Below are 55,509 nucleotides of genomic sequence, written 5' to 3'. Positions count from 1 at the left end.
CGTATTCGCAAAACTGGCGTCCGACTTCTTCTCCACCATTGTGTTCCTTGCGGTGTACCTGATCACGGACAACGTGCTGCTGGCGACCGGCGTCGCCATCGCCGCGTCGGTGGCGCAAGTGATCTACGCCCACGTCAAGGGCGAGCAGCTCGGCTTCATGACCTATGCCAGCCTGGCGCTGGTGATCGTGCTGGGCAGCGCGACGCTGCTGACCAACGATCCGCGCTTCGTGCTGGCCAAGCCCGCGATCGCGCATTTTGCGATCGGCGCGATCATGCTCAAGCGCGGCTGGATGCTGCGCTACATGCCGCAGATCGTGGCTGAAACCATTCCGGAATACGTCACCATCGCGGGCTACGCCTGGGCGGCGCTGATGTTCGCGCTCGGCGCAGGCACCATCGCGGTCGCATGGACCGGCGACCTCAAGCTGTGGGCGCTGTACGTGTCGGTGGTCCTGATCTCGGCGAAGCTTGCAGCCTTCGCCATCCAATATGTCGCGTTTCGCCTTTTGGTGACCAGCCGGATTCGCGCCGCACGCGCCTGATTGCCGCGAGCCCGTTACTTACGCGGCAAGATAGGCTATACCGCCGCCGGAAGCCCTGCCCAGAACCATTCCGGTTCTGCAAGGGAGGCACAGGAGATTTGAGATGGCGGTGGACGGCAACTGGAATATTACCATGAGCACCCCCATGGGCGAGCGCAACGCGACGCTTTCGCTGAAGAACTCGGGCGGCGCGCTGACGGGCACGCAGGTCGCCGATGGTAATTCGGCCGAGATCTTCGACGGCACCGCCAACGGCGACGACCTTGCCTGGAAAGTCTCCATCACCAACCCGATGCCGCTGACGCTGGAATTCACCGGCAAGGTTTCAGGCGACAGCATATCAGGCGAAATGGGCATCGGCCCGATGGGCAGTTTTCCGTTCACGGGAACGCGGGCGTAAGGACGTTCCGTTGTAAGAACGTTCCTTCAAAGGCGTCACGCATCAACATACCCCGGTCGTCATACGCGGGCTTGACCCGCGTATCCATCCGCTTTGAAGAGCGGTTTTGGATCAGCTTGGGCGCGAAGCCTTCCGGGGCCTGAAGATCTGCTTGGCAAGTTCGCCGTAGAGTGCAGAGATCTTTTGCGACTCGGCGACAAAGTTCGCATAGGCCTGCCGTGCATAGTCGGTCTGAACTTCGATCGCCTTGTCGAAAGACCGCACGCCCCTGAGCTTCTCGACAAAGGACCTGTTCTCCTGGAATGATTTCCGGGCGTAGTCCCTGTACGCATTCGCGATGGTTTGAATGTCGACTGGCGAGCTTTGGTCCGCTGGCGCAGTTGGCTCGATGGGCGGGGCATCCACTGCTGCGACTTCCTCGACGGGCGGGGCATCCGCTGCCGCGACTTCATCGATGACAAGCACTTCCGCCGGTTCGACTTCGTCGATCAAGGGCTGCTCCGCCGGAGCGGCCGTGCCGCTCGTGGGGGCATCGTTTGACGCGATCACCGAGCCAATTGGATCTCTATCCCGCGGATCGGGCTTCGGGTTCCGCTGCCGTCCGGGTTTCTGGTCGCGCTGACCCGTCTTGCGGTTGCGCTGGCGCGGCTTATCGCTCGATTTGTCCTGGTGCGTAGTGGACATTGATGAACTCCATCGAATCCCGACATCCAAATCAACTCAGACGTCAAAACTCCGCCATGTTTGCGATGAAATCGCGGTTCTGGCTTGTTCGTTACGCGGCGTTGATGTGGTGAGGCGACGGGAACAGGAGTCGTGAACGTCGCGGCGGTCAAAGCGTCCGACCTGCGAGACGACATCTACCGGCTTCGGTGAGCCGTTATCTGCCGGGCTCGGTTACGAGCCGCCCGTTGGCGGACTGCATCATTGTGAATCACGAAACCGTTGATGCGCGTAACGAAGCTGGCGCGCCTGCGTAGGGCTGTCAGGAACGCGCTTCAAGGCGATAGCCACAATAAGTCTCGTCAGGGAACGGAAGTGATTCATGAAAACATCTTTTTACGTCGCAGAGAAAGGAGCCGGCTCGTATCGTCTTCTGGCCATACTCCGCTGGGTCATGGTCGTGATCTTCGTGTCGTTTGGCATGCAGAAGTTCACGCTGCAGTCGGCTGAAGGCATCGTGCAATTCATAAGCAATAGTCCATTTATTTCCTGGTTATCTGTGTTCGGTTTGAGGGGCGAAGCGTATTTCCTCGGCGTTGTTGAATTTGGCATTGCGGCGCTTCTCGCCGCGGGCGCGTTCAGCCCGATCCTGTCAGCCATCGGTTCGCTGATGGGGGTGCTCACTTTTGCCGTTACATGGTCGTTCTTCTTTACGACGCCGGGCGTGGTCAAATGGAGTCTGTCGACTGATCCGATAGCCTGGAATTTGACCGGCGAGTTTATATTCAAGGACATCGTCTTGCTGTCCGTCTGTGCCGTGTTGTTCCTCGCGTCCCTACCGCAATCTGCCATCCGATCACGCTCCGCTTAGAAAGCGTCGATCCCCTGCGAGCGTGTCAATTGGATCCGTTCTGTCAGCGCGAGTGACGCGAGCATTGATCAGATGAGCAGCCATTTATGGCGCAGAGCGGACGTCCGTCAAACCGCCTGTGGCTAAGCGTTGGTGCCGCCGTCAACGGTCAGGCTCGCGCCGGTAATATAGGATGAATCCGGACCGGCGACTAACGCCACCAATGCCGCGATATCGTCCACGCTGCCGTAGCGGTTAAGCGCCGTGTTGGCCTTCTGCGGGACCGCCCATTCGCCCGTGGCGGGATTTAAATCCGTATCGATCGGGCCCGGCTGGATGTTATTGACGGTGATGCCGCGGTCGCCCACCTCTCTGGACAACCCTTGCGTAAACATCTTGATGGCTCCCTTGGTGGCTGCATAGGCCACGAGGCCGGGAGTCATCATGCGCTCGCCCACGCATGAGCCGATCATGACGATGCGACCACCGTCTTTCATGTGCTTCAGCGCCGCCTGCGTCGCGATGAAAGTGCCGCGGACGTTGATGTTGATCACGCGGTCCGGTTCTTCCAGCGTTGCCTCTTCAAATTTTTTTGGAATGGCCGTGCCGGCATTGTTCACCAGCACGTCGAATCCGCCGAAGGTCGCGACTACCTTTTCAATCGCGGCCTTGACGGCAGCGGCATCGACGGCATCCGCCTGGATCGCGATCGCCTTCCCGCCGGAACCTTCGATGGTCTTGACGACCGACGCCGCGGCATCTGCGCCCTTGGTGTAGGTGATGGCGACCCTCGCTCCGTCGGAGGCCAGACGTTTGGCGATCGCTGCGCCGATACCACGTGAGCCGCCGGTGACGAGCGCGACCTTGCCTTCGAGTTTCTTTGACATTGGGATTCTCTTTCCAAATCTTCGGGAGTACGCCGGTCAATCCCTGCGCGCAGGTGTCCATGGCGGCGCGTCGGCGCAAGCTACAGCTCCTGCTGGCTGGGTATGACCGTGGTTTGATCAGATTTTCTGCGTCGGCAAATTGAGCCTGTCTGGTGCATTTGAAAAAGACTTTGTAGGCTGCGGGCCATGCCTCAGAGGTAGGGCCAACCCATGGAGCTTCGCCACCTTCGCTATTTCGTCGCAATTGCCGAGACGGTAAGCCTGACGCTCGCCGCGGAGAAAAGACTCCACACCGCCCAGCCGTCGCTCAGTCGCCAGATCCGCGACCTCGAACACGAGGTCGGCGTTCAACTGCTGAATCGCAGCCCGCAGGGAACGGAATTGACCGCCGCCGGTCGTGCCTTTCTCGACCATGCGCGGCTTTCCTTGGCCCAGGCCGACGCGGCAGGCGAAGCGGCGCGCCGGGCGGCGCAGCCCGCCAAAACGATTTTTTCGATGGGGTTTCTGACCGGCCAGGAAATCGATTGGCTGCCACATGCCCCCAGCATCCTGCGGGACGAATTGCCTGCTATTGAAATCAGGGTTTCCAGCGGCTTCTCGACCGACCTCGCCGACGACGTGCAGAAAGGAAAGCTCGACGTCGCGTTCCTGCGCCGGGAACCGAAGCCTGATCTTGAATACAGGCTGGTGACAAAGGAGCCGCTTGTCGTGATCCTGCCGAGCGACCACCCGCTCGCCGGAGCGGCCGCCATCGCGCCGCGCGACCTCGAAGGCCAGACATTTATCGGGGTCTCTGACGTCGCGCCTGTGCTACGTTCCGTCATCAAGGATTATCTGAAGCAGTCGGGAATCCAGATCGTGCCGGCTCTTGAAATCGACAATTTCGTGATGGCGATGTCGCTCGTCGCATCGACGGGCGGCGTGGCTCTGCTGCCGGCTTCGGTCAGGCGTTATCTGTCGGGGTCGGTTACGAGCCGCCCGTTGGCGGACGAACGGCCGACCATCGATCTGCTGATCGGCTATCACAGGGCGAACAGATCTCCGATCCTGGGAAAATTCCTGTCGGGAATCGATGGCCTGTCGGAACGGATCTACGGCAACGTGGCGCAATGCTAGATAAGGAAGATTTCGGATGTTTATCGCAATGAACCGTTTCCGTGTTGCCAAAGGGTCTGAAGCGGCGTTCGAGCAAGTCTGGCTATCGCGCGACAGCCATCTCGAAAAGGTGCCGGGCTTTGTGGAATTTCACCTTCTCAGAGGTCCCGAAACTGAGGATCACACCCTCTACGCCTCGCACACGGTCTGGGAAAACCGAGCGGTGTTTGAAGCGTGGACCAAATCTGAAGCGTTCCGTGCCGCGCATAGTCGGGCTGGGGACAACAAGCCGCTGTATCTGGAGCACCCGCAATTCGAGGGGTTTGAAGTTCGCCAGACGGTCGGGCGCGGCAACGCGAAGTAGCGTTGCGACAACGCGAAGTAGCGTGACCGAAGCGCCGAGGACGGGTGGAACTATTCGACAGAAAAGAGAGCGCGCGCAGACACGAGGATCACTGCGCGACCACCCACACTCGGGTCGCCCTCACCGGTTTAATTACACATCTCAAGCCGGACGGCGGGGAACGATGCCGATGGGCGTGAAGGTATAGACGGCCTCGCCGTGCTGGTTGTAGGCGGTCCATTTGATCTTCGCGATGCCCTGCGGCTTGGTTCGTGACGGCGTCAATTCAACCACTTCGCCTTCGATATGCAGGACGTCGCCGGGCCGCACCGGCTTCATCCAGCGCAGATCATCGACGCCCATTCCCAGCAGCGGATGCGGCCCGAACGGCCGGACCTGAACGGCAAGGTTCATCGCGAGGGCGGCCGTATGCCATCCCGACGCCGCAAGCCCCTTGAACACGGTATTCTCGGCGGCGGCCTCATCGAGATGGAACGGCTGCGGATCGAACTCGGACGCGAACCGCTTGATGTCTTCCCGACTGACCGTGACCTCGCCGCTCTTGAACCGCATCTCAAGCTTCAGGTCGTCGAACCACTCGATCATGGTGCCCCTCGCCTCAACACCTCACCGCAGATTCAATTCCTAGAAGGAATCATTGCTCTTGTCATGTAGCGATCTCGGCGGTTGTTCAGCGCAGACGAAATCCGTGCCGGATGAGGGGCGCCACACGACGAGATGCCGGGCCCCCTCGCCCGTCTCGCATCTACAAGCATCATTTCCAAACGGTTCGTCATGGCCAGGCTTCGTCCCGCCCATCCACGTCGTTCTTTCTTAAGTGCGGCAAAGAGGTGGATGCCCAGCACAAGGCAAGCATGACGAATGGACGAAGGAGCAAATAGGATAGGCCGAACACTTTCCGAAACCCATCAGCGCCGTGAATTGCAATAGCGGGAATCGCTTCGCTCCAGTCGTCTTCCATACTACCATATAGTGATACCGATTCCGGAGCGGGGCGCGCAGAAAGCCCTCTTGATTTATACGGTTCAGCAAACGGCAAAAGAGGCGGCTCACATGTCAGCGCAAGATTGGCTGCCTCGGATTTCTTTGTTGATCTCCCTCGCTGTGCCGCTAGGAATCTTCATTGGACGGCACTGGATGAAGGCTCGCCTCGAGAAGGGCGTCCAGCACCGCTTCGACCTCAAGATCGAGGAGATGCGGGCTGATCTGCGCGAGAGCGAAGAACGACTCAAGAGCGCGTTGCGTGACAGGGAAAGCGAAATAGCGATCCTGCGCAACGTTGTGTTGGCTGCTAGCTCGGGTCGGCAAGCTCTCTTGGACAAAAGACGTTTCGAAGCAGTGGAATGCATTTGGAGGGCCGTCAACGATATGGCTCAATTGAAAGGCCTTTCTTCCATGATGGCAATCATGAACGTGAAGGAGGTGGCAAAAGAAGTCGGCGATCCACGAATGCAGCAATTACTTTCAATGATCGGCGCTGGTACGCCCAACATTAGCGATCTGCCGAACATCGCGAGGAACGAAAGGCCGTTCCTGCCGGAGCTAACTTGGGCATACTTCACGGCGTATTCCACCATCCTGTACGGGAACCTCGCTGTCTACAAAACGCTTGCGGCAGGCGTGAAAGACTTCGAAAAATATCTGAAAAGAGACGGTTCAAAGGAAATTCTAAAGGAAGCTCTACCGCACCAAAGCAAATGGATCGATGATAGCTCACCGGAGGCATATCATTATCTTTTGGATGAACTCGAGAATAATCTGCTACTCGAACTAAGGAAAATATTAAACGGCGTCGAAACGGACGCCGCTGAGATCACGAAGGCCAGAAAAATCTTGAACGCAGTAAATCAGGCGGTCGAGGAGAAAGAGAAGGCAGTGGCCGAAATGAAGATGAACGTTTGAGCGCTGGCGCCGCCGCTCGGGCAAACGTCGATCTACGAGGCTGCCTGCGACAAGCCTCCGGTGGAATAGGTCGAGCCCTTTGCGAAACCCGTCAGCCTTATAGACTGAAATTGATAGGTATCACTTCGCTCCACCTATCCTACGCGCTCAGTTTGAGCGTGAGGTGATCCGCCAGCGCACCGAAAAAAGCCGTAAACGTGCCATTGCACAATGGCGTGACATTCGGTCGGCGGCCGAAGTTGACACAGGCGCAGCGCGAAACTGCGCTGACGCGCGTGGCCGCTGGCGAACCCCAGAAATCCATCGTGGCCTCATACAACGTCAGTTGCTCGACCATTTCGCGACTGATGAGGCTTGCGGATGGCGATAAAAAGCATGCATAGAGCCTTAAAAGGCAAGCCTCGTCGGCGCGCATCACGTTCAGCGCGCAACGGCGAAGTTTGCCGGATCGGGCGAGGCGACCGTCCTGGACAGTTGTGGTATTCGATCTTGGAATAGTCGATTGTCGCGCAACAGAGGATACTCCTGTGGATTACCAAAAGGTGGTTGAGCGCATCTATGAACATTTGGAAGAAGACCGCGTTGAAAGCGCGGTGATGGCTAGCCTGCGCATGGCGCGCGCGGCAAAAGACTACATCAATAGTGCTACATTCCTCCGCGAACTGTATCCCAGCAAGACCGAAGTTGTGCGCGCGCTCTACGATGAGATATCACTCCTAAAGAAAGATGCGCAGCAATTCATCTTCGAAAAGTCACTAGAACGTTGGCTGGAGCTTCACACGGTTGAAACGGCTACCCCAGACGAAGATCGCCGGAAACCTGAAGGCGACCGACGGAACGTTTTTATGGTCGCCGCAGGCCAACTTCAGTCTGAACTTGACCAAGCGGAGCACTTGATTGGTGATTTGGCCTTGCCGGCTGGGATGGGCGAATTCGATACGGCAGCTTTTACTGATCGCTTCATTACAGAGAAAGCTCGGATGAGATTCCGCATCCGCGCAATTCAGACCATCAAGGCACGGCTCAAGGTGCGCTGCCTGAATTATGCGATTGAGATCGAGCGCCAGCTTGCAGCTCAGAAGCAAAATCAAGCCTTCCTGGAAAGCGTGCAGAATGACGTAAACAACTATTTCAAGGCCCGCTGCGATGACGTGTTCGTAAAATTGCGGAAGGCCGCTCAGCTTACCCAATCCAAGGATGCCGAAGATTCCGCATTGCTATTGACGGAAGTCCGTCGCGCGATGAAGGCCGCTGCAGATCACTTTTATCCACCTGTCCCAGGCCTGGTTGTCTGTGCAGATGGCAAGCAACGATCGCTCGGCGACGATCAATTCCTCAATCGGCTCCACGAATATCTGGCACGGCAGGTCGAGCGCTCGACATCGAAAGAACTGCTTAAGGAAGAGCTGGATCATCTCGCGGCCTTTATCCGCCGCCTGAACGACATGGCCTCCAAGGGAGTGCACGCCGACGTAACCTTCGCCGAGGCGAAGCAAGGGCTGATCGGGGTCTATTTCTTCCTGTTCAACCTCATTCAGCATCTGACACGCGCAACGGTAGCCGTGGCGTGATTTTGCCGTGCGCCTATCATTTCAGCGATACCCCTTGCGGGTTTTACGGGCGAAGTGCGCCACCAGGGCACTGTCGGCGGTGCCGCGCGTGGGGTAGACTGTAGGATGGGCTGGGCCCTTCGCGAAACCCGTCAACGTCATAAGCTGCCATCGATGGGTATCGCTTCGCTCTACCCATCCTACGCGCTGCCCCGCCGGATCACTCCGGCAAGTACCAGATGTTTCCCCGCATCTTTCGCGGCGGCTGCGCACGTTTCTTTTGATTGATAGCGACCGTCATAAATGTCTTCTGCGGAGTATCCGTGCCGCGCGAGAAAACTGACTTCCTCAGCCGAAAGGGGCGTGATCATAGCTTGCAACACTCACGGACTTATCTCAGCGAGGGGGTCCGGGAACGGCGGAATTCTTCTCGTTTCCGTCATCATTTGTCCGAGGCGACCCTGCTCAGCAATGAAAGAGGTGTTAGCTGTTCTCCCGCTGACAGCATCTTGCGCGAAAAACCTCCAGTTCGATACATCAGCGTATTTTGTATCACTGCTTACTGGCACCATTGCAGCATAGATGTCGAAAATTCTGACAGCCATTGCATATTTTCCGGTCGCGAAGTGAAAGGTCGAATATGCCAAGTGATGTGATCCGTGTGGTATCCAGAAGCGATTAAATACGGGTTCGAGACCGGCCAGAAAACCGACGTGGCCGTAAAGGTTATCGGTAGCGCAGACATCCTCACTACAAATCGCGGTTCTAATTTGCGCCGCCAGCGGATCGTCGAGGTAGCTCTCTCCGAGCCACAAAAAAGCCAGCTCATAAGCAATCTTGAACATAGCGTGCCGAAGATAGTTGAAGCTGACGTTGATGTCCTTCTTTATGACAGAGACTTTCTCAACGGGTGAAGCCGTAACCTGCCCCACGATTTTCGCCAGTTCTTCGTCTGACAGCGATTGAAAACCATGTCGCCTACGCTCTCGTTGGATAATAACTGGGATTTTATCTTTGTCCTTTGTATCGATAATTATTTGACGAAGGGACTGCCCATCAGGCGCAATCGTTTCCTTAACGGTGTAGAGGCGCGTCTGAGTAAGCTTTTCATTAATCGGATCGAAGGAGGTGCGAACTGGACCTCCTTCTTCGCCCACTACCTCTGCTCTCCCGGTGAGCCAGTCAAGCCGACCCGGCGGCTCGCCGCTGTTACCGGCAAGCCCAAGCTCTGCCCGACGCTGACGAATGAAAAGAAAATCCGTCAGCGCGCTGTCAATTTGGCTTCCCAGCAGAGAATTGCACTGCTTGCAAACGCGATTCGTAGTTAGACGTCCGCCGATAGCGTTCGGGAAGACATGCTCAACACTTGGCTCGCGTTCTTTCAGGCAAAAGATACAAATCATGGGCTGCTCGGAATTGAGGAGAGCTTCACCCTACCAAAAACCTATCGCATGACCGGCCACGGCTGCACTCGTTACCGCCGTGATTAGCCCGGCGACCGAATCAACGACCTTTTGAAAGGCGTCAACATAGCCCGTGCGTTTTGTCATTGCCGGTGTTCCGCGATTTGCTCCCGGAATTGTGACATGAGAAACTGGAATAGTCCGAGTGAGAAAAGGGGTAGGGGTCATTTCTCTCGTGAAGCGGGTCGCTAATGATAGAAAGCTCGGCGGCTCGTTGCCATTCGCGCGCGGCGAGCTTCAAATCGCTGTGTACGCTCGCGCTCTTCGCGTTCCTTCAACGATTTTCGAATTTGGGTTGCGATGGCAGGCGCTGTATTGCCTAGATGGTTACCCTGTTCGCGGAGGCGACGAGCGATTGACGCGATACTCTAGCCTGACGCTGACGCTTCATCGTAAGCTTTGAGAAGCACTATGTCGCGGTCCTGCACGAGTGCCTTACCTCGCCCTCGCTTTGCTCGCTGGAGCACTCTACCAAATAAGTTGCGCGCTTCCTCATCTCCCCCAACCAATCCAACGTGATGCTACCCGTCCAGCCCCGCCTGCAAAAACATTCCCCTTCCCGTTTGACCCAAATCACCCCTTTATCCCCCGCCGTCTCACCCCGAAAGAGGGGCGTATCATGATCGTCACTTACGCGGGGCGTGGGATGCAGTGGACGCGGCAGCGTCGGGCGCGTGGGAAGCGGATCGCAGGGCAGGCAGTCCATTGAGCGAATGCTTGTGAGCGATCGCGGCGCGCAGACGAACGGCTCTTGTTGCGGACGGGCAAACCGTGTGGTCCTGGCACCCGTTGCTGGTGTCAAGTCGGCGGAGGCGAAGTCGGCCCAACCGGGTCTCGATCAGCCCTATTCGCCGATGACGGCGGCAAGACGAATTCGTCGCCGGGGAGAGTACGGCATAGACCGTTAAAACCACTGCGCAGGGAAGGCCGGGTGTTCCGGTGGACCTGTGGTGACTAACCCGTGTGCTTTTTACAATGCATGCGGGGCTACGGGTGCACCTCGCACCCGGCCTTCCCCGCGCCCTCTCTTAGGGGTCGCGCCGCGCCCTCTTTCATTCAGGGCGAAATTTCATGGATCACTCGGGCGCAGGGTGTCGCGAGAATGCAGAGTTGTGTCTGCAACTTTCTGGGAATGCCTATCTTGGTCATTCCCCGATGTGCAAGAGCACATCTGAGATGCGCCACTTGGCGCAGACCCGGAATCTCGAGATTCCGGGTTCGTTTCGCTTCGCTCACGCCCCGGAATGACGAGAATTTTTCTGAGACCCTGCCCTCACCCCAGATTCAATTCCTTGAAGAAATCGTTGCCCTTGTCGTCGATGATGATGAAGGCCGGGAAATCCTCGACCTCGATGCGCCAGATCGCTTCCATGCCGAGTTCGGGATATTCCACCACCTCGACCTTCTTGATGCAGTGCTCGGCGAGGTTGGCCGCGGCGCCGCCGATCGAGCCGAGATAGAAGCCGCCGTGCTTCTTGCAGGCTTCGCGCACCGCGACCGCGCGGTTGCCCTTGGCCACCATCACCATCGAGCCGCCGGCCGCCTGGAATTGATCGACGAAAGAGTCCATTCGCCCCGCGGTGGTCGGGCCGAACGCACCGGACGCGTAACCGTCCGGCGTCTTGGCCGGACCCGCGTAATACACCGGATGGTTTTTGAAATAATCCGGCAGCGGCTCGCCCTTCTCCAGACGTTCGCGCAGTTTGGCGTGAGCGGAATCACGCGCGACGATCATGGTGCCGGTCAGCGACAGCCGCGTCTTGGTCGGATACTTCGACAGCGTCGCCAGAATATCCTTCATCGGCTGGTTGAGGTCGATCTTGACGACCTCGCCGCCCAGCGCCTGCTCCACCGCCGGCAGATATTGCGCGGGATTATGTTCGAGCTCTTCGAGATAGATACCGTCCTTTGTGATCTTGCCGAGCACCTGGCGATCCGCCGAACAGGACACGCCGAGGCCAATGGGGAGCGAGGCGCCGTGACGCGGCAGCCGGATCACCCGCACGTCGTGACAGAAATATTTGCCGCCGAACTGCGCGCCGACGCCAAGCGACTGCGTCATCTTGAGGATTTCCTGCTCCATCTCGAGATCGCGGAAAGCATTGCCGTCGGCCGAGCCATGCGTCGGCAGCGCGTCGAGATAGCGCGCCGATGCCAGCTTCACCGTCTTCATGCAGAGTTCGGCGGAAGTGCCGCCGATCACGATCGCCAGATGATAGGGCGGGCAGGCCGCGGTGCCCAAGGTCAGCACCTTCTCCTTCAGGAACGCCAGCAAACGGTCTTTGGTCAGCACCGATGGCGTCGCCTGGAACAGAAAACTCTTGTTGGCGCTGCCGCCGCCCTTGGCCATGAACATGAACTTGTAGGCGTCATCACCCTCGGCATAGATCTCGCACTGCGCCGGCATGTTGTTGGCGGTGTTCTTCTCCTCATACATCGACAGCGGCGCCACCTGCGAATAGCGCAGATTGCGGCGCAGATAGGCGTCGCGCGCGCCTTCGCTCAACGCGGCCTCGTCGTCGCCATCGGTGATGACGTTGCAGCCCTTCTTGCCCATGATGATCGCGGTGCCGGTGTCCTGGCACATCGGCAGCACGCCGCCAGCGGCGATGTTGGCGTTCTTGAGGAAATCGAACGCGACGAACTTGTCGTTGTCGCTGGCTTCCTTGTCGTCGAGGATGCTGCGCAGCTGCTTCAGATGCCCCGGCCGCAGATAATGATTGATGTCGCCGAAGGCCGCCTCCGACAGCGCCCGCAGCGCCTCGCGCGACACCACCAGCATGTCCTTGCCGAGCACCTTCTCAACCCGCACGCCCTCGGTCGTGATCTTCTTGTAGGGCGTGGTATCGGCGCCGAGCGGAAACAGCGGGGTATGCTTATAGGGCGGAACGGGCTTTTGGTCGGGAAAGGCGGTGGGGGCGTTCATGGGCTGGCTCGCAGGTTAGGGCCGGAAACGTCCGTTTCGGGACGCCGGCGATTGAACCGTTCTAAGCACTTTTTATGCAAAGGGAAGTGAGCGAAACGACGGGCCGATCTTCATTTTTCTGGTCATACGGACGCCTACAGCGGATCCACACCATCCCTGCGGCAAGTTGATGAAAGGAGCGTCGTGGCCGGGTCCATGACGACAGGAATCGCAGACGCGAAACCCACTCTTGCGCTATCCGCTGACGGACGCTTCAATAGCGCAAAGGGGCATTTGCAGATGATATTGAAATCGAAATTTCCGGGAACGATTGCGCTCGCCGCCGTACTGGCTTTCCTCGCCGCGCTCACCTCATCCCCTGCCCGTGCCGACCGCTGCGATGACCTTGCGGTCCAGCTCAAAAACCAGATCGACGGCCTCAGCGTGGGCAAGACCGCAGCCAACGTGATCTATCTCTCGCACCCGCAGGCGAAGGAGATCTCGCTCGGCTGCGCCGGCCGCAGCTTCTCCAACCAGTTGTTCGCCCGGGCCAACAGCCGCAAGCCGACACCGGCCTTCATCGAGGTCGTCGCCAGCGGCGCCGCCATCATCTTTACTTTGCCCAAGGACGACATGCTGAAAGGCGCGACGCGCTGCATCAAGCGGATGGGCCTGATCCATGGCGACGATGTCGCAACGCGCTACCGCCGCCTCGACATGCACTGCTCCCGGACCAGGACCGACGCGTCGATCTCGATCTCGCGCAGCACCGACCAGTAAAGGCCGGCTCTGGCTTAATCCGGATCGGTCGCTTTCACGCCAAATCGGAGGCCGCCGTTCACCATCCGGGCCGGTCGGTCCCGATAGCGCGCTTTTTAACGATTGAATTCATATGGCGTTGGCTTCCGCCCGGCCACAGTCGGGCACGGTGAGGCCCAAGGATCCTGTTCATGAGCATTTCAAGCGTTACGTCGCCAGCCCCGGTGCCGGCTTACACTCCGAACCAACAGAGCCAGCAGAGCCAGTCCAACCCGCCCGACCCCAGCAACGACAACGATTCCAGCGACGCAAGCGCCCAGCCGCCGGCTCAGGCCCCCCTTCCGCCCGGACAGGGCACGCGGATCGATCAGCTGGTCTAAGCGTTTCGGCGAATACAATGCGTCATACGCGGGCTTGACCCGCGTATCCATCCATCTTCGTAAAACGCATTTCGCGACGGGGGATGGAATTGCCGGATCAAGCCCGGCAATGACGAAGATGGAAGGCGCCCGCCTTCCTCGCGATGGGTCCAAAAAGCCGTCGCAACTTTGCCGAAAAATGACGCGACCATGACGACTGCGCAGGATGGGCGCAGCGCATGATCGCGAAATGGATGTTGCAGAGCCTGATCTGGATCATCGCGATGGGCGCGCTATTGTTCGTGCCCGCGGGCACGCTGCAATGGCCGGCGGCGTGGGCCTTCCTGGGAACCATGGCCATCATCAGCATCTCGGTAGGATCATGGCTGGCAAAGACCGATCCGGGATTGCTTGCCGAGCGCATGCGCCTGACGGCGCAGGATGACCAGCCCGTCGCCGACAAGATGCTGGTGCTGGTTTTTGGTGTCACAGTTCTGATCTGGTTTGTCGCGATCGGGATCGACCATCGCATGCACCGCTCCGACGTTGCCCTGGCGCTACAGGCGCTGGGGCTCGCCATGCTGTTGCTCTCGACCGTCTTCATCATGTGGGTGATGCGCGAGAATTCGTTCGCGGCGCCCCTGGTCAAGGTTCAAGCCGAGCGCGGCCATCACGTGGTCAGCAGCGGGCCCTATGCCTGGGTGCGGCACCCCATGTATACCGGCGCCATCCTGTTCGTTGTCGGGATACCCCTGCTGTTGGGCTCATGGTGGGGACTTCTGCTATCGCCGCTGTTCGCCGTGCTGTTTGCGGTCCGGGCCGGGATCGAGGAGCGCACGCTGATCGCAGGGTTGCCGGGTTACAATGACTACACCACCCGTGTACGCTACCGGCTGCTTCCCGGCGTTTGGTAGAGACCACGGAGCCTGAGGATGCCCGACAGCAAGACGTACACCGGCGGCTGCCATTGCGGCCTGGTGCGGTTCGAGTGCACCACCGATCTGGCGATGATTACCGCTTGCAACTGCTCGATCTGCACCAAGAAGGGATTGCACTTCGCATTTCTCTCGCCGAAGAGCTTCCAGCTGCGCGCCGGCGAGGACAATCTGAAGGAATATCTGTTCAACAAGCACGCGATCCGGCACCAGCTCTGCGTCGACTGCGGCGTCGACGTATTCGCGCGCGGCAACAAGCCCGACGGCAGCGAGGTGGTGGCGCTGAATGTCAGCTGCATCGATGGTGTCGAGCTTGCGAAACTGTCGATGACGCCGATCGACGGGCGGAACAGGTAACACGGCATCGGCGGTGTGCTCCCTCTCCGCTTGGGAGAGGGCTGGGGGTGAGGGGTTACGGTCTTTTCGATCGTTGGGCTGTAACCCCTCACCCGGCGCTACCAGCCAACCTCCCTAAGGGAGAAGTGAAGTAAAGCGGAGCCGGTCGCGCCGACTTTTCCTACACATCCAGTTCCTTGTAATGCCGAAAGATGCCGTCTTCATTGAAGGCGATACGCCGGTCGCTCGAGAGATAGGCCTTGATGTTCGGTCTCGCGGCGACACGGTCATGCAGATCGATCAGGCCGGGAATCTTCCGCTCAAAACGCTTCATGCGCTTTGGAAAGGCATAACGCAGGCCCTCGACGATCTGGAACAGCGAGAAGTCGCCGTAAGTTGCCTTGCGGCCGGTGAGATAGGCGCTGCCGTTCTCCTGCAACAGCTGCTCGAAATAGCCAAGATATTTGGGTACCCGCTCGTTCCAGAATTCTTCGGTGCGCTTCTTCGCCGCACCACGCTGATCCTCGTAATACAGCGACGGACCGAGCGGATGATGGGTATCGTGGACCTCCAGCACCAGGTCCGTGATCGTCAGTTGCAACTGATGCACCCACAGCCGGCCGCCTTCCGTCTTGGGTGCAAGACCATGGCGCGCGCCGAGATACAAAAGGATGTTGGCGGTCTGCCCGATCACGAGCTTGCCGGCTTTCAGAAATGGCGGCGCGAACGGCGGCGTGCCGGTTCGCGCATCCATCATGGCCATCATCGCAGCCATGCCCCCGGCGTCGCGCGCGACATCGGCATAGGCGGCTCCGGCATCTTCCAGCGCGAGGCGGACATATTCACCGCGGCCCTGAATGCTCGGCCAGTAATAGAGTTCATAGCGCATGATCATTCCTTCATCTCTGCGGCGACCCGAGGCGCATCGCAGTTAGCGGTTGATGAAATTACTCGTTCGACGCGAGGCCCAATAGGCAAAATCCGCCATATCCTTGCACATAAACTCTCAACGCTAATCCAGCGTGGTAACAAAAAGGCGCCACGGAACGAACCGTGGCGCCCTTTTATCTTCGTCGCTTTGCGAGCAGTCAGGTCTGCTGGATCGCCGACAATTCCCAGCTCGCACCGCGCGGCCGCAGGAAGGTCCACACTTCCGTCACCTCGGTCGGCTGCTCGCTGCCTTCGACCAACCTCCCGCTAGCGCGATCGACTGTTTTGTCGATCATCGAGAAGCGCATCGCGACGCTGGCATAGTCGGTATCGCCTTCGCGCCAGGCTTCCGCGAGGTCGCCTTGCAAGAGCTTGGTGTCGGAGACCTTGTTGATGACGTTGCGGGCTTTGTTCGCCTGCAGATCGCCGGTGAAATACGACACCATCTCGGGCGTGGCGAGCGTATGCAGCCGTGCGACATCCTCGTTCGACCACGCCGCCTGGATCTCGCCAAGCAAGCGCTCGAAGGCTTCGTAGTCGGCCGCAACGATCTCCAGCGGCGCGCTGCCTGATCCCAGTCCGAAACCGGACCCAGGGGTTAGATTTGATGGGCCGCCGAATCCGCCGGAGCTCGCTCCGGCATAGGCCGACGCGGTATCGTGACGGCGTTGCCACCACGACATCGCCATCCGAACCGCGAAAACGATCAGACCGATCTGCAGGATCAGGCCAAACAGCGACGACAGGCCGCCGATGCCGCCGAACAGTCCGCCGCCGAACAACATGCCGAGCAGGCCGGCGCCGAGGAAGCCTGCGGCGAGGCCCCGAAGCATGCCGCCGCCGGGCCGGTTGAAGAAGCCGCCGCCAGCCGTGGACGTGCCGAGGCCGGGCTGGCTGAACGTGCGATTGAGCGGTTGCGCGGTGCCTGGCGCCGTCGACGTACTTGGCGGCACCGAAAAGCTCCGCGTTCCCCGTGATCCCGAGCTGTATCCGCCGCCGATCCGGGCGTCGGCCGACGAGGCGATCGCCATCAACGGCAACGCCAGCGCCAAAGCGACGGCGATCGCCTGAACGACGCCGCGGGCGCGGTGGGTGAATTTCATGTCACTTTCCTCCATCCCCGGCAGGGGGAAGCGCAACTAAGATGGGCAGCAGCGCCTGAATGTGAAGCCATTATCGGGAACCGCCTCTGCGGCCCTCGGTCGCGGGCATGCGGCAATCGGGCGGGTTGTACCGGCGCGCTCCCTTAGGAGGACGCCATGGTTTCCTTCACCTTCGCAACCAGCGCGCTGAGCGCGAACGGTTTTGCCAGGAAGTCGAACTTCTCGTTCTCCTCGAGGCTCTTTGCAAAGGCGTCTTCGGCGTAGCCCGAGACAAAGATGATCTTGAGGTGGGGATTACGCGCGCGCAGCTTCCTCAGTAGCGTTGGGCCGTCCATTTCCGGCATCACCACGTCGGACACGACGAGATCGATCGCGCCGTCTTTTTCTTCGAGCGCTTCCAGCGCCTCGATGCCGTTCGAGGCCTCGATCACCGTGTAGCCGCGCGAACGCAAGCCGCGCGCGTTCAGCGAGCGCAGGCCCTCTTCGTCTTCCACCAGCAGGATCGTTCCCTGCCCGGTCAGATCGGCCCGCGGCTTCGGTTCGGCCGCCGCTTCCCTGGCCGCTGCTTGCGGTTCTTGCTGGGCTTCCTGCTCGGCAAGATGACGCGGCAGGAAAATGTGGAAGGTGGTGCCTTTGCCCTCTTCGGAATCGACATAAACAAAACCGCCGGTCTGCTTGACGATGCCGTAGACCGTCGACAGCCCGAGGCCGGTGCCCTTGCCGACTTCCTTGGTCGAGAAGAATGGTTCGAAGATCTTGTCGACGATCTCGGCGGGAATGCCGGTGCCGGTGTCGGCGACGTCGATCCGCACATAGTCCGCCGGTGGCATTCCCTTGTAGGACAGCCTTTCGGCTTCCTGCGCCGTAACATTCGCGGTCTTGATCGTCAGCTTGCCGCCCTCGGGCATCGCGTCGCGCGCATTGACCGCCAGATTGACGATCACCTGCTCGAATTGCGAGACGTCGACCTTCACCGGCCAGAGATCGCGGCTGTGCACCGGATCGAACTTGACCTTCTCGCCGATCAGGCGGCGCAGCAGCATGGTCAGATCGGACAGCGCGTCGCCGAGATCGAGCACCTGGGGCCGCAGCGTCTGCTTGCGCGAGAACGCCAGCAACTGCCGCACCAGCGTCGCCGCGCGCGTCGCGTTCTGCTTGATCTGCATGATGTCCTGGAACGACGGATCGGTCGGCTTGTGCGCGTTCAGCAGGAAGTCGTTCGCCATCATGATGGCGGAGAGCACATTGTTGAAATCGTGCGCGATGCCGCCGGCAAGCTGGCCGACCATGTCCATCTTCTGGGACTGGTTGATCTGGTTCTCGAGCGTTCGCCGCTCGGTGGTCTCGAGCATGTAGACGATGGCCGCCTCGGTCTCGCGCTCGTCAGCTTCGACCGCGGTGACGAAGAACTGACCCCAGCGTTCCTTGGCCCCATCGAGCATCGCCTCGACCGGTGCAATATCGCCCTGTCCTTCCGCTGCCTGATTGATGGCTGCGATCAGCAGGCTGCGGTCGCGGACGTTGACCGCCCTGAAGATCGACTTGTTGGTGGCCGCTTCCAGGCTCAGGCTTTGCGCAAGCTTGGCGAAACGCGCATTGGCCCGAACCACCGTGCCCGAACGGTCGACGGTTGCGATCGCCATCGGGGTATGATCGAAAAAGCGCATGAAGCGGATTTCGGCCGCGCGCTCCGGATCGGAACGATCGTCGCGCGCGCGGCTGATCACCAGCGTGCGCGATGCGCCGGGCACGCCGTCCGCGCCGAAGGCCAGCTTGTGATAGAGCCGCGCCGGCATGGTCTTGCCGCCGCGCATGCGCAGATCGATGTCGAACACTTCGGTTTTGACTTCACCCGGCACCGCCACGATCGAGGTCAGCAGCGAAGCGCCGTCGCCCGACACGATGTCGGTCAGCTTCAGGCCACCCGATCCGATCTCCGCCAGATCGTGGTCGAGCCAGTTCGCAAGCGTGGCGTTGACATAAACCAGCTCGCCGGCGGGATTGACCGAGAAGAAGCCGCACGGTGCATGATCGAGATATTCGATCGCGTGCTGCAGTTCCTGGAACACGTCCTCCTGCCGCTCGCGGTCGCGCGTGATGTCGGCGATCGACCACACCGCGTATCTGGCTTCCCGCTTGCGCTCGCCGAGCGGCCGAACCCGCATCCGCAGCCAGCGGCCATGCGCGCCGCCGGTGCCGGCGATACGGACCTCCTCCTGCTGGCGCTTGCCTTCGCGCGCCGCCTTGAGCAGGCGGAATACCGCTTCCGACACATCGGGATTGCCGATAAAGACCCGCTCCACCGGCCGCACGTCCTGCGGGCTGGCCGCCCCCGTCAGCGCGAGATAGGCCGCGTTGGAATAGACCACGTGACCGCGCGGATCGGTGACCGCAAGCCCATCGAAAGCATGATCGGCGATACGGCTCATCACCGGGTCCTCGGCGGTGCGATCCACGAAACGGATAATGCCGGCGGCGAAAGCGAACAGGTTGAACAACCCGACCATCGCCAGCAGCGCCAGCAGACCAAGGATATAAGGCTGCGCCTGCGCCCGCCCGATGGTCATGAGCACGACCGCGGCCGCGACGATCCCGCCGGCCACCAGCAGCACCAGAACGATGCTGCCGCTTCGCCGCGCCGGCTCATGGGCCGGTATCGGCGGGTGGGTCGGATCGTGGTCGATATGGACGGTCATGAGAGCGGGAGCGGCCTGTCAACATGGACATGACGCGCTGTTCGCGCGCAGGTTCCTGAGTGCCTGAATCGGACCGGCAAGCGCAAGTCCGTCAGGCGGCTATTTCGTGTTTTGCGGCTGTTTCCCGTACCTTTTCTCCCGATTCTTCGCTCCGATTCACGCCCGCTGGCCCGAGAACCCGCGCCTGAGGCCCATGACGTAGCCGATGACTTCGGCGACGGCATGATAGTGTTCCACCGGGATTTCGTCGTCGATTTCCACACTCGCATGCAGCGCTCGCGCCAGCGGCACGTTCTCCACGATCGGGATGTCGTGCGCCTTGGCGATCTCCCTGATCTTCAAGGCGATCAGATCGACGCCCTTGGCCACGCAGATCGGCGCCGCCATGCCGCGCTCGTAGGAAAGCGCCACCGCGTAGTGGGTCGGGTTGGTGATGATCACGGAGGCCTTGGGAACCGCGGTCATCATGCGCTTCTTCATCCGCGCGTGGCGCAACTGCCTGATCCGGCCCTTGATGTGCGGGTCGCCTTCGGACTGCTTGAACTCCTCCTTCATTTCCTGCAGCGACATCTTCTGCCGCTCGTACCACTGCCGGTATTGGAAGAAATAGTCGGCGATCGCGACCACCGCGAGCATCGCGACCACCGAACCCAGCAGGCGCATCGTCAAACTCGAGATCACGCTCAGCATCGTCTCCGGACCGAACTGCAGCATCGATTCCAGGCGAAGGCGCTCCGGCCACAGAATCGCGGCCATCACTGCGCCGAGCGCGAGCAGCTTGAAAAGGCCCTTGCCGAAATTCGCGGCCGCCTGCTTGCCGAACACCCGCTTGAATCCGGCGGCGGGAGAGATCTTGCTGAAACTGGGTTTGAGCGACTCGCCGGACCAGACCAGCCGATGCTGCAGCATGTTGCCCGCGAGCGCCGCGATGACGAGCATCAGGAACGGCACGCCGAGCGCTGCGAGCAGCATGTATTCGAGGCGCTGCCCCAGCGCCAGCAGGCCGGGCCCGTCGACGCGGACCATCCATGCATTGGCGATCAGGTTACGCAGCGGCATCTGAATTCCGCCGATCGATCCGGAAAACGACGACAATACCAGCGTGGCGCCGGCGATCATGAACCAGGTGTTGACCTCCTGGCTTTTCGCGACGTCGCCACGGTCGTGGGCCTCATCCAGACGTTTTTGCGTAGGGTCTTCTGTTTTATCGGACGAGTCGCCTTCGTCGGCCATCGATCAGGACTTTCAGTTCAGCGGCGTCAAATCGTGCATGACGCCGTTAAAATAATTGAGGAACGTTCCCATCATCGCCACGAGAACCAGCGAGAAAATCAGGAAGCCGGCGAGAATCGACAGCGGCACGCCGACGAAATAGACCTGCATCTGCGGCATCAGCCGCGCCAGCACGCCGAGCCCGATATTGAACACCAGGCCGAATACCAGAAACGGCGCCGACAGCTGTATCCCGATCCTGAAGGCGGCGGCGAAGGCACGGGTAGCGAGCGCGGCGATGTCGCCGCTCTGCGTCAGATCGCCGGGCGAAAAAATCGCGTAGCTGTCATTGAGCGCGGCGATCACGAGATAGTGGCTGTCGGTCGCGAACAGCAGCGTCACGCCGAGCATGGTGAGGAAGTTTCCGATCAGCACGCCCTGCTGGCCCTGGGTCGGATCGACCGATGTGACGAAGCCGAGTCCCATTTGCTGGGCAATCACCGCACCTCCGACCTGCAACGCGGAAAGTGTCACCCGCGCGGTGGCGCCGAGCACGATGCCGACGATGATTTCGTGGATCATCAGCACCAGCACCGGATTCATCGACTGCAGGTCGATCTGATAGGCCGAGCGGTGCAACGGCAGGATGATCAGCGTCAGCAGCACCGCGATCGCAATCTTGATGCGAGCCGGAATGTTGGATTCGCCCAGCCCCGGCAGCAGCATCACCATCGCGCCGACGCGGGCGAATACCAGCATGAAGGTCGCAGCGAGCGCTGGCAGCAGGGAAATATCGGCGTGCATGGTCTATGCATAGTGCATCAACCACCTATGATTCGCGACGATATCCGCATCATCTCGCTGTGTAACGCGTCCGCCATGAACGGCAGCGCCAGCAGCAGCGTGCCGAAGATCGCCAGGATCTTCGGCACGAATACCAGTGTTTGTTCCTGGATCTGTGTCAGCGCCTGGAACAGCGACACCACGACGCCGACGACCAGGCCGACAACCATCAGCGGCGACGACACCACGACGATGGTCCAGATGGCCTCGCGCGCCACATCGAGGGTTTCAGCACCGGTCATTTTTCTGTCTCACTCGGTTTGATTACGTTGGTCATTCGGGTAGGCTCGCAGAGCCGGCCCGGAATGACGGCATTTAGAACTCAGATCGCCATTTTCATGATGTCTTCGTAGGCCGAGATCACCTTGTCTCGCACCGAGACCAGCGTCGATATTTTGACATCGGTCTCCGCCACCGCCGTCACGACGTCCATGACATTGGCCTTGCCGGTCGCCATGGCGGTCGTCTGCTGGTCGGCTTGTCGCCCGCCATCTATGACGCTTCCCATCGTTTCCTTGAGCAGGTCGCCAAACGAGGGGCCTCCCGCGTCGCCGGAACTCTTGGCCGCGACGCCCGGATCCATCATCCGAGCGGCGTTTGCGTAGGCATTGGCGGCAATTGTCGGTGAAGCCATGGCTCAGATTTCCTGTTCAGGATTTGAGAATGTTAAGCGTGAGCGAGATCATCCGGCGCGTGGCGCTGATGATGTTGAGGTTCGCCTCGTAGGATCGCTGCGCGTCGCGCATGTCGGTCATTTCGATCAGCGGATTGACGTTGGGATATTTGACGTTGCCGGTCGCATCCGCCGCTGGATTGCCGGGGTCGTACTTGACCCGAAACGACGTCGGATCGGCCCGCACCCGGCCCAGCGTGACGACCTGCGCATCCAGCGTGCGATCGAGCTCGGAGGAAAAGGTCGGCACCTTGCGGCGATAGGGATCTCCGCCGGAGGTCTGCGAGGTGGAATCCGCGTTGGCGATATTTTCCGAGATCACCCGCATCCGGCCCGCTTGCGCGCGCAGGCCCGATGTCGCGATCCCCATCGATCTGGCGAAATCTGCGATGACTTGACGGTCTGCCATGTTGCTCTCTCCCTAATGCGGCCTCAGGCCTTGCCGATCGCGGTCTTGAGAAGATGCAGACTGCGGCTGTAGAGCGAGGTCACGGCGGCGTAGTCCATCTGATTGGAGGAGACCTTGAGCATCTCGTCTTCGAGATTGACGGAGTTGCCGGCGGGCCGCGTCTCGAAGCCGACCTTGCGGTTCTGATCGAAGCTGTCCGGAGCGCCCGACGGCAGGATATGAGCGGCGCTGGTGCGCATCATCGCCAGCGGCCCGTCAACGTTGGAGCCGGAGGCGTCGAATTTCGGTTCCACCAGATCGCGCGGCTTGAAGTTCGGCGTGTCGGAATTGGCGACATTTTCGGCAAGCACCCGCTGGCGCTCCTGATGCCACTGCATTCTGGTACGAAGCGCCGCCAGGCCAGGCAGGTCGTTCATGGACATTGCAACCGCGCTCCCCGTTTCTTGTCAGGCAGGTCTTGTCAGACAGGACGCCTCAGGTAGGCAGAATTTGCCGCCTGTATGGTTAACAGCGGGTTAAGACGCGTTGCGTGGGGCGGGATAGGCTCTTGAGACGAGATCGTTCCCCGGGGCCGAGGAGCGCATTTTCGCCACGAATGCTCCGTTAACCACCCCGGTTAACGAGGCGTGGGGATGCGAGAAGTCATTTTGGCCCAGCCGATTCATGGGTTATTAAGATATCGGGACGGCAGATCTTGCCTTGGGATGTTAAGAGATTGGGCTAGACTCAGACTTCGTTCGCCACTTGTTGTGCGCTGCCGATCAGCGTGCGACGAACGAGAAATCTGAAGAAAGCGCTATTTGCCGGGGACCGGGTAATGCAGGCACTGACATTTTTTTTCGCGTTCGTGGCCGTTCTGGCGTTGATCGGCGTTGCCGCCTGGGCAGTTCGCCGATTCGCCGGCAACCGCCTGGGTGCCAACACCAATCGTAGCCGCATGCCCCGATTGGCGGTAATCGACGCCGCGGCCGTCGACGGCCGGCGGCGGCTGGTGCTGGTACGGCGCGACAATGTTGAGCATCTCCTGATGATCGGCGGCCCGACCGACATCGTCGTGGAACCCAATATCGTGCGCGCCACGGCGGCACGGGATCAGATGTCGCCGCGGCCCGCCGGTGGTACTGAACCACCGTCCCGAATCGCACCGCTGCCGGACGCCGTTGGTTGGAGCGACGGCGAGGCTCCGAGGTCCGACACCTTCGATCTTCCGGAACTGCAAATGCCCGAGCCGCCTCCGCGGCCGGCCCGCCCCGCTTTTGCCGACGAGGTTCGACGTCCTGCACCGGCGCTTTCGGAGCGACGCAATGATCCTTTGACCGGCTTCACACCGGAGCCGCTCGGCGGCCGTCCGGAGGCGCGGCCCGAACCCCGACCCGAACCGATTCCGTCGCGGGTAACGCGTAACGAACCGATGATGCCGCGCCCGGCGCGCCCAACCGAAGCGCCTAAAGCGCCCCCGATTCGCACCGAACGTCCCGCGGCGCCGCCGGTGGCAATCGTGCCAACACCGGCCACACCGCCCCTGTCGGCGGCCGATCAAAATCTCGCCGAGATGGCGCAGCGGCTAGAGGCAGCGCTGCGCCGGCCGGGTGGCGAAACCGGCGAACAGCGCGTTGGCGCGCCGCCGGTGGCGCCCGAACCGCCGGCGAACCGGCCCGCTCCTCCCCGCAGCGAGCCGTCGACCGCACCGCCCGCTGCCGCGCCGTCGCCGAAGACCGGCTTTGAGAATCTGGAAGACGAGATGGCATCACTGCTGGGCCGTCCGAAGTCCCCTTCGTGAGATCGGCGTTCCTCCCGCGTAGAGTTTTATTTTTTGTCACACTGATAGTCGCCGGATCGCTGGCTCATCCGGCGTTGGCGCAGGATATCAGTATCAATCTCGGCCAGGGCAATGGCGGCGTCACCGAGCGCTCGATCCAGCTGATCGCGCTTCTGACGATTTTGTCGGTTGCGCCTTCGATCCTGATCATGATGACGTCGTTCACACGGATCGTCGTCGTATTGTCCTTGCTGCGCACCGCGATGGGCACTGCGACCGCGCCGCCGAATTCCGTGATGATCGCGCTTGCGATGTTCCTGACGGCCTTCGTGATGGGACCGGTGCTGCAGAAATCCTACGATGATGGCATCAGGCCGCTGGTCGCGAACCAGATCGGCGTCGAGGAAGCGCTGCAGCGCGCATCGGTGCCATTGCGCGGCTTCATGCTGAAGAACGTGCGCGAAAAGGATCTGAAACTGTTCATGGACCTGTCGGGCGAACCACCGCCAGCCACGCCTGATGTAACGTCGCTTCGGATTCTGATACCGGCATTCATGATCTCCGAGCTGAAGCGCGCCTTCGAGATTGGCTTTCTCCTGTTCCTGCCCTTCCTGATCATCGACCTCGTGGTGGCATCGGTATTGATGTCGATGGGCATGATGATGCTGCCGCCGGCCGTGGTGTCACTGCCGTTCAAGCTGATTTTCTTCGTTCTGGTCGACGGCTGGTCGCTGGTCGCGGGCAGTCTGGTGCAGAGCTACGGCGGATAGCGGGCGATTAGGCCCCGAGCTGCGCTGAAGACACATCCGCTTTGCGGCCGCGCAATCCCGCCGAATCCCTCATGTGAGCTAAAGCACACATGGACCCATCAGCGCATTTTGCTTTTTGGGCCTTGTATCGATAATTGTGGCTTATCGATCGCTTGACGTTGCCTCGGGATGTTGCCCGGACCGGTTCGGTTTGTCCGTGAACTGTCGCCAAAAAGCATTTTTGGCCTTTAACAGCTCGGCCCAGGCTTGGGCCTCCCCCAGCCAAAAATGCTCATTTTCCTCTTGCAGCTTTGCATGCTGCCGACAAAAGACCATCATTGCCTTAAAATAGGCTGCGCTATCGTCCATTACGGTGATACCCCGAGCCGGCCATGCCGACAGTAATGATCGCCGGCAGGGTCGTTTTATTCCCTAGTCTCCCGAATTAAGTAACGTTTCAGGGCATTTAGGTTCAACGCGTCAACGTCGCGATCCGCGCATGGTTCGTTCACATTTTGGGTATTTCTCATGTCCTCGCAATCCAACAGAATCGCGCTATTCATCGATGGCGCCAATCTCTATGCCACCTGCAGGGCCCTCGGATTTGATGTTGACTACAAGCGGCTTCTCAAGGAGTTCGAGGGGCGCGGCACGCTGGTGCGGGCTTTTTATTACACCGCGATCATCGAGGATCAGGAGTTTTCCTCGATCAGACCGCTGATCGACTGGCTCGACTACAACGGTTATTCGGTCGTCACCAAGGCCGCCAAGGAATACGTCGACGCCAGCGGCCGGCGTAAGGTGAAAGGCAACATGGACATCGAGATTGCGGTCGATGCGATGGAGCTCGCCAACCACGTCGATCAGATTGTGTTGTTCTCCGGCGACGGCGACTTTCGCTCGTTGGTTGAAGCTGTGCAGCGCCGTGGAGTTCACGTGACCGTGGTTTCATCCTTGTCGGTCAAGCCAGCGATGATCGCCGACGAATTGCGTCGTCAGGCCGACATCTTCACCGATGTGCTTGAGCTTCGAAGCAAGATCGGCCGCGATCCCGCCGAGCGTCAAGTATCGCGCGAACAGCGTCAAACGCCGGCTCGCCGCCCAACTGCCATGGCGCCGCATGTTTCTGGTCAGGAATCCGCCGACTGAGGCGGCGCTTCAAGCATCCTGCCGCAGAGTTATGGCGGATAGGCCAGCGCCCTACCCCTTCACATCGTATTGCTTGCTAAGATGGTCGCCGATCTGCACCAGCATCGCCACGCATTCGGGATAGCCAGGCTTTGCAGCCGTCGTCTCATCCGCTCCTGCGCGGAATTCCCAGGAATCGCCCGAGCGCAGAACGGAGATGACAACTCCATCCGGGCAGTCGACATGGACGTTCAGCTCTGCCCTTGCCATCGCGACGAGTTCGGCTTCGGATTTGGCGGGCTTGCTCATGACGGCGCGTTCCTGTGCACGGTTAGGCGGTACAGGTTGCCGTTTCGGCGAGCCTCTGTCGAGGGGATGACTGCGGCGCGTGGCGCAGCGTTACCTCGCCGCGCCGACCCGTCTCACTCCGACGATCTCGGGCAAGGAGCCGGTCGGGAGCGGATCGGCCTTCTGGGTTTCGGGCTGCAGCGCGGCGGCCTTAGCGGCGGCGTCCGGAAACCGCGCTTTCATTTCGCGCAGGAATCCATCGAGCGTGTCGACGCTCGCCGCCATCTTCGCGATCTGGGTGAATTCGGAGCTTGAGGCGGCGGCCGGCTTGCTGGCGGTCTCGAAGGCGGCGCGGTCGGCGTCGCCGCTCATCAATGGCGCATATTTTTCACGGAAGCGCGCCATGCCGATGGCGTCCTCCGCCAGCGCGTATCCGACCACGGCGCGGATCACGTCGCCCTTTTCCGCCGGATTGAGCGGTTTGAAGTCGCGCCAGCGGTCGCCATAGTACAACTCGATCTGCTCGGCCGACTCGCGCCAGCGCCGTGCCGCCCAATAGATGTCGGAACGCAACCGGATCGCCTCACGGCCGTTGATATTCGAGATGATGTCGAGCGCAAGGTCATGACGGCCGACGTCGCTTTCCGCCCGCGCTTCCAGCAGCAACCGCTGCTGGCGCAGTTCGCCCGACAAATCGGAAATGCGCGTGGTGCGAAGCGCTGATATCGCGCGATCCGGCTTGCGGTTGGTGAGATAGACCATCGCAAGGCGCGCCGCCACCTGTGCCCGCGCAGCGCCTTCGAGCCGGTGATCGACTTGATATTGCAAGAGCTCGCTGGCCTGATCGAGCAGATCGACTGCGACCAGCCGATCCGCCAGCCGGCGGATCATTTCGTCGCCGCGCCGTCCGATCGGCGTCAACTCGCGGAATTCGTAAAACAGTCCGAGCGCATCGACCGGCGGAAGATTGTCGCCTTTCGATCCCAGGAAGATATCCGAGAACAGCGCGGCCGACGCGTCCTGGCCCTGGCGCGATACTTCGGAATTGGGATCGAGCTTGGTCGCGGTCCGAGCCGCGGCGAGTGATTCGCCGTAGCGGCCGGTGTCGGAATAGATGCGCGCCATCATTTCCAGCGCCCTGACGTCGAGGCCGTCACCGCGCCACATCACTTCAAGCGTCTCCAGCTGGCGCAATGCGTCGGCCTGGCTGATCTCGTTGCGCTTCTGGAGCAGCGTGATCTCATCGATCTTGCCTTCTGCTGCGGCGGCGCGATCCGAAGACTCGATTGCAATCCTGTAGTCGCTCAGCGCGTCCTTCTCATGCCCAAGTGCCTCGGCAAGCCGGCCGCGCATCACCGAAATCGCAGGCCTGATCTCCGGCGTAAGACCGACGACTTCCAGATCGCTGGAGCGTTTGTCGGCGCCGGAATAATCCTTGACCTCGAGCGATGCGCGCATCACGTCTGATATGACGACACGCTGCAGATCGATCGGCAGCGCGGTGATGGCGAATTCCACGTTCTTGAACTTCTCGCGCGCCTCCACCCATTTGCCCTGCCGCGCGTAGGCCATCGCCTTCCACAACTGCGAATCGTACTTGGTTCCGATCGCCGGATTGGCGAGGTCTTTGACCCCCAACGCGGGACGGCCCATCAAGATGCTCGCAGCCGAATGCAGCACCAGCGCAACCGGATCCTCTGAGCCCGGCTTGGCGTCCGCCAGCGCAAGATCGAGAACGCCCTTGGCTTCCGGATATAACCCACGCGCCAGATAGAAGCGGGCCAGATCGATCCGCGCCGGTGTGCGCTGGTCGGGCTCCGTCGCCGCCAGGGCCTGGATCAGCGCCCTTTCCTTGACGATGAACTCTCCCTCCCGATTTTTGCGCCATTCGTCGACATCGAACATCGGCCGGGCTGCGGTCGGGGCGCGCTCCGCTTTGACGTCGACCGGTGACAATGTCAGGCCGCCAGGCCTGCTCAGGGTGATCTTGTCCGGCGCGATCTCGGCGGTGATGTCATCGGCGTTGGGACGAACCGCAACGCCGTGAATCGATTCAAGCAGCGACAGCTCGACAAAATCCTGCCGCTTGATGAAGCCGCGAACCGGCGGCGTCGCCGTTATCACCATCAGGGTGTCGCCCGCTTCCGGGTCGACCAGCCGGTGCAGGCGTCCTGTTTTCGACAGCGGCACCTCGACGTTGGCATGCGTAGGATTGGAAACGTTTCGCGTCACCGTCAAAGGCTGCGTCGGCGTCTGCATCGTATCGGCGAATGTGAGTGTCCAGTTCGCATTGCCTGCCTGATCGCCGCTGGTCAGCGACGGCATTTGAGGACGGTTGAGCCGGATCCGGATCGCCTGCCCCGTGTCCAGCGGCACCAGCTTGACCTCGGCGATAATGGCGCCGACATTGCTTCGGATCGGCTCAATGTCGATCGGTTTGGTGGCGTCGAAAACCATCCACACGGTATCGGCGCGGCGAAACAATGCCGCTGGCGTCGCCGCGGCAAAGGAAAACGTCACATGCAGGCCTTCGCTGTCGCGCACGGCCTTGACCTGCGTGGTGCTGTCGGCGGGCGCGGCCTCAGGCAGAGGCGCGGACGCAGCGGCGCTGGCTGGCGCAGCCGGCACCGGGGCCGGCGTTTCGCTCGCCGAACGCTCGGCGCCCGGTGTTTCGGATGCGGCTGGATTGATCTTCGGCATCACCGGTACCGGCGCGGGCGTCTCGCTTGCGGGCGACACAGCGCTCTGCGTCGCAGGCGCGGGAGGGGCCTGCGGCGCCGCCTCGGGCTTGATCTCGATACCCGCCTCTTTGGCAAACTTTTCCGACGTCAACGGCTTCGCCTCGCCGGCCTGCTGCGGCGCCTTATCGGCAGGCTTTTCGGACATGGCTGGCCCAGCCGCCGGCGGCACGGCGGGCGCTGGCGCGACTGAAGCCGCCGCGGCCGGTGCGACAACGGATGATGCCGGGCTTGACGACGCTGAGGCGGATGGCGCCGGAGGACGGGACGCATCCGCAACCGGCAACAGCGCGGATGGTTTTTCGGATGGCTGGAACGCCACGTCGACAATGTAGTTCTTGTCTTCGCGGAAGGAATGGACGTCGACATCGCCGATCAGCAAGACTTCCACCGCAGACGTGTCGCCTTCGACCTTCTGATTGATGGACGCAATGTTCGGCGGCGCCGCGACCTTGGCATCGGCCAGATCGAAATTGAGCACGGCGTTGAACACCAGCGTCAGTTTCTGGTCGTTCAGCACGGACGAGACGCTGACGCCGTCAGGCATTTCGAACACGAAACGGACGAAGGTCGGCTGGATCAAGGCGCGGACACGAATGGGGGGACGCTTCTTCGCCGTCTCCGCCGCACGCTGCAAACGCAGCGCGCGCTCGGCCGCACGCGCCCGCTCGGCCAGTTCGCGGATCACGTCCTGCGGAAGGCTGGGAGGTGGCCCGGTCCATGTGTCAGGCAACAGATCGACGAATATCCGCTCGCCGGCCGACATCGTATTGATGGTGACCCTGCGCGCCAACGACAGCCGGATCGCCATGCCGTCCGGATCTCGCCGCGCCGAGCCGATATAATCGGGCACTGAATCGGCGATCGTGTCGATCGGAATGTCGACCGGGTGTTTGAACCGGATCACGAGAATGGAGCCGGCCGTCGTCACCTCGGAATCGACGTCGTCGGCCATTTTGAGCACCAGCCGGGCGTAGCCGTCGGCGGCCGCAAACGTGGCCTCGCCCTTGACCGGATCGGTCTGGCAAATGGCTGGTGTCATCGATCCCAGCAGGATCAGGACGGCCGCGAACGATGACCGTCCGCTCAGGCAACGCCGGACGTTCCACGCGGATGCGCGGATGAGCGACCAAAATCCAGCGGCTGCCGTTCGCGCCATTTCCGAAGGGTCTCTCGGTTCACCGACCTGATCGCCAGCGGGGCACCCTCGCCCGCGCTTTCGAATCTAGAATTGGCGATTTAAGGACTTGTTAAATATCCCGGCTAATTGAGCTTTTGCGGCAGTACCTTGCCTTCGATTTTGGGAAGCTCGCCGTCGGAGGCCGATGGACCCGAGCCGGCGCGGCGGGCCATTTCGGTCGTCAGCCGCTCGGCCACATCAGGCGACATCAGGCCGAGAATATCGGACATCTTGCGCGGCGCGATCTTCGAGGCGATCTCGAACAGCACCGGCATTTCGAGCCGGTCGAACACCTTGGCCGCGTCCTTCGGCTTCATGCTCTCGTACATGGTGACGATGCCCTTGAAGCGTGTGGCATCGGCTTCGGTTTTCTGCTCGGTCGCAGCCGTAATGCGGGACTCGGTGGCCTTCAATTCCTCGACACGCGATTCAACGCGCTTTTCGGCGGCCTTGAGCAGGCTTTCGCGAATGTCGATTTCGCGCGCGCGTGCGTCGAGCTCCTGACGCCGCGATTGCAACCGCTCGAGGATCGCGCGCTCCGACGGCGATACCGGCTGCTGTTCCTGCGTGGGAAGCATGACGGTTCCGTCGGGCTTCGACGGTTCGGCCGCGGGCGCATCGGGTTTGGGCGCGCCCTCGTTCGGCTTGTCGTCTTTGGGCTTTTCGTCCTTGGCCTTTTCATCGACCGAGCCGGTGATGTCGGCAGGATCGGGCTTGTTCGTCGGAAAGTTGAGGTTGTCCTGCGCCCAGGACCGCTGGGTCGATTGCGGATCATAGTCGAACACATATCCGCCATCGATCACGAGGCCGGCGATCTTCACAACGGCAAAGCCGAAGATCGCAACCATGACCACCGGAATGACGCGAATGTCCCGAAAGGATTTCATGCAGCGAGGCCGTTAGACCTTCTGCGGTCGGAAAATGCCTGGGCGGCCGCCGCGATGGCCTTGGCGCTCGACGCATTGGGAGCCTCGGGCTCAGGTGCGGTTTCAGACGAAGGCCGCGCGGCAGTTGCGATCCTGGCCAGCCTGCGAACGACGTTGTCGCCCTCGGCGAGCTGCTTTTTCAGCTGCAGCGATAGCTGGGTCGCGGCCGTCAGCTGGTTGCCCAGATTCTCGTTGACGTCGCGAACCGTGTGCTTGAGGCCGCCGATGGCACGCTCGGCGATTTCGGTCGCGGTGATCAGTTCCGCGATCGTCGCCTTCAGCGAACTCTCATCCGCCTTTAAGCGCTTCAATCGCTTGTTCAGCAGCATGCAATAGCCGATTGTAAGTATTAGCAATGCAGCCACAAGGCTCTCGATCGCCATTCCTAATGAGTGACTCATTGGGCCTCCATCAATTTGGTTTGCTCGTCAGCCTTCTCGAACATCGCGAAGGTGGTATTCGGCTTGCGCAATTGCTTGGTGACGCGGATGGCGACGCGGTCGCCGACCCGGCCCATCCGCCCCTCGGTCAGGGTGACGTTGCCGCAGCGCACCGCCACCAGCGCGTCGGCGCGCATCTCAAGCGGCAGGGTGTCGCCGACTTTCAGTTTCATCAGCTGCTTGAGCGGAATGTTGGCCTCATAGAGCACGGCGTCGACCGAGATCTCCGCCTGGGCCACTTCGGTCGCGAAATGGCCTTCCCAGATCGGATCGCGGCCGAATTTTTCGCCCATGAACATCTGCAGCAGCACGCTGCGGATCGGCTCGATGGTCGCATAAGGCAACAGCAGCTCGATATTGCCGCCGCGATCTTCCATGTCGATGCGCAGCCGCACCAGAATGGCGGCGTTGGCGGGCCGGCTGATCGCGGCGAAGCGCGGATTGGTCTCCAGCCGGTCGATCGAGAAGGTTACCGGGGACAACGGCCGGAACGCCTGCTCGGCATCGGCCAGCACGACTTCGACAAGGCGTTTCACCAGATTGGTTTCGATGGTGGTGTACGGACGGCCTTCGATCCGCAGCGAGGTCTGGCCGCGGCGGCCGCCGAGGAGAACATCGATCATCGAGTAGATCAGGCTCGAATCGACTGTCGCGAGACCAAAATTGTCCCATTCCTCGGCCTTGAACACGCTCAGCACGGCCGGCAGCGGGATTGAATTCATGTAGTCGCCGAAGCGCACCGAGGTGATGCGATCGAGCGAGACTTCGACGTTATCGGAGGTGAAGTTGCGCAAGGATGTCGTCATCAGCCGGACCAGCCGGTCGAACACGATTTCGAGCATCGGCAGACGCTCGTAGGAGACCATCGCGGAATCGATGATCGCGCGAATGCCGGAATTGTCGTCGACATTGACATCGCCGACGTTGAAACCGAGCAGGTTGTCGATTTCCTCCTGCGACAGAACTCGCTCGCCGCCGTTCTTGCCGCCGCCGAAATCGCGGCCGCCGTCCTCGACCATCGCGGCCCATTGCAGCGCCATGGTTTCGGAGAGTTCATTGGCGGCAGCCGCCTCCGCGGCCTCCGCGGGATCCTCGGAATCAAGCGAAGCCTCCCACTGGGCTGCGATTGCATCCTGATCGACTTGATCGTTGTCCGCCATGGTTCTAAATCCGTCTCGTCACTGAACGACGACTTCCTTGAACAGCACAGCGCTGACTTCGTTCGGCGAGACCGCCAAGTTGACCCGCCGGGTCAATTCTTCCTTCATGCGAAACAGGCCGGCGGAGCCGTTCAGGTCGCTCGCCCGTAGCTCGCGCAGATAGGTCTGGAAGATATCGGTGACGCGCGGCAGGTTGGGTTTGATCAACTCGGCCTGCTTCTCTTCCTTGACCTCAAGCGTCAGCTTCACCTTGAGGTACTGGATACGATCGCCGGGATTGCCGGCCAGATTGACCATCATATCCGGCAGTTCGACGAAGGCCGGCGGCTTGGGAGGCGGCGCCTCCGCATGCACCTCTTCACCGTGATGACGCAAGAAGAAGAACCAGCCTGCGCCGCCGCCGAAGATGACGAGCACGCCAACCGCGGCGATAATCAGCTTGAGCTTGCCTTTCGGCTTCGCGCCGGCCTCGGCTTCCGCCGCGCCGCCCTCTGCCTGTTCGGTCTCTGCCATCCCCGCCCCACCCGGTTTCGCAAATGAATTCGATGACGCCGGACAGACTTAGGACGCGATACAATGCCGCCAGCGCACATGCGCTCTCTAAAGGTGACGCTAAGGTAATAATGGTTAACGGAATCTTTCGTTTACCTGGCAGGTAGGAAAAAACTGCCGGGCAAACATGGTCAACAAGACCTTATTGCCGCCCCCTCGCGCCCCTGCGCGACAGCTAAGCCATTATAAAATCGATATTTTCCGAACTGGCACGGCTTTCGCTGTGTTTGTTTGCGAACCGCAGGCTTGGGAGAGCCGGTGGTTCGCAGCATCCGCAAACCAGCCTGGGAGGGTTGTGATGCGGATCATTCAGGGGAGAACTATCGATGGAGAACGCGCTTCTCATCGGACTTTCGCGGCAAACGGTGTTGGAGCGGCAGCTCGACGTCGTCGCCAACAACATCGCCAACGTCAACACTGCAGGTTTCAAGGCCGATCAGTCCCTGTTCGAGGAATATCTGATGCCGGGCGCGCACGAGGATAACTTCATCGGCCGCGACCGCCGTCTGAGTTACGTCCAGGACCGCGGCACCTACCGTGATTTTTCGCAAGGCCCGTCCGACCAGACCAAAAATCCGCTGGACCTCGCCATCGACGGCAACGGCTTCCTGGTGGTGCAGACAGGCGCCGGCGAACGCTACACCCGCGACGGCGGCCTTCAGCTCAACAGCCAGGGCCAGCTTGTGACGGCCACGGGCAATCCGGTGCTCGGCACCAGCGGACCGATCGTGTTTCAGTTGACCGATCACGACATCAACATCGCACCCGACGGCACCGTTACCGTGCAGGAAGGTACCGGCCGGACCGACTCGATACGCGGAAAACTCCGGCTCGTAAGCTTTCCCGATGCACAGAGGCTGCTGAAAGAGGGCTCAAACCTCTATTCGGCGGGCGAAGGCGCAGCCCAGCCGGACACCAAGTCGCAGGTGCAACAGGGCTACATCGAAAAATCCAACGTCAACGCGGTGGCCGAGATGAGCCGCATGATCGAGGTGACGCGCGCCTACACCCAAGTGTCGACGATGCTGCAGCAGGAAAGCGACCTGCACAAAACAGCAATCGAAAAACTCGCCGACGTTCCGTCCTAGTAAAGTCCATTCGGGAGACAGCACATGCAAGCACTTCAGACCGCAGCGACCGGAATGGCGGCCCAGGAACTCAGCGTCCAGGTCATCGCGAACAACATCGCGAACATGCAAACCACCGGTTACAAGAAACAGACCGCGGCATTTCAGGATCTGATCTACCAGCACATCCGCCGCGTCGGCGCGCAATCATCCGATCAGGGCACCATCCTGCCGATCGGTATCGATATCGGCGGCGGCGTGAAGACTGTCGGCACGCCGCGGTCGATGACCCAGGGAACGCTGTCGCAAACCGGCAACGATCTCGATCTCGCGATCACCGGCGAGGGATTCTTCAAGATTCAGATGCCGGACGGCACCTTTCAATACACGCGGGACGGCACTTTCCAGATGGATAACCAGGGCCGTATCGTCAACGCCCAGGGCAATCTGGTGCAACCCGCGATCACGATCCCGCAGAACTCTTCGGGCCTGACGGTGAACCCCCAGGGCCAGGTGTCGGTAACGCTGCCGGGTTCGACGACGTCGACGATCATCGGCCAGATCGGTCTGACGCGATTCATCAACAAGGCCGGGCTGCTGCCGGTCGGCAATAACCTGTACCAGGACACGCCCTCGTCGGGCCCGCCGCAGGACGGCCTCGCCAACGCCGAAGGCTACGGCAGCATCACGCAGGGAAGCCTCGAACAGGCCAACGTCGACGTCGTTTCCGAGATGTCCAACATGATCGCGGCGCAGCGCGCCTACGAAATGAACGCCAAGGTGATCAGCGCTGCCGACCAGATGCTGCAAACCACCTCCGCGCTATTCCGGTGATGGGGCTGATCATGATCGTTCGCTCCATTCTGCTTGCAAGCGCCCTGCTCATGGCCGCCACCGCGACCGCGTTCGCCCAGAGCAACGACGACGCGATCGCGGCTCCGGTGCTTCGCGCCGACGTCACCGTGACCAGCGACGTCGTGCGGATCGGCGACGTCATCGACAATGCCGGGACGGCCGCGCAAATCGCGATCTATCGCGCGCCCGACCTCGGCACGACAGGCTCGTTGCCGACCGCGCAGGTGCTTGCCGCGTTGCAGGCGCATCAGGTGATCGGCGTCAACACCAAGGACATCAAGGCGGTCTCCGTGACGAGGCTATCGCGCTCGATCGAGGCCCAGGACATCCCGCAGCAGGTCGCCCACGCGCTGGAACACCGCAGCGGCCTCGGCGACGCCGCCAACCTGACGCTGACATTCGATCGCGACCTGCAGGATGTCCAGCTCGACGCCACCTATACCGGCAACATGCAGCCGGTCTCGACCCGGTTCGAGCCGCGCAGCGGCCGCTTCGATGTCAGCTTCGAGATCAGCAGCGATAGCAACGTCCCGGCGACGAAACTGCGCTTCACCGGCACGGCGATTGAAACCGTGGAAGCCGCCGTGCTGGCCCGCAGCGTCGAGCGCAACGAGGTCCTGAAATCCTCCGACGTCATCGTCGAACGGCGCCCGAAAGCCGAAGTCGGCGGCGACGCCGCCACGCGCAACGCTGTTGTCGGGATGCAGATGCGGCGACAGCTTCGCGCCGGCCAGGCCTTGCGGACCGGCGACGTCACCAAGCCCGACCTGGTGCAGCGTGATGACAATGTCACCCTGATCTACCAGGCCGCCGGTCTCTATTTGACCATTCGCGGCAAGGCGCTGGACAGCGGCGCTGAGGGTGACGTCGTCAACGTGAACAGCCAGCAATCCAAGCGCACGATCTCCGGCGTCGTGATTGGCCGTGGACAGGTCGCCATTACGGTCGCAACGCCCCGTCTTCCTTCAGCGTCAGATACGCCCATCAACGTCGGGGCTGCTGAAACCGCACCGGTTTCGGTTGCCGCCAGCAACAGTTCCTCAGTCGCTCCAAAAACCGAGTAACGTTCATGTACGCTTCCAGTATCCGTCGCCTTGCACTTACCAGCACCATGCTGACCGTCGTCAGCCTTGCCGGCGGCTGTTCTTCGATCGACCGTCTTTCGCAAATCGGTGAGCAGCCGAAGCTCTCGGCGATCGAAAATCCGACGGCGCAGCCCGGTTACAAGCCGGTGCAGATGCCGATGCCAAAGCCGGAAGCGGTTTCCTACAATGCCAATTCGCTGTGGCGGAACGGCTCGCGGTCATTCTTCAAGGATCAGCGCGCCCATCAGATCGGCGACCTCCTGACCGTCACCGTCAACATCACCGATCAGGCCAATTTCGCCAACGAGACCCAGCGCAGCCGCAGCGACACGGACGATTCCGGCATTACCGCCTTTCTCGGAAGCAACTTGCTGACCGGGAAGACCACGGCTCTGCCCGGGCGCCTGCTGACCGCCGACGCCTCTTCGTCGTACGACGGCAAGGGCTCGATCCAGCGCCAGGAAAGCCTCACCACCAACATCGCCGCCGTCGTCACCCAGTTGCTGCCGAACGGCAACATGGTTGTCGAAGGCAAGCAGGAGATCCGCGTCAATTTCGAAATGCGTGAGCTGATCGTCGCCGGCATCGTGCGCCCGGAAGACATCCAGAGCGACAACACCATCGACTCCAGCAAGATCGCGCAGGCCCGCATCGCCTATGGCGGCCACGGCCAGATTACCGACATACAGCAACCGCGCTACGGCAGTCAGGTGATGGACATACTGTTACCGTTCTAGGCGGCATGATCCCGAAACGTGGGAACCGGTTTTCGGAAAACGATCATGCCAAAATAGAGATTTAGAGAGCTCCCACATCTCATCGCGAACCTAGGCGCAGTGAGATGTTCTACGCGGCCTCCGTTAGCTCCCCTGACGGAGGCCGCAGCTTTTTCAATTGGATCAAATGGAATGACGGCCGATGCTGCGAGCGGCCGCGACCGGCTGCATTTATTCGATCAGGAAATATTGTCGTCGCTTCTCGCGCTGAACGCAGTTCATCGCGCGATCGGCGGTTTTTACGTTGGCGGCGCCGTACAGCGTTACCCTCACCGAGAATCCGGAAGGCGTGTTGTCTCGGATGATCTGAATGCCGGCGACGGTCGCGCATCCTGGCCATGACCTGACCGACTCAAGGCACTCTTTTCGGAGTGCCCCATAGCTTATGCCGACCGTTTTGAATCTCACCGCAGCCGCCAAGTGCCCCAGACAAGTGCCCCCAGCGAGAATCGAAGGTTAAGGCGAAATGCTGACACACCGCTGACAACCAACAGGTCGGGAGATGACCGCAGACGGGCCTGATTTGCAGCTTTGAGCTTTGCGTGGTCGACCATGGCAGTGCCGCTATCTCCGGCAACGCGCCACCGGCCCGGTTCCATCCCCTTGGCCCGCTGGATTCGGAACCGTTGCGAGCTGCCGGAATTATTCCTCCGCTACATTGGAGCGGAACATGGCCTCACAAAAACTTGCATTTTTGGTCGTCGCCCTCGTTGCCTTCACAGCCCCTGCCGCCGCTCAAACGGGCGGTGGGAGCGCCGGCGGCACGGCGAGCACAGCGACCACAACCGGTGGGACTTCCACTGAATCACTCACCACTGGATCGGGACGAGGGTCAGCGCAGCCGGGCAGTTCCGGCGATCGACAGGACGGCATCAACGCCGACGGCAGCATCGGCCAAACCGGGAAAGTGGGTACCTCACTGAACGGAAAGCCGATCGGCTCTCCGGGCTCCGGCCTGGGCTCGCCCGAGGATTCCGTCGGCGCCATCGCCAAGTAATCCGACCGCGTTCGGCTGCCTGGAATAGTTTGGCTGGATCAATCGGCAGGCTTCACGTGCTGCCGACGCGAACAAGATCGCTCAGGCGAAAGCGGCATGCACGGCGCCGAGCCCCGACAGATCCATCGTCACCTTGTCGCCGGCGTTGAGCCATATCGTCTTCACCAGGCTGCCGGTCAGTACGATCTGACCCGCGCGCAGGCCTTTGCCTTCCTCCGCAAGATGGTTGGCAAGCCAGGCCAGCGGATTGTGCGGATGGCCGAGCACGTCGGCGCCAGTGCCCCGCCCTACTTCCGCGCCGTTGATCATGGCGCGGCCGACCACATCAAGCAGATCGGGTGCGGCCGATCTCGCCACAGGTTTTCCGAGCACGCAGCCGGCGGCGTAGAAATCATCGGCCACCAACGTCGGCGCGCCGAGGGTTTGCCAGTCGACATAACGCTCATCGACGATCTCGATCGCCGGATGATAGGCCTCGACCGCGAGCGCGACCGTGTCCGCGGTGAACGGCGCCTGCGACGGCGGCAGATCGTGTCCGAGCCGCACCGCGATCTCGCATTCGACGCCGACACGAACGAAATCGCCGTGACGCAGCGCAATCCCGCTGTCATGAACGCCTTTGGCGAACACACCGCCGCCGCAGGGATGGGGAATGCCGAGATATTGCTGCATCACCGCGCTGGTGCAGCCGATCTTGTAGCCGACCATGGCGCCGACCTGAGGCAGCAACAGATCGTGGACCGCGCGTTGAATGCGGTATCCCTGCGCTTCGTCGTGCGGGGCGATATCGGCTGAAAGCGCGCGCAGCGGCGTGCGGTTGCGGCGGGAAGTGGCGATGATCTGTGCGGCCGCAAGTATTTTATCCATCAGCCGCCATTCCCAATGCAGGTTCGAACTAGCGACAATTGAGCACCATGTCCGGCCTTTGACAAGCGCGTCAGGACGATACGTTTGATTGCCTTTGCGCTGGACGAACGCCTGATTTTGCCGAGCTGGGCAAAGCGTCCCGCAGTTCAGGCGCGCGCATCGCTGATGACCGCAAGCGCATCGCGCCATGCTCGCGACAGTTGGCACAAACAAGACGGCACCTGTGCGGTGACAGCGAACCCTTTACACCTGTGCGGGCGGATTGAGCGACGAATTCCTGAAGAAGAAACTCGGGATCGACCCGAAGGATCTGCATTCTGAATTGAGTGGCTCGTTCCAGGAATTGCGATTGGATCTGGGCGGAATGCAGGAGCAGATTCCGGCCTCATGCAGGCTGGCGCGGATGATGGGTGATTGGTACCTTCGCAAGACAGAAAAACAGCCGAATGAGGTGCAAGCACCATGAAAAAGAGCGCAACGACCAAGGGCGAGTCCCCTTCCCGGCTGATCGACGCACGGATCAAGGAACTGGACGACTGGAGAGGCAAGACACTCTCCCATGTCCGCGCGCTCATCAAACAGGCTGACCCTGAGGTGGTCGAGGAGTGGAAGTGGCGAGGCGTCCCGGTCTGGTCTCACGACGGGCTGATCTGCACCGGCGAGACGTACAAGAGCGTCGTGAAGCTGACTTTCGCCAAGGGCGCTTCGCTCAAGGACCCTTCGGGACTATTCAATGCCAGCCTTGAAGGCAACACCAGGCGCGCGATCGATCTCCATGAGGGTGATGAAATAGATGAGGCTGCCTTCAAGACACTCATACGCGCCGCTGCAGCCCTGAACAGCTCACGAGCCCGATAGTCGAATCCGGCGTCTGATGAGTTGGGCGCCTAACCCGGCTGCAGTATTCGAGAGCTCGGTCCGAACCACTTCGAGGATATCTTTTTAGCGTCGTTGAATTGCGCTTGGCGCCGCTCGCCTCTTCAACGCTTGTTCGGGCGTCTTCGTGGTTGGCGAATGTTGATTGCTTCGTCGCGCCAACCGGAGCCGGCGCGGTGCTCGGCGGAGAAGAATTTTATGGGTCAGGCCGGATTGACCTAACGACGATCAACCGACGCGTTCTTCGAGCGTGATCGACTCGCTGTTACTGCGTCGGCACAAGACAGCGCCGCGTGTCCGTCTTCGCGGCGACGTCGCCTACTCGTCGCGATAGACCTTCTCGCGCTTCTCGTGGCGCTCCTGCGCTTCGACCGAGAGCGTGGCGATCGGGCGGGCTTCGAGCCGCTTCAGCGAAATCGGCTCCCCGGTCTCTTCGCAATAGCCGTAGGTGTTGTCCTCGATGCGCTGCAGCGCGGCATCGATCTTGGAGATCAACTTGCGCTGGCGATCGCGCGCACGCAGTTCGATCGCGCGATCGGTCTCAGAGGATGCCCGATCAGCTAGATCAGGATGGTTGACGTTCTCTTCCTGGAGGGTCTGCAGCGTGATGCGCGATTCCCGCAGGATCTCGTCCTTCCACGCCAGCAGCTTGGCGCGAAAATAATCGCGCTGGCGGTCGTTCATGAAAGGCTCTTTTTCGGAGGGTCGATAATTTTTCAACTTTTCCAAGGTCAGCCTATCTGTGCGTTGAGGCGGTCGAAAAAGGGTCCGTCCGCGCGCGCCTTATATAGCGGCGTCATGTGACAGACAATATCGGCCCTTCCAAAAGAAGCTCCGTCCCCAAGGACTTAACGCTGCCCTGCCCCGGCTGTGGCCGCATCAAGGCAGCCCCCTGCTCGATTAATAGCCAACCGTGAAACGCCCGCGGATATGGGCTGGGCGTTCGATTTCGTCGGCGAGTGCAACTGCGAAGTCCTCGAAGGAAATCCAGCTTTTTCCGTCCGGCGCGGTCAGAAGCTGATCGGTCCCAAGGCGGAACTTGCCGGTTCGCTCGCCCGCCGTGAACAGGGCGGAAGGCGACAGGAACGTCCAATTTAGTTCCTTTTGCCGCCGAAGCAGGTCGAGAAAGACAGCGCCTTTCTCCGCCTCAGGCTTGTATGCCACGGGGAACCCTGGCGTCGTCACCAACGGGACGCCGGGGGCCACTTCGAGGCTGCCGGCGCCGCCAACGACGAGATAACGGCCGACCTTCGAATCACTGGCAGCCGCGATCAGTTTTGCCGGGTCGCTGTCGAGGAAGTGGACGGAACTGACGGCGACGTCGTGACCGGCCAGCAGCTTTGCCAGGGAACCCGGATCCATCACGTCGCCCCGCTTGGCAACGACGTTTGGCCGTGGCGCGATTTTCTCAGGGTTACGAACGATGGCGGTAATGGCATGGCCGCGGCGGGCAAGCTCGGCAACGATGCGCGAGCCGGCATTTCCCGACGCGCCGATGACTGCGATTTTCATGAGGGGGCTCTCTTTCGGCTTTCTGGTATCTAATAGTGACTAGATATCAAAAAGATTGTAGGTGTTAAGAGAGCACTTTGAAGTCACCTGATTACGCCGGAGTAACCGCCGTGAAAGCCCCCAATGCCTATTCGGCCGACTGCCCGACCCGCCAGATCCTGGATCGCGTCGGCGACAAATGGGCGGTGCTGATCCTGTTGCTGCTGAGGGAAGATCCGATGCGGTTCAATCGGCTGCGCCGCACGATCGAGGGCATCTCGCAGAAGATGCTGTCGCAGGTGCTCAAGAGCCTCGAACGCGACGGCCTCGTGCGCCGGCGCGCCATCGCAACCGTTCCGGTAACGGTCGAATATTCGATCACCCCGCTCGGCGTGACATTAGCCAAAGCGGTCGATCCGCTGCGCGATTGGGCCGAGTGCCATCTCAAGGAGGTGCTGGCGGCGCAACGCCGCTACGACGGCCAGACCAAGGCAGCCGCCTGAACGGACACCAACAGAGCCTGGAACCTGCGGCTTAGAACTGCCCGGCCTTGGCGAGTTCCACTTCGACCCGCAATTCGATCTCGGACAACACCGCATCCAAACCGGGATCGCCGGACGAGGATTTGAGGTTGGCGGCGGCGTCGCGCAGCCGGCTCACTGTGGAAGCATTGAGACTGCCGGACAACAGTCCGATCTTGAGGTCGTCGAGCACGTCAAGCGCGCCTTTGCCGCGCTGCACCGATCGCTTGCGCCGCTCGGTCGGATCCTCGATCCCCTGCAGCGCCAGCAACGCATCGATATTCGCCGTCGCCTTAGGCGCGCTGAGCGCCCGGCTTTCGGAGGCCGATGCGGTATCTTCCGGCAAGGCGAAGCTGCTCGAGCTGGTTCGCCTTGTGCTCGAAGCGGGAGACCCCAGGGTGGTGCCGTTCGGTCCGTAAATGCGCATGGTGCTTCTCGCTGTATGCCGCGAGCTTCGCCCCGTTATGGTTAATGGAGCGTAAATAGCCCGGCAAAATCTGCCGTGAGGGGCAGTTTCGCCACTGCAAGGGCTAACAGAGCGTGACCTGACCTCAACATTTTATCCAGCAAAATCAAATCGCTAAATCAGAAACAGGAGATGGCACGGCGCTCGCATAGTTAATGGCGGACCGCTGTCATGGGAGTGGCGCGCGGATCCAACGCAAGACCCAAGTTACGACCTCAGCGGGGAGCAGAGGATGCAAAGCGTGTTTTCGGCGAGAGTATTTCGGGGAGCCTGCGCCGCATGGCTGGCGCTTGCATTCGCGCTGCCGGCAATGCCCGCGCAGGCGACGTCCCGGATCAAGGATCTCGCCAACATCGAAGGCGTCCGGCAGAACCAGCTGGTCGGCTACGGCCTCGTCGTCGGCCTCAATGGCACCGGCGACACCCTGAACAACGCGCCCTTCACCAAGCAATCGCTGCAAGCGATGCTCGAGCGCATGGGCGTCAAGATCGCGCCCGGCGTCACCATGCGCACCGGCAACGTCGCCGCGGTGATGGTGACCGGCAATCTGCCGCCGTTCGGCACCCAGGGCACGCGGATGGACGTCACGGTGTCCTCGCTCGGAGATGCCAAGAATCTGCAGGGCGGCACCCTGCTCGTCACCCCCCTGCTCGGCGCCGATGGCAACGTCTACGCCGTGGCGCAGGGTTCGGTCGCGATCAACGGCTTCCAGGCCGAAGGCGAAGCCGCCAAGATCGTTCGCGGCGTGCCGACGGTCGGCCGGATCGCCAACGGCGCCATCATCGAACGCGAAATCGAATTCGCGCTCAATCGCCTGCCCAATGTGCGGCTCTCGCTGCGCAACTCAGACTTCACCACGGCAAAGCGCATCGCCGCTGCGGTCAACGACTATCTCGGCGTCAAGACCGCCGAGCCGATCGATCCTTCGACGGTGCAGCTCTCGATCCCGCCGGAGTTCAAGGGCAACGTCGTCGCGTTCCTGACCGAGATCGAACAGCTGCAGGTCGAGCCTGATCTGGCGGCCAAGATCATCATCGACGAGCGCTCGGGCATCATCGTGATGGGCCGCGACGTCCGCGTCGCCACCGTCGCCGTGGCCCAGGGCAATCTGACCGTCACGATTTCCGAAAGCCCGCAGGTGAGCCAGCCCAATCCGCTGTCGCGCGGGCGAACCGTGGTGACGCCGAACACGCGCGTCGGGGTTACCGAAGACGGCAAGAAACTCGCCCTGGTAAAGGACGGCGTCTCGCTGCAGCAGCTGGTCGATGGCCTCAACGGCCTTGGCATCGGCCCACGCGACCTGATCGGCATTCTGCAGGCCATCAAGGCCGCGGGCGCGATCGAAGCCGACATCGAGGTGATGTGATGCAGTCCGGTTTGAACAGCGCCATCACAAGCCCCGCCGCCACGGCCGGGATTCCGAACTATGCCGGTCGTCCGGATTACGATCTGGCAAATGCCCTGCAGAAGGTATCACCGCAGGTCCAGGCCAAGGCCCAGAAGCAAGCGACCGATTTCGAGGCGATGTTCATCAATTCGATGTTCTCGCAGATGACCAGCGGCCTCAGTGGCGAAGGCCCATTCGGCAATACGCCGGGCACCGGCGTTTGGCGCTCGATGCTGACGGAACAATATTCGAAATCCTTCGCCAAGGCCGGCGGCATCGGTATTTCGCACGAAGTCTATCGTACGCTGATCATGCAGCAGGCCCGCACCAGCTAAATCCAGGGGAAAACCAGACATGCAACAACGTCCGCAACGCCAGCCAGCAGCCGCGCCGATCCCGATGGCCGCAACGCCGGCCGAGGCACGCAAGCTCGCCGAGGGCCTGATGGATGTGATGAGCGCCTTGCTTGGCCTCATCGAGCGCGAAACCGAGCTGGTCCGCGCCGGCAAGATCCGCGAGGCGATGGCGTTCGAACCGAAGAAGAGCGAGTTGACGCGCCGTTATGTCAACGTGCTCACGCAGCTGAAGGGCAGCCATAAATATCTGTCGGAATCAGCGCCGGAGCTTTTGACCACGCTGCATCGCCATCACGACGTGTTTCGCTCGATGCTGCAGATCAACCTCACGGTGCTGGCCACCGCGCATGCGGTGTCCGAGAGCATCGTGCGCGGCGTCAACACCGAGATGCAGCGCCGCACCATTCCCAATACCTACACCGCGGCCGGCCGCCGTGCCACGCCGGGGCCGCGCAACATCGCGCCGCTGTCGGTCAGCCGCTCGCTTTAGCTTAGCCGCCTTCCCTAAAACACGCCGGCGATCGTCAGCCTGACGGCCAACGGCTCGATCGGGTGCAGAACGTAGTCCATGACACCGTTCTGGCAAACGGCTGTCGGCGCTGTCTGGACCGGGTAGCAAAGATTATAAAGGCTGTCGGTCTTGATCAGCGATCCATAGGCGTAAGTGATCTGGTCGGCCTTGGTGTTGAGCAGATTGAGCACGTCGAGCTGAATGCGCCAGCCATTTTCCAACCGGTAACCGATACGGCCGTTGAATAGGCTCGTGGCAGATGACCGGAACGCGTTGTCCTCCGTGAGCGGGCTTGCCCCCAGATAGCGCCAGCGCAGTGTTTCGAACCAGCCGGTCTTCTCGCCGATCGTGATCCCGGCAGAGGCCACGATCGCGGGCGCGTTGGGAATATAATTGCCGGGCGCGTTGCCGATCTGCGCCTGCGGATAGCCGGCGAGCGAGGCGTAGAGGTCAGCCTGCGCGGTGTCGAAGCCGACAAATCGCGCGTGGGACAGCGCGAGGTCGCCGTCCAGCGTCAGCCAGGAAGCCGGCTGATATTTGTTGGTCCATTCGATCCCGTACCGCTGGCTGGGCCGGCTCGCCGAAGTATCGCCCGCGTCGCCATTGAACACGATCTCCGAGGCCTGATCGAGGAAAAACACGCTGACCGACGAATCCAGTCCCGCAACGACTTTGGTCCGAACGCCGACTTCCGCGCCCTTGGTTTGCACCAGCAATGGCGACGCGCCGATCGGCAATGATGCCGCGGTCGGATTTTGAACCCTGTCGACCGGCTCTTCCGTGATCGTGGCGCCGCGTGCATCGTTGCTGTGCATGCCGTAACCTGCCCCGAAGAACAGCTCCGTCTTGTGGAACGGGCCCACCACCGCGGTGAATTTGGGACTGCCGATCGCAGCACTGACGTTGCCGGAATTGTTGGCATCGAACAGCGAGTCGACACGGGCCTCATAATAGTCGCCGCGCCAGCCCGTCGTGGTCCGCAGCCAGTCGGTCCAGTGGACAATGTTTTGGGCATAGATCCCAACGCTCGCTTCTCCCACCTTGTCGCTGCGGACGTTCGACAGGAAGGAGCGTTGAAAGGTGTCGGTCAAGCCGAGGTCGATATCGTCATATCTGGTCTGGATGCCGAAGGTGGTTTCCATCGGCCGGCCGGCGAAAGATCCGTCAAGCGTTCTTGACGCATTTGCGCCCGTCATCACGCGGCCGTCGTACTGATGAAACTGATCGCCCTGGGTCGGTTTGGTCAGGAAGTAGGTGAAATCGTTGAACAGATCGAGGTCGCTTTTGACGACATAGGCATTGGCCTTCCATGACCCAGCGTCGTCGGTGCCGGCTATTCGCGCCGAGAGCGCGAACCGGTCGGTGTTGCCGCCATCGGTCGGATCTTCCTCGCCATACAGTCCGATCTGGCCCGACGTAATGGCGCGTTGCGGCACCTGGTCGGTTGAATTCCATTTGTTCGAATAGGCCATGCCGGTGATGGAAATTCCGTCCAACGCCGTGCCTTGCGTGTAGCGCAGCAGACCGTTGATCTTGCGCATGTCGTCGGGATTGACCCAGGGACCGTTATACGCGCCGGCCTCGCCCGCATAGAGCAATGTACCGTCACCGATCTTGCTCGATCCCATGCCGAAGATTCGCTGATAGCCGAAGCTGCCAGCGGTCATTTCGGCGATGTTCTTGTTGACGCTGTCGATCAGGCCGATGTGAAGATTGCCGACCGATGCGAAGTCGCCCTCGTCGGCAAAATACGGCCCCTTGCGAATCTCGAGCGTGTTGACGGTTTCCGGCATCAGCCAGTTCAAATCCGAATAGCCCTGCCCGTGCGCATGGGTTCGCATATTGATCGGAACGTCGTCGACCCAGATCGCCATGTCGGTGCCGTGATCGAGATTGTAACCACGCAGAAAATACTGGTTGGCTTTGCCCTCTCCGCTGTGTTGGGTGACGATCAGGCCGGGGACCGCCTCGAGTATTTCTCCCGGACGCGTCACCGGCCGTGCATTGAGCTCTTCGCCCGTCACCGTCATCTGGCTTGCCATGTTCGGCGGCCCGACCGGCCCATTGCCGATATCAGGAGCCCCTGATCCCGGCGCTGCCGTTTGCGCAGTTCCATTGGCGCCCAAGGCAGCCGTGGCGGCACGCTTCGGGTGCGGCCTGGCAACACGCACGCTTTGCGGCCGGGGCTTCGGCGGCGTCCGTACTGTGATGGCCGGAAGGGCGGTTGAATTTGACGTCGCTCCCGGAGAAGCCGTCGACGAGGTGTCGGAAGGATTTGTCGCGGATAACAGTTTGGCCGGCGCCGGCTGGCAAAACAGCGGTGCAAATGCCAAGGTAACAACCAGACGGTACGCGAATTTCGACACGCCGCAGCCAACCTGCTCCGGAGCGCAAGAACAAAGGCGTACATTCGCAACGCCCGGCGCGGGTTGCGATTGGAGCAGGCGCCCATCCTGCTCTTATCGGCGCTGCAAGCGTATGAACGGCCCGGTATGATGTCAATCCAAAAAGATCATACTTAAGGAAGAGACGACAAAGGAGCGCCACGTGCAGCGTTTGACCATCACGATCGATGACGATCTCGTCGCCTCGGTCGACGACTACATAGAGGCGCGAGGCTACGCCAACCGCTCGGAGGCGATCCGCGACCTCGTCCGCAGCGGCCTGCAACAGTCCAGCCTTGAGGTGGCGCAGGGGCGCGACTGCATCGCGACACTCAGCTACGTCTACGACCACGAAGCGCGTGAATTACCCAAACGCCTGACGCAGGAATTCCACGATCACCATCATTTGGCGCAAGCGACGCTCCATGTTCACATCAGCCATGACAGTTGTCTGGAAGTGACGGTGCTGAGGGGACGCAGTACTGAGGTCAAGGCATTTGCCGATCATGTGATCGCCGAGCGGGGTGTGCGCCACGGTCACGTCGTGTTCATGCCGGCGGACGCGGAAGCCGGTCCGCACCAACACGGCCATGCGCACCACGCGAGCAAAAAAGGCTCTCGGCCCTGATCGATTCGGATTGAATCAAATCGAGACTCTCTCTTTTATGCGATGCGTTTTCTGCGAACCGGTATCTGCTTCGCTTGAAACGCGACAACCGTCGGCGCCGAGATCGCCTGACGATCTCTACATTTTTCATAAAATTTTGCCGACAATATCAGAGCAATATTCAGTGCGTTCTCTAACCCCGCGTTGAGAGGTGACCGTCATAATTGCGACTGGAGGGGTTGGGGTTTGACTCGAGGAAAGCCAGGAGGCTGCCATGAGTACGGATTTCAGCATCAAGTCGGTGGGGGCGCCGGCTGCAATAGCCGTTGGGCAGCCCGTAAGCGACGCGACCAGCAACGCGGTCGCAACCCAACTGCCCGCCAACCAGGCCGTCACTGCGGCTGACCCCAGCGCCGGCGCTCGCAATGATCCGCAGCCGGCGAGCGATTCCGTGTCGCATCAGGCGTTTTTCGATCAGGCCGCAGCCTCGATCGTCTTTCAGGTCGTCAACAGCAATAACGACCAGGTCGTGGAGCAGTTTCCCGACGATGCAACGCTGCGCCGTCGTGCCTACTTTCATGCGCTTGATCTGGCCAAGGACCAGCCGGCACGTCCTCTTGCTACCGACCTCAAGGCCTGAGCTTCAGCGGTTTAGGGCATGCTCCCGACCCGAAGAGCCGCGCTATCGCAAATGGAAGCCGGTCTGATTCCGCTTGGTCGAATCGGACCGTCGAGGTGAGCAGATCCAGCCACCGGAGCGAGGCACGCACGATTCGGATTGTTACGCCCGGCCCGACAGGCCCGCGGCAATATTCGAATTGATGTCGATCAGCGACTGCAGCTTTTCCGGGCTCGGATTGGACTGCAACTCGATGGTCCGGTGCAGCACGAACACCGCGATGTTCAGGATGTTTTGGCGAACCTCGAGCGGCTGAGGATTGTCGTTGCTTTCGACTGCGCTCATGAAAATGGTCCAAAGCCGGCGATTGAACAGAAGCGCCTCGTGCATCCGCCTGTCGGCTGCGCCTTTCCAGTCCTGTTGAACTTCAACCAACTTTCTTGCTGCCATCAGCAGAGTCTGCGCTTCGATGTCACGAGGGGATGAGGATATTTGGGCAGTGCGAGCGTAGGCTTTAGCTGCGTTGGACATACATGACCTCAAACGGGGGAGTTGCGCAGGCCGTTGGCTTCGGACTGCCCACGTTTTATACGTCGCTGCTTTTAAAATAAGGTTAGCGATCGATTCCAAATGCGATCGAGCATCGTGCCGAATCGCTCTGACCGGTGACGTCGTCACCGCAAAAATACGTAGTCGCTGGGCTACGTATCCGCAACGAAAACGGCGGAGTTTCCTCCGCCGTTTCGATTTATTTCTGAGAAGATGAAATCAGCGCAGCAATTGCAGCACGCTCTGCTGCGACTGGTTGGCGAGCGCCAGCGCGGAGACCGCGATCGACTGGCGGGTCGACAGCGCCTGGCTGTTGGCCGCTTCCTCGTTCGGATCGGCGACCGTCAGGTTCGAGGCGCCGGTCTGCAGCACGTTGATCAGGTTCTTGTTGAAGTCCTGGCGAATTTCCACGATCGACAGGTTCGAGCCGAGCGCGGAGGCTTCCGTGCGCAGCATCGTGCTGGCCTGGGTCAACTGTCCCAGCACGGCGTTGGCAGAGTTGCTGTCCAGGAAGTCGGTGCCGGCGGTCAGGTTCGAAAGGCCGAGGCCGGCGTCGTTGAAGGTCACGCCGGTGATGGCCAGCTTCGAAGCGCCGGTTTCGTCGAACGTCAGGTTGAGGGTATCGCCGTTCAGCAGGTTGATGCCGTTGAACGAGGAATCCTGCGAGGTGGTGTTGATCTGCGCCATCACCTGATTGTACTGCGCCACCAGGCTGGCGCGGGTCGCCTGCGAGTTCGGATCGGCGACCGCAGCCGCGCCGCCGGCCGCCACGGCGGCGAAGGGCGAGCCCGCTGTTGTCACGGCCGTACCGCCGACCGCACCGACCGTGTCCGAAGCCGCGTTGTTGGTGGTCGTGATGGTAATCACACCGGTGGAGTCGATGCTGGCCTGCAGGTCATTCGCCGCCAACGCCGCATTGAGCTGGTTGAGCGTCGAAATCTGGTTGGCGCCGGTGCCGAAGGTGATGGAGGTCGCTGTCGTGCTGCTGTTGGTCGCAGCGATCGTCAGCGTTTCGCCGCTCAGTCCCGAACCCGCCGTGCCGGTGGCGGGCGTCGTCGTCGCTGTGACGCCGGTCGAGCCGGCACTGGCCGTGCCGGTCACGGCGGTGACTGCGATGCTGGAGGTCGTACCCGTTGTCCCCGAAGTAAACGTCAACTTGCCACCCACGACCGAAGCGATGGTGGTCGCACCGGTGTTGTCGTACTGGTAGTTGACGAGGCTGGCGACATCAGCGGCGCTCAGGCTGGCCGCGTTGAGCGGCGTACCGGTGGTGTGGGCCGTGTTGTATGCGTCGACACTTGCTTTGCTGAGCGAAATGGTCTTGGCCGCAGCGCCGTCGACCGCGACAGTGAAGGTCTCGTCGTCCGCGGCAACCGCCGCAGTACCCTTGTTGGTGGTGTCGGTGGCGGAAAGACCAGTCGCGCCGCTGGTCACCCCAGTGGCTGTGTAGCCGGTAACGGCCACCTCCGAGGACGCACCAGGGGTCGTCAATGAGGCGAACTGAAGCTGGCCACTGCCGTTCACCGACGCCGGGCCGGTGACAGGGCTGGTGACACCAGTGGAAGCGCTACCTGCGACCTGCCAATTGATGAGGTTGGCGACGTCAGCTGCGGTGAGCGCGGTGGCGGAACCGGCAAGAGTGCCGCCGGCAGTCGTGAAGGCAGCGATAGTGGTGGAATTGATGTCTACGCTGGTCGAAGCGCCGTCGATGTTCAGTGAGAACTGAACGCTCCCCGTGCCGACGTCGAGATTCGCGAAGCCGGTACCTGTAATATCAGCAGCCGTCGTCGAGCCGTCAGTACCATTCTTGGTGGTGTTGGCGGTGGGCAGACCGGTCGTGTCGGTCACACCGCCAGCGGTTGCGTAGTTGGTAATGGCTACCGACGAGGACGTACCGGTGGTGGAGGAAGTGAACTGAAGCTCACCACTGCCGTTCACCGACGCCGGGCCGGTGACAGTGGCCGCGCCAGTGGCAGGGCTACCTGCGAGCTGGTAATTGATAATGTTGGCGACGTCCGTCGCGTCGAGCGCGGTGGGACTGGTACCGTTGGTACCGCTGAGAGTGCCACCGGCGGTCTTGAAGGCAGTGACATTTGCGGCATTGAGGGTGATGGTCTGCGCAGTGCCGCCGTCAACACTCAGTTTGAAGCTAACACTGGCTCCCGCGCCGCTGAGGTCGAGATTCGCGAAGGTGCCGCCCGTAACAGTAGCCGCCGTCGCGTTACCCGCACCCGAGACGTTGAGGGTCGTGAAGGCGCCCTCGGTGACCGAACCAGAAGTCGGCGCGTTGGTGCCGAGCAGGTTATTGGCGGTGGCGCCGCTGAGGGCGGTCGAACTCACGCTGGACTTCGTGGTATAGCCGGTGGGCGCCTGCAGCACCTGGTTGGCAATCGACTGGGCGTTTGCGACCAGGCTCTGCAGCGAGGTCAGGCCGGTGTTGGCGGCCTGCAGCACCTGCACGCCGTTGCCGATACCGTCCAGCAGGTTGCTGATGTCGCTGGCGCGGTTGTTGAGGCCCTGCGCGGTAAAATATTCGGTCGGATTATCCAGCGCCGAGTTGACCTTGTTGCCGGTCGCAAGATCATTTTGCGTGGTCGCGAGCAAGGCGGCGGTTGACTGCAGCGAGAGCAGGTTCTGGCGAACCGAAGCCGAGAGAACGATACCGGACATGTGTCAGACCTTCCTACATTCAGGTACACACCTTTTATCGGCACTCCTTTAAATTATAGTTAATGACGGTTTAAGTTTCTTGATTAACGCTTTGCTACCTCGAACAGACTCCGTAACACCTTCAGAAAGCTTGCATTTTTCGCAAAAACGAAAACGGCGGAGTTTCCTCCGCCGTTTCCATTTGTTTCCTGAAAGACGAAATCAGCGCAGCAATTGCAGCACGCTCTGCTGCGACTGGTTGGCGAGCGCCAGCGCGGAGACCGCGATCGACTGGCGGGTCGACAGCGCCTGGCTGTTGGCCGCTTCCTCGTTCGGATCGGCCAGCGTCAGGTTCGACGCGCCGGTCTGCAGCACGTTGATCAGGTTCTTGTTGAAGTCCTGACGGATCTGCACGACCGACAGGTTCGAACCGAGCGAAGAAGCTTCCGTGCGCAGCGTGGTGCTGGCCTGGGTCAACGTCGACAACACGGTATTGGCAGAGTTGCTGTCCAGGAAGTCTTTGCCGGCGGTCAGGTTCGAAAGGCCGAGGCCGGCGTCGTTGAAGGTCACGCCGGAGATCGACAGCTTCGAAGCGCCGGTTTCGTCGAACGTCAGGTCCAGGGTATCGCCGTTCAGCAGGTTGATGCCGTTGAACGAGGAATCCTGCGCGGTGGTGTTGATCTGCTCCATCACCTGGTTGTACTGCGCCACCAGGCTGGCGCGGGTCGCCTGCGAGTTCGGATCGGCGACCGGAGCCGCGCCGCCGGCCGCCACGGCGGCGAAGGCTGCCCCCGATGTTGTCACGGCCGTACCGCCGACCGCACCGACCGTGCCCGAAGCCGCGTTGTTGCTGGTCGTGATGGTGATCGCGCCGCTGCTGGAGTCGATGCTGGCCTGCAGGTCATTCGCCGCCAACGCCGTATTGAGCTGGTTGAGCGTCGAAACCTGGTTGGCGCCAGTGCCGAAGGTGATGGAGGTCGCTGTCGTGCTGCTGTTGGTCGCAGCGATCGTCAGCGTTTCGCCGGTCAACCCCGAACCCGCCGTGCCGGTGGCGGCCGTCGTCGTCGCTGTGACGCCGGTCGAGCCGGCGGTGGCCGTGCCGGTCACGGCGGTGACTGCGATGCTGGAGGTCGTACCCGTTGTATTCGAAGTGAACACCAACTTGCCGCTCGCGACCGAAGCGATGGTGGTCGCACCGGTGTTGTCGTACTGGTAGTTGACGAGGCTGGCGACATCAGCGGCGCTCAGGCTGGCCGCGTTGAGCGGCGTACCGGTGGTGTGGGCCGTGTTGTATGCGTCGACACTTGCTTTGCTGAGCGAAATGGTCTTGGCCGCAGCGCCGTCGACCGCGACAGTGAAGGTCTCGTCGTCCGCGGCAACCGCCGCAGTACCATGATTGGTGGTGTCGGTGGTGGGCAGACCGAGCGAGCCTGTGCCCAAGGTGCCTGTATAGCCAGTGATGGACACCTCCGAAGACGCACCGGGGCTGGCGGCGGAAGCGATCTGAAGCTGACCACCGCTCACGGTCACCGGACCGGTGGGGGTCGTGGTACCCGTATCACCACCGAACTGGTAATTGATGAGGGCGGCGACATTAGCTGCGGTCAGGCTGGTTTCGGTGAGCGAAGAGCTGGTGTTGGTGTTGTATGTGTCAACCTCGGCCTTATCGAGAGTGATGGTCTTCGAAACGCCGTCAACGTTCAGCGTGAAGGAGGCGGTGTTGGTCGTGCTGAGATCAAGCGCCGCGAAGCCGGTACCCGTAATATCAGCAGCCGTCGTCGAGCCGTCAGTACCATTCTTGGTGGTGTTGGTGGTGGGCAGACCGGTCGTGTCGGTCACAGTACCAGCGGTTGCGTAGTTGGTAATGGCTACCGACGAGGACGTACCGGTGGTGGAGGAAGTGAACTGAAGCTCACCACTGCCGTTCACCGACGCCGGGCCGGTGACAGTGGCCGCGCCAGTGGCAGGGCTACCTGCGAGCTGGTAATTGATGAGGTTGGCGATGTCCGTCGCGGTGAGCGCGGTGGGACTGGTACCGTTGGTACCGCTGAGAGTGCCACCGGCGGTCTTGAAGGCAGTGACATTTGCGGCATTGAGGGTAACGGTCTGCGCAGTGCCGCCGTTAACACTCAGTTTGAAGCTAACACTGGCTCCCGCGCCGCTGAGGTCGAGATTCGCGAAGGTGCCGCCCGTAACAGTAGCCGCCGTCGCGTTACCCGCACCGGAGACGTTGAGGGTCGTGAAGGCGCCCTCGGTGACCGAACCAGCCGTCGGCACATTGGCGCCGAGCAGGTTATCGGCGGTGGCGCCGCTGATGGCGGTGGAGGTGACACTGGACTTCGTGGTGTAGCCGGTGGGCGCCTGCAGCACCTGGTTGGCAATCGACTGGGCGTTTGAGACCAGGCTCTGCAGCGAGGTGATGCCGGTGTTGGCGGCCTGCAGCACCTGTACGCCGTTGCCGATACTGTCCAGCAGGTTGTTGATGTCGCTGGCGCGGTTGTTGAGGGACTGCGCCGTGAAATAGCTGGTCGGGTTATCGAGCGCCGAGTTGACGGCGTTGCCCGTGGCGAGATCGTTTTGGGTGGTGGCGAGGAGGGCTGCGGTCGATTGCAGCGAGAGCAGGTTCTGGCGAACCGATGCCGAGAGAACAATGCCGGACATTTTTCATACCTTTCTGGTGTGAAATTAGAGTGCGTGCGTGGTCCCGACCTTCTTGATCGGAAGACGCGGTACGGTGAAACCAAGCGGCTAACAAAGCGTGAATTCAGCGCCGCTCCGTTAGTGCCCTGCCCGCTCCAATGAGGCGCTGGCCTCCGATCCCGGCATCGCCGCAACTTCAAAATAACCTTGATATTCCTGCACATTCTCGTGGCGCCCGGCGCCGTTTACGAAGTCTTAACCATGTTCATAAAGGATAACGGCCGCATCGGCTAAAGAGCATTTCCCGCCTCGGCTGGCGCACCAAAGCCGACATTCGTTCATACTTAGCTATAGCGACGAGGCGCGTATCAACCGGGAACGGAGAACAGGCATGGCTTTAAAAGTCGAACTCAAGCCGAATGAGCGGATCATCATCGGCAACTGCGTGATCACCAACACGGAACAGCGCGCGCGCCTGCTGATTGACGGCGAAAACGTTCCGATCCTGCGCGAGAAGGACATTATGACGCCGCAGGCCGCCGACACCCCGGCCAAACTCGTCTATCTGGCCGTGCAATTGATGTACATCTCGCCAGACCCGCAGGGCAACCACAGCACTTACTTCCATCTGTTGCGCGATATCGTGACTGCCGTGCCAAGCGCATGGCCGATCATCGAAGGCATCAACAACAGCATTTTGAGCGGCGATCTGTACCGCGCGCTGAAGGAAGCCCGCAAGCTCGTCGCCTACGAGAAGAAACTGCTCGAACAGACCGAAGCGGCACTCGGCAAGCACGCGGCCTGATTCAGCGTAGCCGAACAAACTCCGGGACCTTCTCGGCTCTGATTGAATCAGAACCGAGACCCTAACCTGTTGCTTTCGGGCGACCGCCCCGCGCCGGCCATTGCCTACCCCGCATCAAACGCGAGGCTGGCTTTTGCTCGAACGCGCCATGAAGAAGCGATCGGTCACATCGCCAATGGCGGAGACGGCTCGACGTTCACCAC

At 61.1% G+C, this 55,509-nt stretch carries 57 protein-coding genes and 1 pseudogene (2 of these 58 only partly in view); 29 read left to right on the top strand and 29 right to left on the bottom strand.

Translation table 11 applies throughout. From position 1 onward, the window contains the following. Together BLV09_RS01265 and BLV09_RS01260 are read left to right on the top strand one after the other, a co-directional pair. Positions 1-544: the 3' portion of an inner membrane-spanning protein YciB gene (locus BLV09_RS01265; RefSeq protein WP_100382751.1), read on the top strand. The gene continues 8 nt to the left of window position 1, outside the view; 544 of the gene's 552 nt are visible here — the last part of the coding sequence; its start codon lies off the left edge, out of view; it ends in the stop codon at positions 542-544. 103 nt (positions 545-647) lie between these two features. Next, entirely contained in the window at positions 648-944 is a 297-nt protein-coding gene (locus tag BLV09_RS01260; RefSeq protein WP_146686045.1) for a hypothetical protein, read from the top strand. A gap of 111 nt (positions 945-1,055) precedes the next feature. Here BLV09_RS01260 and BLV09_RS37795 read toward each other — a convergent pair. Further along, positions 1,056-1,289, bottom strand: a pseudogene (locus BLV09_RS37795) (phasin family protein); the annotation flags it as partial. Between the two features lie 700 nt (positions 1,290-1,989). Between BLV09_RS37795 and BLV09_RS01250 the strand changes: the two are divergent. After that, entirely contained in the window at positions 1,990-2,478 is a 489-nt protein-coding gene (locus tag BLV09_RS01250; protein ID WP_146686043.1) for a DUF417 family protein, read from the top strand. Positions 2,479-2,600: 122 nt separating this feature from the next. Here the strand turns inward: BLV09_RS01250 and BLV09_RS01245 are convergent, their stop codons facing one another. Continuing rightward, positions 2,601-3,344 carry an SDR family NAD(P)-dependent oxidoreductase gene (locus tag BLV09_RS01245; protein ID WP_146686042.1) on the bottom strand — a complete coding sequence of 248 codons (744 nt, stop codon included), beginning with the start codon at positions 3,342-3,344 and terminating at the stop codon, positions 2,601-2,603. Positions 3,345-3,554: 210 nt separating this feature from the next. Between BLV09_RS01245 and BLV09_RS01240 the strand changes: the two genes are divergently transcribed. Together BLV09_RS01240 and BLV09_RS01235 are read left to right on the top strand one after the other, a co-directional pair. After that, positions 3,555-4,460, top strand: a complete 906-nt coding sequence (locus tag BLV09_RS01240; RefSeq protein ID WP_146686041.1) for a LysR family transcriptional regulator — start codon at positions 3,555-3,557, stop codon at positions 4,458-4,460. Between the two features lie 16 nt (positions 4,461-4,476). Continuing rightward, entirely contained in the window at positions 4,477-4,803 is a 327-nt protein-coding gene (locus BLV09_RS01235; RefSeq protein ID WP_100382757.1) for an antibiotic biosynthesis monooxygenase family protein, read from the top strand. 141 nt (positions 4,804-4,944) lie between these two features. Here BLV09_RS01235 and BLV09_RS01230 read toward each other — a convergent pair whose 3' ends face one another. Next, entirely contained in the window at positions 4,945-5,388 is a 444-nt protein-coding gene (locus BLV09_RS01230) for a MaoC family dehydratase (RefSeq protein WP_146686040.1), read from the bottom strand. A gap of 468 nt (positions 5,389-5,856) precedes the next feature. Between BLV09_RS01230 and BLV09_RS01225 the strand changes: the two genes are divergently transcribed. The 3 genes from BLV09_RS01225 (at position 5,857) to BLV09_RS01215 (ending at position 8,276) form a co-directional block, all read left to right on the top strand. After that, positions 5,857-6,705, top strand: coding sequence for a hypothetical protein (locus BLV09_RS01225; RefSeq protein WP_167558583.1), 849 nt, complete (start codon positions 5,857-5,859; stop codon positions 6,703-6,705). A gap of 197 nt (positions 6,706-6,902) precedes the next feature. Beyond that, positions 6,903-7,088: a helix-turn-helix domain-containing protein gene (locus BLV09_RS38690; RefSeq protein ID WP_433994372.1), complete on the top strand. Its 186-nt coding sequence runs from the start codon at positions 6,903-6,905 to the stop codon at positions 7,086-7,088. Positions 7,089-7,232: 144 nt separating this feature from the next. After that, entirely contained in the window at positions 7,233-8,276 is a 1,044-nt protein-coding gene (locus tag BLV09_RS01215; RefSeq protein ID WP_146686037.1) for a hypothetical protein, read from the top strand. Positions 8,277-8,638: 362 nt separating this feature from the next. Here BLV09_RS01215 and BLV09_RS01210 read toward each other — a convergent pair whose 3' ends face one another. After that, the gene (locus tag BLV09_RS01210) at positions 8,639-9,658 is read right to left on the bottom strand and encodes an HNH endonuclease (RefSeq protein ID WP_146686036.1); all 1,020 of its coding nucleotides are present in this window, start codon (positions 9,656-9,658) and stop codon (positions 8,639-8,641) included. Between the two features lie 1,333 nt (positions 9,659-10,991). Beyond that, a complete protein-coding gene (locus BLV09_RS01205; protein WP_100382759.1) occupies positions 10,992-12,644 on the bottom strand; it encodes a fumarate hydratase in 1,653 nt (550 codons plus the stop codon). Between the two features lie 279 nt (positions 12,645-12,923). Between BLV09_RS01205 and BLV09_RS01200 the strand changes: the two genes are divergently transcribed. The 4 genes from BLV09_RS01200 to BLV09_RS01185 all read left to right on the top strand — a co-directional run bounded on the left by BLV09_RS01200 (position 12,924) and on the right by BLV09_RS01185 (position 15,033). Continuing rightward, entirely contained in the window at positions 12,924-13,403 is a 480-nt protein-coding gene (locus BLV09_RS01200) for a hypothetical protein (protein WP_146686035.1), read from the top strand. A gap of 170 nt (positions 13,404-13,573) precedes the next feature. Beyond that, the gene (locus BLV09_RS01195; protein WP_146686034.1) at positions 13,574-13,762 is read left to right on the top strand and encodes a hypothetical protein; all 189 of its coding nucleotides are present in this window, start codon (positions 13,574-13,576) and stop codon (positions 13,760-13,762) included. Between the two features lie 218 nt (positions 13,763-13,980). Beyond that, on the top strand, positions 13,981-14,655 hold the full coding sequence (locus tag BLV09_RS01190; RefSeq protein WP_146686033.1) for a methyltransferase family protein: 675 nt from the start codon (positions 13,981-13,983) through the stop codon (positions 14,653-14,655). An 18-nt stretch (positions 14,656-14,673) separates the two neighbouring features. Beyond that, the gene (locus tag BLV09_RS01185; protein WP_146686032.1) at positions 14,674-15,033 is read left to right on the top strand and encodes a GFA family protein; all 360 of its coding nucleotides are present in this window, start codon (positions 14,674-14,676) and stop codon (positions 15,031-15,033) included. Between the two features lie 160 nt (positions 15,034-15,193). Here BLV09_RS01185 and BLV09_RS01180 read toward each other — a convergent pair whose 3' ends face one another. The 9 genes from BLV09_RS01180 to flgB all read right to left on the bottom strand — a co-directional run bounded on the left by BLV09_RS01180 (position 15,194) and on the right by flgB (position 23,300). Beyond that, complete coding sequence (locus BLV09_RS01180) at positions 15,194-15,901, bottom strand: glutathione S-transferase (RefSeq protein WP_146686031.1); 708 nt, start codon at positions 15,899-15,901, stop codon at positions 15,194-15,196. 199 nt (positions 15,902-16,100) lie between these two features. Further along, positions 16,101-17,045, bottom strand: a complete 945-nt coding sequence (locus tag BLV09_RS01175; protein WP_146686030.1) for a Tim44 domain-containing protein — start codon at positions 17,043-17,045, stop codon at positions 16,101-16,103. 143 nt (positions 17,046-17,188) lie between these two features. Further along, the gene (gene cckA, locus BLV09_RS01170; RefSeq protein ID WP_146686029.1) at positions 17,189-19,741 is read right to left on the bottom strand and encodes a cell cycle histidine kinase CckA; all 2,553 of its coding nucleotides are present in this window, start codon (positions 19,739-19,741) and stop codon (positions 17,189-17,191) included. Between the two features lie 156 nt (positions 19,742-19,897). Beyond that, on the bottom strand, positions 19,898-20,974 hold the full coding sequence (gene flhB / locus BLV09_RS01165; protein ID WP_146686028.1) for a flagellar biosynthesis protein FlhB: 1,077 nt from the start codon (positions 20,972-20,974) through the stop codon (positions 19,898-19,900). Between the two features lie 12 nt (positions 20,975-20,986). After that, entirely contained in the window at positions 20,987-21,757 is a 771-nt protein-coding gene (gene fliR / locus BLV09_RS01160; RefSeq protein ID WP_100382766.1) for a flagellar biosynthetic protein FliR, read from the bottom strand. Positions 21,758-21,774: 17 nt separating this feature from the next. After that, positions 21,775-22,038: a flagellar biosynthesis protein FliQ gene (gene fliQ, locus BLV09_RS01155; RefSeq protein WP_100382767.1), complete on the bottom strand. Its 264-nt coding sequence runs from the start codon at positions 22,036-22,038 to the stop codon at positions 21,775-21,777. 80 nt (positions 22,039-22,118) lie between these two features. Beyond that, positions 22,119-22,430: a flagellar hook-basal body complex protein FliE gene (fliE, locus tag BLV09_RS01150; RefSeq protein ID WP_100382768.1), complete on the bottom strand. Its 312-nt coding sequence runs from the start codon at positions 22,428-22,430 to the stop codon at positions 22,119-22,121. A gap of 16 nt (positions 22,431-22,446) precedes the next feature. After that, on the bottom strand, positions 22,447-22,878 hold the full coding sequence (flgC, locus tag BLV09_RS01145; protein ID WP_100382769.1) for a flagellar basal body rod protein FlgC: 432 nt from the start codon (positions 22,876-22,878) through the stop codon (positions 22,447-22,449). Positions 22,879-22,901: 23 nt separating this feature from the next. After that, complete coding sequence (flgB, locus tag BLV09_RS01140; RefSeq protein WP_100382770.1) at positions 22,902-23,300, bottom strand: flagellar basal body rod protein FlgB; 399 nt, start codon at positions 23,298-23,300, stop codon at positions 22,902-22,904. A 395-nt stretch (positions 23,301-23,695) separates the two neighbouring features. Here flgB and BLV09_RS01135 point away from each other — a divergent pair, with 395 nt between their 5' ends. The 3 genes from BLV09_RS01135 (at position 23,696) to BLV09_RS01125 (ending at position 26,535) form a co-directional block, all read left to right on the top strand. Further along, positions 23,696-24,658: a flagellar biosynthetic protein FliO gene (locus tag BLV09_RS01135; protein ID WP_146686027.1), complete on the top strand. Its 963-nt coding sequence runs from the start codon at positions 23,696-23,698 to the stop codon at positions 24,656-24,658. Further along, positions 24,655-25,407, top strand: a complete 753-nt coding sequence (gene fliP, locus BLV09_RS01130; protein WP_100382772.1) for a flagellar type III secretion system pore protein FliP — start codon at positions 24,655-24,657, stop codon at positions 25,405-25,407. Before BLV09_RS01135 ends, fliP begins: the two co-directional genes overlap by 4 nt. Positions 25,408-25,914: 507 nt before the next feature. Next, positions 25,915-26,535, top strand: coding sequence for an NYN domain-containing protein (locus tag BLV09_RS01125; RefSeq protein WP_146686026.1), 621 nt, complete (start codon positions 25,915-25,917; stop codon positions 26,533-26,535). 51 nt (positions 26,536-26,586) lie between these two features. Here the strand turns inward: BLV09_RS01125 and BLV09_RS01120 are convergent, their stop codons facing one another. The 6 genes from BLV09_RS01120 to fliL form a co-directional block, all read right to left on the bottom strand. Further along, entirely contained in the window at positions 26,587-26,823 is a 237-nt protein-coding gene (locus tag BLV09_RS01120; protein WP_146686025.1) for a hypothetical protein, read from the bottom strand. A 90-nt stretch (positions 26,824-26,913) separates the two neighbouring features. Further along, on the bottom strand, positions 26,914-30,699 hold the full coding sequence (locus tag BLV09_RS01115; protein ID WP_146686024.1) for a tetratricopeptide repeat protein: 3,786 nt from the start codon (positions 30,697-30,699) through the stop codon (positions 26,914-26,916). A gap of 104 nt (positions 30,700-30,803) precedes the next feature. Next, positions 30,804-31,607: a MotE family protein gene (locus BLV09_RS01110; RefSeq protein WP_146686023.1), complete on the bottom strand. Its 804-nt coding sequence runs from the start codon at positions 31,605-31,607 to the stop codon at positions 30,804-30,806. After that, positions 31,604-32,047 (bottom strand): DUF6468 domain-containing protein, encoded by a 444-nt coding sequence (locus tag BLV09_RS01105; protein WP_100382778.1) that lies wholly within the window; start codon positions 32,045-32,047, stop codon positions 31,604-31,606. The genes BLV09_RS01110 and BLV09_RS01105 overlap by 4 nt, the downstream gene beginning before the upstream one ends. Further along, positions 32,044-33,246 (bottom strand): flagellar motor switch protein FliM, encoded by a 1,203-nt coding sequence (gene fliM, locus BLV09_RS01100; RefSeq protein WP_100382779.1) that lies wholly within the window; start codon positions 33,244-33,246, stop codon positions 32,044-32,046. Before fliM ends, BLV09_RS01105 begins: the two co-directional genes overlap by 4 nt. A gap of 18 nt (positions 33,247-33,264) precedes the next feature. Beyond that, on the bottom strand, positions 33,265-33,759 hold the full coding sequence (gene fliL, locus BLV09_RS01095) for a flagellar basal body-associated protein FliL (protein WP_100382780.1): 495 nt from the start codon (positions 33,757-33,759) through the stop codon (positions 33,265-33,267). 365 nt (positions 33,760-34,124) lie between these two features. On the opposite strand from fliL, the gene flgF reads away from it, so the two are divergent. The 5 genes from flgF (at position 34,125) to BLV09_RS01070 (ending at position 38,578) form a co-directional block, all read left to right on the top strand. Beyond that, positions 34,125-34,886, top strand: coding sequence for a flagellar basal-body rod protein FlgF (gene flgF, locus BLV09_RS01090; protein WP_100382781.1), 762 nt, complete (start codon positions 34,125-34,127; stop codon positions 34,884-34,886). Between the two features lie 24 nt (positions 34,887-34,910). Beyond that, the gene (gene flgG, locus BLV09_RS01085; RefSeq protein WP_100382782.1) at positions 34,911-35,699 is read left to right on the top strand and encodes a flagellar basal-body rod protein FlgG; all 789 of its coding nucleotides are present in this window, start codon (positions 34,911-34,913) and stop codon (positions 35,697-35,699) included. Between the two features lie 11 nt (positions 35,700-35,710). Next, positions 35,711-36,784, top strand: coding sequence for a flagellar basal body P-ring formation chaperone FlgA (gene flgA / locus BLV09_RS01080; protein WP_146686022.1), 1,074 nt, complete (start codon positions 35,711-35,713; stop codon positions 36,782-36,784). Between the two features lie 5 nt (positions 36,785-36,789). Then, positions 36,790-37,542, top strand: a complete 753-nt coding sequence (gene flgH, locus BLV09_RS01075; protein WP_100382783.1) for a flagellar basal body L-ring protein FlgH — start codon at positions 36,790-36,792, stop codon at positions 37,540-37,542. Between the two features lie 709 nt (positions 37,543-38,251). Beyond that, positions 38,252-38,578, top strand: a complete 327-nt coding sequence (locus BLV09_RS01070; RefSeq protein ID WP_146686021.1) for a hypothetical protein — start codon at positions 38,252-38,254, stop codon at positions 38,576-38,578. Positions 38,579-38,659: 81 nt separating this feature from the next. Here the strand turns inward: BLV09_RS01070 and BLV09_RS01065 are convergent, their stop codons facing one another. Continuing rightward, positions 38,660-39,445 (bottom strand): 2-keto-4-pentenoate hydratase, encoded by a 786-nt coding sequence (locus BLV09_RS01065; protein WP_146686020.1) that lies wholly within the window; start codon positions 39,443-39,445, stop codon positions 38,660-38,662. A 262-nt stretch (positions 39,446-39,707) separates the two neighbouring features. Here BLV09_RS01065 and BLV09_RS01060 point away from each other — a divergent pair, with 262 nt between their 5' ends. Further along, positions 39,708-39,911, top strand: coding sequence for a hypothetical protein (locus tag BLV09_RS01060; protein WP_146686019.1), 204 nt, complete (start codon positions 39,708-39,710; stop codon positions 39,909-39,911). Then, entirely contained in the window at positions 39,908-40,303 is a 396-nt protein-coding gene (locus BLV09_RS01055; protein WP_146686018.1) for a DUF1801 domain-containing protein, read from the top strand. The genes BLV09_RS01060 and BLV09_RS01055 overlap by 4 nt, the downstream gene beginning before the upstream one ends. 336 nt (positions 40,304-40,639) lie before the next feature. Here the strand turns inward: BLV09_RS01055 and dksA are convergent, their stop codons facing one another. Next, a complete protein-coding gene (gene dksA, locus BLV09_RS01050) occupies positions 40,640-41,005 on the bottom strand; it encodes an RNA polymerase-binding protein DksA (protein ID WP_100382788.1) in 366 nt (121 codons plus the stop codon). Between the two features lie 216 nt (positions 41,006-41,221). Continuing rightward, positions 41,222-41,833 (bottom strand): NAD(P)-dependent oxidoreductase, encoded by a 612-nt coding sequence (locus BLV09_RS01045; RefSeq protein ID WP_146686017.1) that lies wholly within the window; start codon positions 41,831-41,833, stop codon positions 41,222-41,224. A gap of 110 nt (positions 41,834-41,943) precedes the next feature. Here BLV09_RS01045 and BLV09_RS01040 point away from each other — a divergent pair, with 110 nt between their 5' ends. Next, complete coding sequence (locus tag BLV09_RS01040) at positions 41,944-42,315, top strand: winged helix-turn-helix transcriptional regulator (RefSeq protein WP_146686016.1); 372 nt, start codon at positions 41,944-41,946, stop codon at positions 42,313-42,315. 31 nt (positions 42,316-42,346) lie between these two features. Here BLV09_RS01040 and BLV09_RS01035 read toward each other — a convergent pair whose 3' ends face one another. Beyond that, the gene (locus tag BLV09_RS01035; RefSeq protein WP_146686015.1) at positions 42,347-42,760 is read right to left on the bottom strand and encodes a flagellar assembly protein FliX; all 414 of its coding nucleotides are present in this window, start codon (positions 42,758-42,760) and stop codon (positions 42,347-42,349) included. A 271-nt stretch (positions 42,761-43,031) separates the two neighbouring features. On the opposite strand from BLV09_RS01035, the gene BLV09_RS01030 reads away from it, so the two are divergent. Genes BLV09_RS01030 through BLV09_RS01020 form a run of 3 tightly spaced genes read left to right on the top strand, consistent with a single transcriptional unit; the run spans position 43,032 to position 45,032 of the window. Then, on the top strand, positions 43,032-44,165 hold the full coding sequence (locus tag BLV09_RS01030; protein WP_146686014.1) for a flagellar basal body P-ring protein FlgI: 1,134 nt from the start codon (positions 43,032-43,034) through the stop codon (positions 44,163-44,165). Further along, positions 44,165-44,521, top strand: coding sequence for a flagellar assembly peptidoglycan hydrolase FlgJ (gene flgJ, locus BLV09_RS01025; protein WP_146686013.1), 357 nt, complete (start codon positions 44,165-44,167; stop codon positions 44,519-44,521). Before BLV09_RS01030 ends, flgJ begins: the two co-directional genes overlap by 1 nt. A gap of 19 nt (positions 44,522-44,540) precedes the next feature. Continuing rightward, positions 44,541-45,032: a hypothetical protein gene (locus BLV09_RS01020; RefSeq protein WP_100382794.1), complete on the top strand. Its 492-nt coding sequence runs from the start codon at positions 44,541-44,543 to the stop codon at positions 45,030-45,032. Positions 45,033-45,046: 14 nt separating this feature from the next. On the opposite strand, the gene BLV09_RS01015 is transcribed toward BLV09_RS01020, so the two are convergent. After that, positions 45,047-47,095, bottom strand: coding sequence for a TonB-dependent receptor (locus BLV09_RS01015; protein ID WP_146690940.1), 2,049 nt, complete (start codon positions 47,093-47,095; stop codon positions 45,047-45,049). Between the two features lie 505 nt (positions 47,096-47,600). Between BLV09_RS01015 and nikR the strand changes: the two genes are divergently transcribed. Both nikR and BLV09_RS01005 read left to right on the top strand, forming a co-directional pair. Next, positions 47,601-48,065 carry a nickel-responsive transcriptional regulator NikR gene (gene nikR / locus BLV09_RS01010; protein ID WP_100382795.1) on the top strand — a complete coding sequence of 155 codons (465 nt, stop codon included), beginning with the start codon at positions 47,601-47,603 and terminating at the stop codon, positions 48,063-48,065. 253 nt (positions 48,066-48,318) lie between these two features. Further along, positions 48,319-48,684 carry a hypothetical protein gene (locus BLV09_RS01005; protein ID WP_100382796.1) on the top strand — a complete coding sequence of 122 codons (366 nt, stop codon included), beginning with the start codon at positions 48,319-48,321 and terminating at the stop codon, positions 48,682-48,684. Positions 48,685-48,825: 141 nt separating this feature from the next. Here BLV09_RS01005 and flaF read toward each other — a convergent pair whose 3' ends face one another. From flaF to BLV09_RS00990, 3 genes are all read right to left on the bottom strand, one after another. Continuing rightward, positions 48,826-49,194, bottom strand: a complete 369-nt coding sequence (flaF, locus tag BLV09_RS01000; RefSeq protein ID WP_100382797.1) for a flagellar biosynthesis regulator FlaF — start codon at positions 49,192-49,194, stop codon at positions 48,826-48,828. A 237-nt stretch (positions 49,195-49,431) separates the two neighbouring features. After that, positions 49,432-51,882: a flagellin gene (locus BLV09_RS00995; protein ID WP_146686012.1), complete on the bottom strand. Its 2,451-nt coding sequence runs from the start codon at positions 51,880-51,882 to the stop codon at positions 49,432-49,434. 201 nt (positions 51,883-52,083) lie between these two features. After that, the gene (locus BLV09_RS00990) at positions 52,084-54,522 is read right to left on the bottom strand and encodes a flagellin (protein ID WP_146686011.1); all 2,439 of its coding nucleotides are present in this window, start codon (positions 54,520-54,522) and stop codon (positions 52,084-52,086) included. Between the two features lie 370 nt (positions 54,523-54,892). On the opposite strand from BLV09_RS00990, the gene flbT reads away from it, so the two are divergent. Next, a complete protein-coding gene (gene flbT, locus BLV09_RS00985) occupies positions 54,893-55,306 on the top strand; it encodes a flagellar biosynthesis repressor FlbT (RefSeq protein WP_100382800.1) in 414 nt (137 codons plus the stop codon). Positions 55,307-55,470: 164 nt separating this feature from the next. Here the strand turns inward: flbT and BLV09_RS00980 are convergent, their stop codons facing one another. Then, positions 55,471-55,509, bottom strand: the final stretch of a protein-coding gene (locus BLV09_RS00980) for a pyridoxal phosphate-dependent decarboxylase family protein (RefSeq protein ID WP_146686010.1). The gene runs 1,479 nt beyond the window's last position; the window shows 39 of its 1,518 coding nt (coding positions 1,480-1,518); the start codon falls outside the window, past its right edge — the gene reads right to left on this strand; the stop codon is at positions 55,471-55,473.

This window comes from Bradyrhizobium canariense (assembly GCF_900105125.1).
Lineage (GTDB): Bacteria > Pseudomonadota > Alphaproteobacteria > Rhizobiales > Xanthobacteraceae > Bradyrhizobium > Bradyrhizobium canariense_A.
Note: the sequence above shows the minus strand (reverse complement) of the source record. Positions and strands in the feature narration are given on the sequence as shown.

Coding starts and splice junctions, on each gene's coding strand:
- BLV09_RS01260 (WP_146686045.1), top strand. CDS start 648: ATGGCGGTGGACGGCAACTGGAATATTACCATGAGCACCCCCATGGGC.
- BLV09_RS01250 (WP_146686043.1), top strand. CDS start 1,990: ATGAAAACATCTTTTTACGTCGCAGAGAAAGGAGCCGGCTCGTATCGT.
- BLV09_RS01245 (WP_146686042.1), bottom strand. CDS start 3,344: ATGTCAAAGAAACTCGAAGGCAAGGTCGCGCTCGTCACCGGCGGCTCA.
- BLV09_RS01240 (WP_146686041.1), top strand. CDS start 3,555: ATGGAGCTTCGCCACCTTCGCTATTTCGTCGCAATTGCCGAGACGGTA.
- BLV09_RS01235 (WP_100382757.1), top strand. CDS start 4,477: ATGTTTATCGCAATGAACCGTTTCCGTGTTGCCAAAGGGTCTGAAGCG.
- BLV09_RS01230 (WP_146686040.1), bottom strand. CDS start 5,388: ATGATCGAGTGGTTCGACGACCTGAAGCTTGAGATGCGGTTCAAGAGC.
- BLV09_RS01225 (WP_167558583.1), top strand. CDS start 5,857: ATGTCAGCGCAAGATTGGCTGCCTCGGATTTCTTTGTTGATCTCCCTC.
- BLV09_RS01210 (WP_146686036.1), bottom strand. CDS start 9,658: ATGATTTGTATCTTTTGCCTGAAAGAACGCGAGCCAAGTGTTGAGCAT.
- BLV09_RS01205 (WP_100382759.1), bottom strand. CDS start 12,644: ATGAACGCCCCCACCGCCTTTCCCGACCAAAAGCCCGTTCCGCCCTAT.
- BLV09_RS01200 (WP_146686035.1), top strand. CDS start 12,924: ATGATATTGAAATCGAAATTTCCGGGAACGATTGCGCTCGCCGCCGTA.
- BLV09_RS01195 (WP_146686034.1), top strand. CDS start 13,574: ATGAGCATTTCAAGCGTTACGTCGCCAGCCCCGGTGCCGGCTTACACT.
- BLV09_RS01190 (WP_146686033.1), top strand. CDS start 13,981: ATGATCGCGAAATGGATGTTGCAGAGCCTGATCTGGATCATCGCGATG.
- BLV09_RS01185 (WP_146686032.1), top strand. CDS start 14,674: ATGCCCGACAGCAAGACGTACACCGGCGGCTGCCATTGCGGCCTGGTG.
- BLV09_RS01180 (WP_146686031.1), bottom strand. CDS start 15,901: ATGCGCTATGAACTCTATTACTGGCCGAGCATTCAGGGCCGCGGTGAA.
- BLV09_RS01175 (WP_146686030.1), bottom strand. CDS start 17,045: ATGAAATTCACCCACCGCGCCCGCGGCGTCGTTCAGGCGATCGCCGTC.
- cckA (WP_146686029.1), bottom strand. CDS start 19,741: ATGACCGTCCATATCGACCACGATCCGACCCACCCGCCGATACCGGCC.
- flhB (WP_146686028.1), bottom strand. CDS start 20,974: ATGGCCGACGAAGGCGACTCGTCCGATAAAACAGAAGACCCTACGCAA.
- fliR (WP_100382766.1), bottom strand. CDS start 21,757: ATGCACGCCGATATTTCCCTGCTGCCAGCGCTCGCTGCGACCTTCATG.
- fliQ (WP_100382767.1), bottom strand. CDS start 22,038: ATGACCGGTGCTGAAACCCTCGATGTGGCGCGCGAGGCCATCTGGACC.
- fliE (WP_100382768.1), bottom strand. CDS start 22,430: ATGGCTTCACCGACAATTGCCGCCAATGCCTACGCAAACGCCGCTCGG.
- flgC (WP_100382769.1), bottom strand. CDS start 22,878: ATGGCAGACCGTCAAGTCATCGCAGATTTCGCCAGATCGATGGGGATC.
- flgB (WP_100382770.1), bottom strand. CDS start 23,300: ATGTCCATGAACGACCTGCCTGGCCTGGCGGCGCTTCGTACCAGAATG.
- BLV09_RS01135 (WP_146686027.1), top strand. CDS start 23,696: ATGCAGGCACTGACATTTTTTTTCGCGTTCGTGGCCGTTCTGGCGTTG.
- BLV09_RS01125 (WP_146686026.1), top strand. CDS start 25,915: ATGTCCTCGCAATCCAACAGAATCGCGCTATTCATCGATGGCGCCAAT.
- BLV09_RS01120 (WP_146686025.1), bottom strand. CDS start 26,823: ATGAGCAAGCCCGCCAAATCCGAAGCCGAACTCGTCGCGATGGCAAGG.
- BLV09_RS01115 (WP_146686024.1), bottom strand. CDS start 30,699: ATGGCGCGAACGGCAGCCGCTGGATTTTGGTCGCTCATCCGCGCATCC.
- BLV09_RS01110 (WP_146686023.1), bottom strand. CDS start 31,607: ATGAAATCCTTTCGGGACATTCGCGTCATTCCGGTGGTCATGGTTGCG.
- BLV09_RS01105 (WP_100382778.1), bottom strand. CDS start 32,047: ATGAGTCACTCATTAGGAATGGCGATCGAGAGCCTTGTGGCTGCATTG.
- fliM (WP_100382779.1), bottom strand. CDS start 33,246: ATGGCGGACAACGATCAAGTCGATCAGGATGCAATCGCAGCCCAGTGG.
- fliL (WP_100382780.1), bottom strand. CDS start 33,759: ATGGCAGAGACCGAACAGGCAGAGGGCGGCGCGGCGGAAGCCGAGGCC.
- flgF (WP_100382781.1), top strand. CDS start 34,125: ATGGAGAACGCGCTTCTCATCGGACTTTCGCGGCAAACGGTGTTGGAG.
- flgG (WP_100382782.1), top strand. CDS start 34,911: ATGCAAGCACTTCAGACCGCAGCGACCGGAATGGCGGCCCAGGAACTC.
- flgA (WP_146686022.1), top strand. CDS start 35,711: ATGATCGTTCGCTCCATTCTGCTTGCAAGCGCCCTGCTCATGGCCGCC.
- flgH (WP_100382783.1), top strand. CDS start 36,790: ATGTACGCTTCCAGTATCCGTCGCCTTGCACTTACCAGCACCATGCTG.
- BLV09_RS01070 (WP_146686021.1), top strand. CDS start 38,252: ATGGCCTCACAAAAACTTGCATTTTTGGTCGTCGCCCTCGTTGCCTTC.
- BLV09_RS01065 (WP_146686020.1), bottom strand. CDS start 39,445: ATGGATAAAATACTTGCGGCCGCACAGATCATCGCCACTTCCCGCCGC.
- BLV09_RS01055 (WP_146686018.1), top strand. CDS start 39,908: ATGAAAAAGAGCGCAACGACCAAGGGCGAGTCCCCTTCCCGGCTGATC.
- dksA (WP_100382788.1), bottom strand. CDS start 41,005: ATGAACGACCGCCAGCGCGATTATTTTCGCGCCAAGCTGCTGGCGTGG.
- BLV09_RS01045 (WP_146686017.1), bottom strand. CDS start 41,833: ATGAAAATCGCAGTCATCGGCGCGTCGGGAAATGCCGGCTCGCGCATC.
- BLV09_RS01035 (WP_146686015.1), bottom strand. CDS start 42,760: ATGCGCATTTACGGACCGAACGGCACCACCCTGGGGTCTCCCGCTTCG.
- BLV09_RS01030 (WP_146686014.1), top strand. CDS start 43,032: ATGCAAAGCGTGTTTTCGGCGAGAGTATTTCGGGGAGCCTGCGCCGCA.
- flgJ (WP_146686013.1), top strand. CDS start 44,165: ATGCAGTCCGGTTTGAACAGCGCCATCACAAGCCCCGCCGCCACGGCC.
- BLV09_RS01020 (WP_100382794.1), top strand. CDS start 44,541: ATGCAACAACGTCCGCAACGCCAGCCAGCAGCCGCGCCGATCCCGATG.
- BLV09_RS01015 (WP_146690940.1), bottom strand. CDS start 47,095: ATGGCAAGCCAGATGACGGTGACGGGCGAAGAGCTCAATGCACGGCCG.
- BLV09_RS01005 (WP_100382796.1), top strand. CDS start 48,319: ATGAGTACGGATTTCAGCATCAAGTCGGTGGGGGCGCCGGCTGCAATA.
- flaF (WP_100382797.1), bottom strand. CDS start 49,194: ATGTCCAACGCAGCTAAAGCCTACGCTCGCACTGCCCAAATATCCTCA.
- BLV09_RS00995 (WP_146686012.1), bottom strand. CDS start 51,882: ATGTCCGGTATCGTTCTCTCGGCTTCGGTTCGCCAGAACCTGCTCTCG.
- BLV09_RS00990 (WP_146686011.1), bottom strand. CDS start 54,522: ATGTCCGGCATTGTTCTCTCGGCATCGGTTCGCCAGAACCTGCTCTCG.
- flbT (WP_100382800.1), top strand. CDS start 54,893: ATGGCTTTAAAAGTCGAACTCAAGCCGAATGAGCGGATCATCATCGGC.